General features: G+C 75.5%; 51 protein-coding genes (2 of these 51 only partly in view). 18 read left to right on the forward strand and 33 right to left on the reverse strand.

The features are described from left to right. The 3 genes from PH191_RS06480 to PH191_RS06490 form a co-directional block, all read left to right on the forward strand. Positions 1–720, forward strand: partial view of a hypothetical protein gene (locus PH191_RS06480; RefSeq protein ID WP_274193810.1) — the 3' portion only. It extends 282 nt beyond the left edge of the window; only the last 720 of its 1,002 coding nucleotides appear in the window; its start codon lies beyond the left edge, outside the window; its stop codon occupies positions 718–720. A gap of 89 nt (positions 721–809) precedes the next feature. Next, positions 810–1,073 (forward strand): hypothetical protein, encoded by a 264-nt coding sequence (locus tag PH191_RS06485; protein WP_274193811.1) that lies wholly within the window; start codon positions 810–812, stop codon positions 1,071–1,073. Between the two features lie 74 nt (positions 1,074–1,147). Next, complete coding sequence (locus tag PH191_RS06490) at positions 1,148–2,461, forward strand: ABC1 kinase family protein (protein ID WP_274193812.1); 1,314 nt, start codon at positions 1,148–1,150, stop codon at positions 2,459–2,461. Positions 2,462–2,615: 154 nt separating this feature from the next. Here PH191_RS06490 and PH191_RS06495 read toward each other — a convergent pair whose 3' ends face one another. Together PH191_RS06495 and PH191_RS06500 are read right to left on the reverse strand one after the other, a co-directional pair. After that, the gene (locus PH191_RS06495) at positions 2,616–2,903 is read right to left on the reverse strand and encodes a WhiB family transcriptional regulator (RefSeq protein ID WP_337994059.1); all 288 of its coding nucleotides are present in this window, start codon (positions 2,901–2,903) and stop codon (positions 2,616–2,618) included. 553 nt (positions 2,904–3,456) lie between these two features. Then, complete coding sequence (locus tag PH191_RS06500; protein ID WP_274193814.1) at positions 3,457–5,601, reverse strand: ATP-dependent DNA helicase UvrD2; 2,145 nt, start codon at positions 5,599–5,601, stop codon at positions 3,457–3,459. A 102-nt stretch (positions 5,602–5,703) separates the two neighbouring features. Here PH191_RS06500 and PH191_RS06505 point away from each other — a divergent pair, with 102 nt between their 5' ends. Then, positions 5,704–6,684 (forward strand): ATP-binding cassette domain-containing protein, encoded by a 981-nt coding sequence (locus PH191_RS06505; RefSeq protein ID WP_274193815.1) that lies wholly within the window; start codon positions 5,704–5,706, stop codon positions 6,682–6,684. Next, positions 6,681–7,520: an ABC transporter permease gene (locus PH191_RS06510; RefSeq protein ID WP_274193816.1), complete on the forward strand. Its 840-nt coding sequence runs from the start codon at positions 6,681–6,683 to the stop codon at positions 7,518–7,520. The genes PH191_RS06505 and PH191_RS06510 overlap by 4 nt, the downstream gene beginning before the upstream one ends. Positions 7,521–7,523: 3 nt before the next feature. On the opposite strand, the gene PH191_RS06515 is transcribed toward PH191_RS06510, so the two are convergent. Beyond that, positions 7,524–8,231, reverse strand: a complete 708-nt coding sequence (locus tag PH191_RS06515) for a helix-turn-helix domain-containing protein (RefSeq protein WP_274193817.1) — start codon at positions 8,229–8,231, stop codon at positions 7,524–7,526. Between the two features lie 97 nt (positions 8,232–8,328). Here PH191_RS06515 and PH191_RS06520 point away from each other — a divergent pair, with 97 nt between their 5' ends. Both PH191_RS06520 and PH191_RS06525 read left to right on the forward strand, forming a co-directional pair. Then, positions 8,329–11,658: a bifunctional proline dehydrogenase/L-glutamate gamma-semialdehyde dehydrogenase gene (locus PH191_RS06520; RefSeq protein ID WP_274193818.1), complete on the forward strand. Its 3,330-nt coding sequence runs from the start codon at positions 8,329–8,331 to the stop codon at positions 11,656–11,658. A gap of 37 nt (positions 11,659–11,695) precedes the next feature. Continuing rightward, complete coding sequence (locus PH191_RS06525; RefSeq protein ID WP_274194674.1) at positions 11,696–11,941, forward strand: mycoredoxin; 246 nt, start codon at positions 11,696–11,698, stop codon at positions 11,939–11,941. 150 nt (positions 11,942–12,091) lie between these two features. On the opposite strand, the gene nudC is transcribed toward PH191_RS06525, so the two are convergent. The 7 genes from nudC to PH191_RS06560 form a co-directional block, all read right to left on the reverse strand. Next, the gene (nudC, locus tag PH191_RS06530; protein WP_274193819.1) at positions 12,092–13,183 is read right to left on the reverse strand and encodes an NAD(+) diphosphatase; all 1,092 of its coding nucleotides are present in this window, start codon (positions 13,181–13,183) and stop codon (positions 12,092–12,094) included. Then, positions 13,180–14,553: a M16 family metallopeptidase gene (locus tag PH191_RS06535; protein WP_274193820.1), complete on the reverse strand. Its 1,374-nt coding sequence runs from the start codon at positions 14,551–14,553 to the stop codon at positions 13,180–13,182. The genes nudC and PH191_RS06535 overlap by 4 nt, the downstream gene beginning before the upstream one ends. Next, positions 14,550–15,839 carry a M16 family metallopeptidase gene (locus tag PH191_RS06540; protein WP_274193821.1) on the reverse strand — a complete coding sequence of 430 codons (1,290 nt, stop codon included), beginning with the start codon at positions 15,837–15,839 and terminating at the stop codon, positions 14,550–14,552. Before PH191_RS06540 ends, PH191_RS06535 begins: the two co-directional genes overlap by 4 nt. A 21-nt stretch (positions 15,840–15,860) precedes the next feature. Further along, a complete protein-coding gene (locus PH191_RS06545) occupies positions 15,861–16,634 on the reverse strand; it encodes a hypothetical protein (protein ID WP_274193822.1) in 774 nt (257 codons plus the stop codon). Between the two features lie 399 nt (positions 16,635–17,033). Further along, on the reverse strand, positions 17,034–18,002 hold the full coding sequence (locus PH191_RS06550) for an SDR family NAD(P)-dependent oxidoreductase (RefSeq protein ID WP_274193823.1): 969 nt from the start codon (positions 18,000–18,002) through the stop codon (positions 17,034–17,036). Positions 18,003–18,042: 40 nt separating this feature from the next. Further along, entirely contained in the window at positions 18,043–19,446 is a 1,404-nt protein-coding gene (locus PH191_RS06555) for a M20/M25/M40 family metallo-hydrolase (RefSeq protein WP_274193824.1), read from the reverse strand. 112 nt (positions 19,447–19,558) lie between these two features. Continuing rightward, positions 19,559–19,966 carry a DoxX family protein gene (locus PH191_RS06560; RefSeq protein ID WP_274193825.1) on the reverse strand — a complete coding sequence of 136 codons (408 nt, stop codon included), beginning with the start codon at positions 19,964–19,966 and terminating at the stop codon, positions 19,559–19,561. Positions 19,967–20,162: 196 nt separating this feature from the next. On the opposite strand from PH191_RS06560, the gene PH191_RS06565 reads away from it, so the two are divergent. Together PH191_RS06565 and PH191_RS06570 are read left to right on the forward strand one after the other, a co-directional pair. Further along, a complete protein-coding gene (locus PH191_RS06565; protein WP_274194675.1) occupies positions 20,163–21,902 on the forward strand; it encodes a gamma-glutamyltransferase family protein in 1,740 nt (579 codons plus the stop codon). Positions 21,903–21,980: 78 nt separating this feature from the next. Next, positions 21,981–22,307, forward strand: a complete 327-nt coding sequence (locus tag PH191_RS06570) for a DoxX family protein (RefSeq protein ID WP_274194676.1) — start codon at positions 21,981–21,983, stop codon at positions 22,305–22,307. Between the two features lie 2 nt (positions 22,308–22,309). Here the strand turns inward: PH191_RS06570 and PH191_RS06575 are convergent, their stop codons facing one another. From PH191_RS06575 to PH191_RS06585, 3 genes are all read right to left on the reverse strand, one after another. Beyond that, positions 22,310–23,299, reverse strand: coding sequence for a pirin family protein (locus tag PH191_RS06575; RefSeq protein WP_274193826.1), 990 nt, complete (start codon positions 23,297–23,299; stop codon positions 22,310–22,312). A 76-nt stretch (positions 23,300–23,375) separates the two neighbouring features. After that, positions 23,376–26,837 carry an ATP-dependent helicase gene (locus PH191_RS06580; protein ID WP_274193827.1) on the reverse strand — a complete coding sequence of 1,154 codons (3,462 nt, stop codon included), beginning with the start codon at positions 26,835–26,837 and terminating at the stop codon, positions 23,376–23,378. Then, positions 26,834–30,088, reverse strand: coding sequence for an ATP-dependent helicase (locus tag PH191_RS06585; RefSeq protein ID WP_274193828.1), 3,255 nt, complete (start codon positions 30,086–30,088; stop codon positions 26,834–26,836). Before PH191_RS06585 ends, PH191_RS06580 begins: the two co-directional genes overlap by 4 nt. 157 nt (positions 30,089–30,245) lie before the next feature. Between PH191_RS06585 and PH191_RS06590 the strand changes: the two genes are divergently transcribed. Beyond that, the gene (locus PH191_RS06590) at positions 30,246–30,545 is read left to right on the forward strand and encodes an MGMT family protein (RefSeq protein WP_274193829.1); all 300 of its coding nucleotides are present in this window, start codon (positions 30,246–30,248) and stop codon (positions 30,543–30,545) included. Positions 30,546–30,670: 125 nt separating this feature from the next. Here the strand turns inward: PH191_RS06590 and PH191_RS06595 are convergent, their stop codons facing one another. The 6 genes from PH191_RS06595 to PH191_RS06620 form a co-directional block, all read right to left on the reverse strand. After that, positions 30,671–31,771 carry an MSMEG_0565 family glycosyltransferase gene (locus tag PH191_RS06595; protein WP_274193830.1) on the reverse strand — a complete coding sequence of 367 codons (1,101 nt, stop codon included), beginning with the start codon at positions 31,769–31,771 and terminating at the stop codon, positions 30,671–30,673. A gap of 2 nt (positions 31,772–31,773) precedes the next feature. Then, entirely contained in the window at positions 31,774–32,607 is an 834-nt protein-coding gene (locus PH191_RS06600; protein ID WP_274193831.1) for a carbon-nitrogen hydrolase family protein, read from the reverse strand. 10 nt (positions 32,608–32,617) lie between these two features. Continuing rightward, positions 32,618–33,520 carry a carbon-nitrogen hydrolase family protein gene (locus tag PH191_RS06605; protein WP_274193832.1) on the reverse strand — a complete coding sequence of 301 codons (903 nt, stop codon included), beginning with the start codon at positions 33,518–33,520 and terminating at the stop codon, positions 32,618–32,620. Continuing rightward, on the reverse strand, positions 33,517–35,022 hold the full coding sequence (locus tag PH191_RS06610) for an MSMEG_0567/sll0787 family protein (protein WP_274193833.1): 1,506 nt from the start codon (positions 35,020–35,022) through the stop codon (positions 33,517–33,519). Before PH191_RS06610 ends, PH191_RS06605 begins: the two co-directional genes overlap by 4 nt. Before the next feature lie 5 nt (positions 35,023–35,027). Further along, entirely contained in the window at positions 35,028–36,098 is a 1,071-nt protein-coding gene (locus tag PH191_RS06615) for an MSMEG_0568 family radical SAM protein (RefSeq protein ID WP_274193834.1), read from the reverse strand. A gap of 145 nt (positions 36,099–36,243) precedes the next feature. Next, positions 36,244–36,762 carry an MSMEG_0572/Sll0783 family nitrogen starvation response protein gene (locus PH191_RS06620; protein ID WP_274188241.1) on the reverse strand — a complete coding sequence of 173 codons (519 nt, stop codon included), beginning with the start codon at positions 36,760–36,762 and terminating at the stop codon, positions 36,244–36,246. A gap of 412 nt (positions 36,763–37,174) precedes the next feature. Here PH191_RS06620 and PH191_RS06625 point away from each other — a divergent pair, with 412 nt between their 5' ends. Further along, positions 37,175–38,152, forward strand: coding sequence for a type IV toxin-antitoxin system AbiEi family antitoxin (locus tag PH191_RS06625; protein ID WP_274193835.1), 978 nt, complete (start codon positions 37,175–37,177; stop codon positions 38,150–38,152). An 86-nt stretch (positions 38,153–38,238) separates the two neighbouring features. Here PH191_RS06625 and PH191_RS06630 read toward each other — a convergent pair whose 3' ends face one another. The 8 genes from PH191_RS06630 to PH191_RS06665 form a co-directional block, all read right to left on the reverse strand. Continuing rightward, positions 38,239–38,493, reverse strand: a complete 255-nt coding sequence (locus PH191_RS06630) for a hypothetical protein (protein WP_274193836.1) — start codon at positions 38,491–38,493, stop codon at positions 38,239–38,241. 49 nt (positions 38,494–38,542) lie between these two features. Next, a complete protein-coding gene (locus PH191_RS06635) occupies positions 38,543–38,899 on the reverse strand; it encodes a hypothetical protein (protein ID WP_274193837.1) in 357 nt (118 codons plus the stop codon). Then, positions 38,896–39,576 carry a sirohydrochlorin chelatase gene (locus PH191_RS06640; RefSeq protein WP_274193838.1) on the reverse strand — a complete coding sequence of 227 codons (681 nt, stop codon included), beginning with the start codon at positions 39,574–39,576 and terminating at the stop codon, positions 38,896–38,898. The genes PH191_RS06635 and PH191_RS06640 overlap by 4 nt, the downstream gene beginning before the upstream one ends. Further along, on the reverse strand, positions 39,573–40,403 hold the full coding sequence (locus PH191_RS06645) for a uroporphyrinogen-III synthase (RefSeq protein ID WP_274193839.1): 831 nt from the start codon (positions 40,401–40,403) through the stop codon (positions 39,573–39,575). The genes PH191_RS06640 and PH191_RS06645 overlap by 4 nt, the downstream gene beginning before the upstream one ends. 89 nt (positions 40,404–40,492) lie before the next feature. Continuing rightward, positions 40,493–41,896 (reverse strand): nitrate/nitrite transporter, encoded by a 1,404-nt coding sequence (locus PH191_RS06650; RefSeq protein ID WP_274193840.1) that lies wholly within the window; start codon positions 41,894–41,896, stop codon positions 40,493–40,495. A 98-nt stretch (positions 41,897–41,994) separates the two neighbouring features. Beyond that, positions 41,995–42,951, reverse strand: a complete 957-nt coding sequence (locus PH191_RS06655; protein ID WP_274193841.1) for a TIGR02569 family protein — start codon at positions 42,949–42,951, stop codon at positions 41,995–41,997. Positions 42,952–43,014: 63 nt separating this feature from the next. Next, a complete protein-coding gene (gene cynS / locus PH191_RS06660; protein WP_274193842.1) occupies positions 43,015–43,467 on the reverse strand; it encodes a cyanase in 453 nt (150 codons plus the stop codon). Beyond that, on the reverse strand, positions 43,464–44,462 hold the full coding sequence (locus PH191_RS06665) for an o-succinylbenzoate synthase (protein WP_274194677.1): 999 nt from the start codon (positions 44,460–44,462) through the stop codon (positions 43,464–43,466). Before PH191_RS06665 ends, cynS begins: the two co-directional genes overlap by 4 nt. 20 nt (positions 44,463–44,482) lie before the next feature. On the opposite strand from PH191_RS06665, the gene menE reads away from it, so the two are divergent. After that, the gene (gene menE / locus PH191_RS06670) at positions 44,483–45,622 is read left to right on the forward strand and encodes an o-succinylbenzoate--CoA ligase (protein ID WP_274193843.1); all 1,140 of its coding nucleotides are present in this window, start codon (positions 44,483–44,485) and stop codon (positions 45,620–45,622) included. Here menE and PH191_RS06675 read toward each other — a convergent pair. Then, positions 45,595–45,924 carry a TfoX/Sxy family protein gene (locus PH191_RS06675; RefSeq protein ID WP_274193844.1) on the reverse strand — a complete coding sequence of 110 codons (330 nt, stop codon included), beginning with the start codon at positions 45,922–45,924 and terminating at the stop codon, positions 45,595–45,597. The genes menE and PH191_RS06675 overlap by 28 nt on opposite strands. A 120-nt stretch (positions 45,925–46,044) precedes the next feature. Here PH191_RS06675 and PH191_RS06680 point away from each other — a divergent pair, with 120 nt between their 5' ends. Beyond that, the gene (locus PH191_RS06680; RefSeq protein ID WP_274193845.1) at positions 46,045–46,950 is read left to right on the forward strand and encodes a 1,4-dihydroxy-2-naphthoyl-CoA synthase; all 906 of its coding nucleotides are present in this window, start codon (positions 46,045–46,047) and stop codon (positions 46,948–46,950) included. Between the two features lie 15 nt (positions 46,951–46,965). Here the strand turns inward: PH191_RS06680 and PH191_RS06685 are convergent, their stop codons facing one another. Continuing rightward, positions 46,966–47,238 carry an antibiotic biosynthesis monooxygenase family protein gene (locus PH191_RS06685; RefSeq protein ID WP_274193846.1) on the reverse strand — a complete coding sequence of 91 codons (273 nt, stop codon included), beginning with the start codon at positions 47,236–47,238 and terminating at the stop codon, positions 46,966–46,968. A gap of 154 nt (positions 47,239–47,392) precedes the next feature. On the opposite strand from PH191_RS06685, the gene PH191_RS06690 reads away from it, so the two are divergent. The 4 genes from PH191_RS06690 (at position 47,393) to PH191_RS06705 (ending at position 50,063) form a co-directional block, all read left to right on the forward strand. Further along, complete coding sequence (locus PH191_RS06690; protein WP_274193847.1) at positions 47,393–47,752, forward strand: iron chaperone; 360 nt, start codon at positions 47,393–47,395, stop codon at positions 47,750–47,752. Between the two features lie 80 nt (positions 47,753–47,832). Beyond that, positions 47,833–48,681 (forward strand): SDR family oxidoreductase, encoded by an 849-nt coding sequence (locus tag PH191_RS06695; RefSeq protein WP_274193848.1) that lies wholly within the window; start codon positions 47,833–47,835, stop codon positions 48,679–48,681. 87 nt (positions 48,682–48,768) lie between these two features. Continuing rightward, positions 48,769–49,509 (forward strand): dienelactone hydrolase family protein, encoded by a 741-nt coding sequence (locus PH191_RS06700; protein ID WP_274193849.1) that lies wholly within the window; start codon positions 48,769–48,771, stop codon positions 49,507–49,509. A 29-nt stretch (positions 49,510–49,538) separates the two neighbouring features. After that, positions 49,539–50,063 carry a hypothetical protein gene (locus PH191_RS06705; protein ID WP_274193850.1) on the forward strand — a complete coding sequence of 175 codons (525 nt, stop codon included), beginning with the start codon at positions 49,539–49,541 and terminating at the stop codon, positions 50,061–50,063. Between the two features lie 75 nt (positions 50,064–50,138). Here PH191_RS06705 and PH191_RS06710 read toward each other — a convergent pair whose 3' ends face one another. The 4 genes from PH191_RS06710 to PH191_RS06725 form a co-directional block, all read right to left on the reverse strand. Continuing rightward, positions 50,139–51,647 (reverse strand): sodium:solute symporter family protein, encoded by a 1,509-nt coding sequence (locus PH191_RS06710; RefSeq protein ID WP_274193851.1) that lies wholly within the window; start codon positions 51,645–51,647, stop codon positions 50,139–50,141. Further along, entirely contained in the window at positions 51,644–51,850 is a 207-nt protein-coding gene (locus PH191_RS06715; protein WP_274193852.1) for a hypothetical protein, read from the reverse strand. Before PH191_RS06715 ends, PH191_RS06710 begins: the two co-directional genes overlap by 4 nt. Positions 51,851–51,987: 137 nt before the next feature. Further along, positions 51,988–52,686 carry a GntR family transcriptional regulator gene (locus tag PH191_RS06720; protein ID WP_274193853.1) on the reverse strand — a complete coding sequence of 233 codons (699 nt, stop codon included), beginning with the start codon at positions 52,684–52,686 and terminating at the stop codon, positions 51,988–51,990. Positions 52,687–52,822: 136 nt separating this feature from the next. Then, positions 52,823–56,830, reverse strand: coding sequence for a glycosyltransferase (locus PH191_RS06725; RefSeq protein WP_274193854.1), 4,008 nt, complete (start codon positions 56,828–56,830; stop codon positions 52,823–52,825). 480 nt (positions 56,831–57,310) lie between these two features. Between PH191_RS06725 and PH191_RS06730 the strand changes: the two genes are divergently transcribed. Further along, a protein-coding gene (locus tag PH191_RS06730) for a sensor histidine kinase (RefSeq protein WP_274193855.1) crosses the window boundary here: on the forward strand, positions 57,311–57,671 show its beginning. The gene runs 1,349 nt beyond the window's last position; the window shows 361 of its 1,710 coding nt (coding positions 1–361); the start codon lies at positions 57,311–57,313; its stop codon lies beyond the right edge, outside the window.

Below are 57,671 nucleotides of genomic sequence, written 5' to 3' on the forward strand. Positions count from 1 at the left end.
CAGCCCGGTGCCCTGGCCGAGCGCCGGGTGGTGGTGCACGGGTCGGGCCGGATCGCGGTGTCCGTGGCCTGCCTGCTCGCCGCGGCGGACGTCGGACGGGTGCTCGTCGAGGCCGCCGGCACGGTGGTGCGCGACGACGTCGGCACCGGCCTGCTCCCCGGCGACGTTGGGCGCCCCGCCCGGTGGGCGGCCGCCGACGCGGTGGCGCGCGCGGCGGGCGGGGCCCCGCCACCCGGCGACGGGCCGGGGCGCCGCTGGCTCACGGCCCACGCCGACCTCGTCGTCCTCGCCGACGGCGCCCGTCCCGATCCGCTGGCGGCGTCGGAGCTCGTGGTCGCAGGCCGGGTCCACCTCCCGGTGGGCGTCCTCGACGGCGTCGGCGAGGTGGGGCCGCTCGTGGTGCCGGGGACGACGCCGTGCCTGCGGTGCGAGGACCTGCGGCGCACCGACACCGACCCCGCCTGGCCGCGGGTCGCCGCCGAGCTGGCGGGCCGTCGTGTCGCCGTGCCCGTGGCCCTCGCCGCGGCGATCGCCGCGTGCGCCGCCGCGCAGGCGCTCGCGCACCTCGAGGGAGACGTCCCCGCGGCGCACGGCGCGGCGCTCGTGCTCGACCCGGACGGCACCCACCGGCCCCGATCGGCGCGGCATCACCCGGAGTGCGGGTGCCGGGCTCTCACCGTGCGTCCGCCCACGAGCCGCCACCGCGTGGTCGCCGCGTGACGCTCGGAACACGGGCTGCACGTCACACCGCGAGTTAGACGATCGGTGCGGTCGGCGATCCTCCCGGGAACCTCGAGAAGGAGACGGCCATGGCTCCCACCATGACGCAGCCCCCGGCGATCGACAGCCGCGGTCACGACCCCTTGATCACCGTGTTCGGCGCCGAGGGCGCGACCTACAGCTGCCCTGACCTGCAGTCGGTCGACGCCCACCTCGCGAGGCTGTGCGACCGGCTCGGGCACGCGACCCCGCGGTTCCCCGCGCTGATCGCGCTGTTCCGGTCGGAGATCGACCGTCTGCTCGACCGCCGCCGGTGGCTGGAGCTCGACGCGATGGTCGTCGACACGCTCTAGAGGACCGCTCCGCGACGCCGACGCGGGCCAACCTGGGCGCGCCGTCACGGAGCGCGCGAGGGACAATCGGCTACGTGACCGAAGACATCCCCCGACGGTCGGTCCAGCGGTCGGCCCGGCTGGCCTCGCTGCCGCTCGGATTCGCCTCCCGCACCGCGGCGGGCTGGGGTCGCCGGCTGGCCGGCGGCGACCAGGGCGAGATCACCGCGGACGTCGCCCGCCGGGGCGCCGAGCAGCTCTTCGCGGTGCTCGGCGAGCTCAAGGGCGGGGCCATGAAGTTCGGTCAGGCCCTCAGCGTCTTCGAGGCCGCCGTTCCCGACGAGCTGGCCGAGCCCTACCGCGAGGCGCTCACCCGGCTCCAGACCGCGGCGCCGCCGATGCCGGCCGCGCGCACCCACCGGGTGATGGCCGAGCAGTTCGGCCGCGGCTGGCGCGAGCGCTTCCAGGAGTTCGACGACACCCCGGCCGCCGCCGCGAGCATCGGGCAGGTGCACCGCGCGGTCTGGCACGACGGCCGGGACGTCGCGGTGAAGGTGCAGTACCCGGGCGCCGAGGAGGCCGTGATGGCCGACCTGCGCCAGCTCCAGCGCTTCAGCCGCCTGGTCCAGCCGCTGGTGCCCGGGATGGAGATCAAGCCGCTGCTCACCGAGCTGCGGGACCGCATGGCCGAGGAGCTCGACTACCGCGACGAGGCCGAGGCCCAGCGGGCGTTCGCGGCCGCGTACGAGGGAGACGAGCACGTCGTCGTGCCCCGGGTGGTGGCGTCGGCGCCCAAGGCGATGGTCTCCGAGTGGGTCACCGGCACACCGTTGTCGGCGATCATCCGGTCCGGCGAGCCCGAGGAGCGCGACCGCGTCGGTCTGCTGCTCTCGCGCTTCCACTTCTCGTCGCCCGCGCGGGTGGGCCTGCTGCACGCCGACCCGCACCCGGGCAACTTCCAGCTGCTGTCCGACGGGCGCCTGTGCGTCATCGACTTCGGGGCCGTCGCGAAGCTGCCCGACGGCCTGCCGCGCGAGCTGGGGCACATGCTGCGCCTGGCGGTCGAGGACCGCTCCGACGAGCTCCTGGAGCTGCTCAAGCAGCTGAACTTCGTGCTGCCCGGCGTCGACATGGGCTCCGACGAGGCGATCGCGTACCTCGGCCCGCTCACCGACCCGCTGCGCACCGAGAAGTTCCACTTCACGCGGTCGTGGCTGCGCGGGCAGGCCGACCGCCTGGGCGACCTGCGCCGCCCCGAGTTCACCACCGGCCGCGGGCTCAACCTGCCGCCGCAGTACCTGCTGGTGCACCGCGTGACGCTCGCGTCGGTGGCGGTGCTCTGCCAGCTCGACGCCGAGATCCCGCTGCGGGGCGTCTTCGAGAAGTGGCAGCCGGGCTTCGCCGCCTGAGCGGCTCGACGACACGACCGTCCGGGGCCCGGTGCGCACAGGACGCGCACCGGGCCCCCTTCTCCCCCTCGCGGGGTCCTGGGTGGCCGGAGTGAGGGTCACCCTCGCTGCTTCCCGAGCAGTCGGGGTGACCCTCGCTCGCGGCCGGGTGGGGTCAGGCGACCCCGGTGGCGGCCCGGGCGGCGGCGAGCTCCGCGTCCCGGGCGAGGTCGGCCTTGGACGGCCGGCCCCGGGGCCGCTTCCGGGCGATCACGGCGCCCCGGTCGAAGATCTCCCCGCCCCACACCCCGCAGTACTCCCGCCGCTCGAGCGCGCCGGCGAGGCACGCCCGCCGGATCGGGCAGGCACCGCAGAGGCCCTTGGCCCGTTCGAGGTCGGCCGGGGCCTCGGAGAACCAGAGGTCCTCCTCGGCGAGCCGGCAGGGGAGCTCGACGGAGGTCATGGCGTCGAAGAGGTCGGCGAACTCGGGACCGGGGTCGGGGGCGGTCGGGCGTTCGAGTAGTCCGGCGGGGGACACGGTGCTACCTCCGGTGGGCGGGTCGGCGGGGCCGGGAGCCGCGGAGGTGTCATCGACGGACGACGAAGGCCGCGGTCCCTGGAGCGGGTCCGCGGCCTCGTGTGATCCGGTGGGTCCTGAAGGTCAGGGACCCCACCGACGGGGCGCGGACGTCCGCTGCGGGTCGAAGGTCGGGAGGTTCGCGAGATCGCGCTCACGGACGACGGGGCGCTGCTGCTGTCCCCTCGGCCCGCACACGGCGATGCCCGATGGCATCAAGGCCGTGGAGCAACGCCAGCTCGCGACGTGGCGACCGGTGCCCGCGACGGTGACGATGTCCATGTCTGCGAGCCCCCTTCGGTGTCCCACGTGCGGCGAACCGCCCGACCGGCAGCCTCGTGCGCCGGTGTGTGATCGACCGTAGGGCGGTCCCGCGCAGGAGGGCAACGTATTTTCGAGAACTTTCCCGGCGATCGTCGGACCGGGCACGGACGGCCTCCTACGAGGCGTGCTCCCGCAGCAGGGTGAGCACCTCGGTGCCGTACCGCTCGAGCTTCGACGACCCGATCCCGGGGATGGCCACGAGCCCCGACGGGTCGGCGGGCCGCTGCTCGGCGAGCGCGATGAGCGTGGCGTCGGTGAACACCACGTAGGCGGGCACGGACCGGGACTTCGCCTCCGCGGAGCGCCACGTCCGGAGCGCCTCGAGGAGCTCCTCGTCGACGTCCGACGGGTGGGTGCTGCAGCGCCCGAGCTTCGCGGACGCGGGGTCCGCCAACGGCTTCCCGCAGAGCCGGCAGGTCGGCTTGCCCCGCGAGCCGCCGTTCTCGCCGCGGCCGGTGGGCACCCGGGCGGCCGGGTGCTCCTCGGGCACGAGGCCGTAGAGGAAGCGGCTGCGGCGCCGCGAGCGCCGCCCGCCGGCGTTGCGTGACAGCGCCCAGGACAGCCGCAGGTGCACGCGGGCACGGGTGACGCCGACGTAGAACAGCCGGCGCTCCTCCTCGACCGCGTCGTCGTCGCCGTCGGCGTGCTGGATGGGCATCGTGCCGTCGGTGAGCCCGACGAGGAACACGGCGTCCCACTCGAGGCCCTTCGCGGCGTGCAGGGACGCGAGCGTCACGCCCTGCACGGTCGGCGGGTGCTGGGCCTGCGCGCGGGCGTTCAGCTCGGTGAGGAAGGCGCCGAGGTCGGCCTCGGGGACGGTGGTGACGAGCTCCTCGGCGAGCTCGGCCAGCGCACGCAGCGACTCCCAGCGCTGGCGGGCCGCGCCCTCGCCCGCGGACCCGGCGGGCGGGGCCTCGGTCAGCCCCTGCTCGCCAAGGACCGCGCGCACCAGCGACACCATGTTGTCGCCGGTGGCGTCGTCCGGGGCGCGCGTCGCGGCGGTGCGCAGGGCGGCGATCGCGTTGCGGACCTCGGTGCGCTGGAAGAAGCGCTCGCCGCCGCGCACCTGGTAGGCGATCCCGGCGTCGCCGAGCGCCTTCTCGTAGGCCTCCGACTGGGCGTTCACGCGGTAGAGCACGGCGATCTCGGCCGGCGGGATGCCCTGCTCGACGAGCTCGCCGATCGCGGCGGCGACCGCCGTCGCCTCGGCGGGCTCGTCGTCGTGCTCGGCGAAGTCGGGCTCCGGGCCGGGCGGGCGCTGCCCCTCGAGGCGCAGCCGCGACCCGGCGGCACGCCCCCGGGCCGCCCCGATGACGGTGTTGGCCGCCGAGACGACCTGCGGGGTGGAGCGGTAGTCGCGCACGAGGCGCACGACCGTCGCCTCGGGGAAGACGCGCGGGAAGTCGAGCAGGTAGGACGGGCTGGCGCCGGCGAACGAGTAGATCGTCTGGTTGGCGTCCCCGACCACGGTGAGGTCGTCGCGCCCGCCGAGCCAGGCCCGCAGCAGGCGGTGCTGGGCCGGGGTGACGTCCTGGAACTCGTCGACCACGAAGCAGCGGTAGCGCTCGTGGAACTCGTGGGCGACCTCCGGGTGCTCCTCGAGCGCCGCGGACGTGTGCAGCAGGAGGTCGTCGAAGTCGAGCTGCTCGGCGCGGTTCTTGAGCGTCTCGTAGGTCTCGTAGACCTTCGCGACCTGCTCGACCGGGCCCGGGACGTCGCGGGCCGCCCGGCCGGCCGCCGCCGCGTAGTCGTCCGGGGCCACGAGCGACGCCTTGGCCCACTCGATCTCGCCGGCGAGGTCGCGCAGCGACTCGCGGGTGGTCGGCGCCCCGGCGCGCTGGGCGGCCTGCCCGACGAAGCGCAGCTTGCCCTCGAGCACCTCCCACGGCGACCCGCCGACCACGCGCGGCCAGAAGTAGCGCAGCTGGCGCAGGGCCGCGGCGTGGAAGGTGCGCGCCTGGACCGGCGGCCGGCCCGGACCGTCGACGCCCAGCGCGCGCAGCCGCGTGCGCATCTCGCCGGCCGCGCGGGCCGTGAACGTCACCGCGAGGACCTGGCCGGAGGAGACGTGCCCGCTGCCGACCAGGTGCGCGATGCGCCGGGTGATCGTCCGGGTCTTGCCCGTCCCGGCGCCGGCCAGCACGCACACAGGGCCCCGCGGCGCGAGCACCGCCGCACGCTGCTCGGGATCGAGCCCCGCCACCGCGTCCGACCCCGCCCCGTTCTCGCCGCTGCCCGCTGTACCGCCCACGAGGCTCATGCTCTCAACCCGGGCCGACGGCCGGGGGCGGGACGGGCCGGATGAGGGGCCGGGTCCGAAATCTCCACGACGGCTGTCGGACCCCTCTGACACGGTGGTGATGTGCCACCTGCCATCGAGGCCGACGGTCTCGTCAAGCGCTTCGGCGCCACCACCGCGCTCGCGGGTGCGAGCCTCTCCGCCGCCGAGGGCACCGTGCTGGGGGTGCTGGGGCCCAACGGTGCCGGCAAGACCACCGCGACGCGGGTGCTCGCCACGCTGCTCGCGCCCGACGAGGGGCGCGCCGTCGTCGGAGGCTACAACGTCATCACCGAGCCGCACCGGGTGCGCTCGCTCATCGGGCTCACCGGGCAGTACGCCGGGGTCGACGAGGCGCTCACCGGCACCGAGAACCTCGTGCTCATCGCCCGACTCCTCGGCCAGGGGCGCGCCGCGGCCAAGGCCCGGGCCGCCGATCTCCTCGGGCAGTTCGGGCTCAGCGACGCGGCCGGGCGCGCCGCGCGCACCTACTCCGGGGGCATGCGCCGCCGGCTCGACCTCGCGGCGTCGCTGGTCGGGCGTCCGCGCATCCTCTTCCTCGACGAGCCCACCACCGGGCTCGACCCGGCGAGCCGCAACGAGCTGTGGGGCATGGTGCGCAGGCTCACCGACGACGGCGTGACGGTGCTGCTCACCACGCAGTACCTCGAGGAGGCCGATCAGCTCGCCGACGACATCGTCGTCATCGATCGCGGCGCGGTGGTCGCCACCGGCACGCCGGACGACCTCAAGGCCCGCGCCGGCGGCGCCGTGCTCCAGATGCGCCCCACCGACCCCGGGCAGGTGGCGGTCGTGACGCGGATCGCGGGCGAGCTCGCCGGCAGCACACCGACGGTCGACCAGGACACGGTCTCGGTCCCCGCGGGCGACGACGCGCTCATGCCCGCCGTCGTCCGCCGCCTCGACGACGTCGGCGTGCGCCTCGCCGAGCTGACGTTGCGGCGCGCCACCCTCGACGAGGTCTTCCTCGCGCTCACCGGCCGCCACGCGGTCCCCGGGTCCAGCACCGACTCCGACAGCACGACCGACCGGGAGCTGGTGTGACCCTCGACCGCACGCTGGCGGGGCGCCCCGCCGCCGATCTCCCCGCCGCGCCGCCGCCCCCGTCCCGGCGCGCGACGCCCGCCCAGTGGGCGAGCCAGTCGCTCACCATGGCCTGGCGCAGCCTCGTCCAGATCAAGCACAACCCCTCCGAGCTGCTCGACCTGTCGATCCAGCCGATCATGTTCGTGCTGCTGTTCACGTTCGTGTTCGGCGGGGCGATCGGTGGCTCCACCGACGCCTACCTGCAGTTCTCGCTCGGCGGGCTGATCGCGCAGAACGCGCTGTTCCTCACCGTGTACACGGCCACCGGGCTGGCGACCGACCTGCAGAAGGGCACCTTCGACCGCTTCCGCAGCCTGCCGATCGCCCGGTCGGCACCGCTGTCCGGGCGGATCATGGGCGACGTGGTGCGCCAGCTCTGGTCGCTGGTCGTGTTGCTCGCTGTCGGGGTGGCGCTCGGGTTCCGCATCACCACCAGCCCGCTCGCGGTGCTCGCCGCGTTCGGGCTGCTCGTCGCGTTCACCGTCGCGTTCTCGTGGACCTCGGTGCTGCTCGGGGTCCTGGCGCGCGATCCGGAGAAGGTGCAGATCTACGGGTTCACCGTGCTCTTCCCGCTGACGTTCGCGAGCAACGCCTTCGCGCCCACCCAGACGATGCCGGACTGGCTGCAGGCCTGGGTGTCGATCAACCCCGTGACGCGGCTGGCCGACGCCCTGCGCGGGCTCCTGGTCGGCGGGCCGGTGGCCGCCAACGTCGTCGCCACCCTGCTCTGGGGCGTGGCGTTCGCGGCGGTGTTCGGGCCGCTCGCCGTCTGGGCGCTCCGCACGCGCGTCTGAGCCCTACCGAGCCCGGCGCCGGTACTGTCCCGGCGTCTCGCCCGCGAGGCGGGCGAACTGCCGGGTGAACGCAGGCTGGTCGTGGAAGCCGCAGGCGGCGGCGATCTCGGCCAGCGGGGTGGCCGTACCCGTGAGCAGGGCCCGGGCGTGGTCGATGCGCGTGCGCAGCACGAACTGCGTGGGCGCGAGGCCGAACACCCGCCGCATCCGCCGCTCGAGCACCGAGGTCGAGCAGCCCGCCGCGACGGCCATCTCCTCCACCCGGGGCGGGCGGTCGGGGCGGCTCGCGGCGAGCTCGACCGCGCGGGCGAGGGCGGGCAGGGACGGGTCGGAGTCCTCGGGGGCGCGGAGATCCTCGGAGACGCTGACGATGCCGACGACGACGTCGCCGTCGTGCACGGGGAGCTTCGTCGTCACGTACCAGCCGGCGACGCCGTTCCCGCGGCGGATGAGCTCGAGCTCGTGGCGCAGCGGACGCCCGGAGGTCAGCACGGCCGCGTCCTGCTCCTCGTAGCGCTCGGCGAGGGCCGGGACGAACAGGTCGCGCGCCCGTCGGCCCAGCACCGCCGCGCGGGTGCGCTCGCGGGTGCGCCGCACGAAGGCGTCGTTGACCTCGGTGTAGCGGCCGTCGGCGTCCTTGGCGCAGAACATCACGCCGGTGAGCTCGCCGAAGAGCTCGAGCAGCGCGTCGACTCCCGGCGGGGTGGGCACGGCCCGAGGATGCCCCGGCGCGCGTGGTGTCGATCCGGCGCCGGGGCCGTCGAATCCGGACAAGACCCCGGCGCCCGGATCGGGCCACGATGGAGCCATGACCGAGCAGCTCGCGCCGACCACCCACGGGGCCGCCGGCGGTATCCCCGACGAGCTCGTCGAGCGGGCCGTCGCCCGTGCCGACCAGTGGGCACGGGCCGGCGCCGTCGGGGCGGCCACCGGGCCCTCGGCGCAGCTCGCCGCCCTCATGCACGATCCGGCCGGCGTCGACTTCACCCTGCGCTTCGTCGACCGCGTCGCCCGCCCGGCCGACGACCACGTCGCCGCCCGGGAGCTCGCGCGCCTGGCCGGCCCGGACGCGCCGCTGCCGGACTTCATCGGCGGGGCCGACCGGGCGCTGCTGCGCACCGGCGCGAGGCTCGCCCCGCGGGCACCTCGAGTCGTGGTGCCGCTCGCGCGGCGCCGGCTCCGGGCCCTCGTCGGCCACCTGATCGTCGACGCCGACGGCCGCGGGCTGGAGCGCCGCCTGGAGGAGGCCCGCGCGGAGGGCTTCCGGCTGAACCTCAACCTGCTCGGCGAGGCGGTGCTCGGCGAGGAGGAGGCGGACCGTCGGCTCGCCCGCACGATGGACCTGCTGCGCCGCGGCGACGTCGACTACGTCTCGGTGAAGGCGTCGTCGGTGGCGAGCCAGCTCGTGCCGTGGGACCTCGAGGGCAGCCGCGACCGGCTCGTCGAGCGTCTGACCCCGCTGTTCCGCCTGGCGCGCGAGACCGGCTCCTTCGTGAACCTCGACATGGAGGAGTACAAGGACCTCGACCTCACCGTCGCCCTGTTCACGACCCTGCTGGACCGCCCGGAGTTCACCGGGTCGGAGGCCGGGATCGTGCTGCAGGCCTACCTCCCCGACGCCCTCGGCGCGCTGGAGGAGCTGGCCGCGTTCGCCCGTCGCCGGGTCGCGGCGGGGGGCGCTCCGATCAAGGTCCGGCTGGTCAAGGGCGCGAACCTCGCGATGGAGAAGGTCGACGCCGAGGTGCACGACTGGCCGCAGGCGCCGTACACGACGAAGGCGGAGGTCGACGCGAACTACGTGCGCCTGCTCGACCGGGCGATCGGGGGCGACCTCGTCGACGCGCTGCGCCTCGGCGTCGCCAGCCACCACCTCCACCACGTCGCGCTGGCCGTCGAGCTCGCTGCCGCCCGCGACGCCGAGCGCCAGATCGACGTCGAGATGCTGCAGGGCATGGCGCCGGCGCAGGCGAAGGTGGTCGCGCGCGACGTGCGGGAGCAGCTCGTGCTCTACACGCCGGTGGTGCACACCGGCGACTTCGACGCCGCCGTCTCCTACCTCGTGCGCCGGCTCGAGGAGAACGCCTCGCCGGAGAACTACCTCTACGCGCTGTTCTCCGACGCCGGGCCCGCCTCGTACACCGACCGCTTCCGGGCCTCGGTGCGCGACCGCGACGCGGTGCCGGCGACGCCGAGGCGCTCCGCGCACGTGAGTGATCCGGGTCGTCCTGGCGACCCGGATCACTCACGGGCGAAGCATTTCGTCAACGAGCCCGACACCGACCCCTCGCTGGCCGCGAACCGCGAGTGGGCGCTGCGGGCGATCGCCGCCCCTGGCCCCGGGGTGCGCGAGCCCGAGCTCACGGATCCCGCCGCCGTGGACGCGGTGGTCGACCGGGCCACCGCCTCGTCGTGGGGCCGGCGAACGGGTTCGGAGCGTGCCGCCGTCCTGCGCGAGGCCGCCCGCGCCCTCGCCGCGGCGCGCGGGGACCTGCTCACCGTGATGGTCGACGAGGCCGGCAAGACGATCGCCGAGGCGGACCCGGAGATCTCCGAGGCGATCGACTTCGCGGCGTACTACGCGGACCGGGCCGAGGAGCTGGAGGGCGCGCCGTTCACCCCGGACCGGGTCGTCGTCGTGACCCCGCCCTGGAACTTCCCGATCGCCATCCCGCTCGGCGGCTGCGTCGCGGCCCTGGCCGCCGGGGCGTCGGTGGTGATCAAGCCGGCGCCGCAGGTGCGGGCGTGCGCCGAGGTCGGCGTCGCCGCCCTGCACCGCGGCGGCATCCCCGCCGACGCCCTGCAGCTCGTGCACACCGACGAGGGGGACGCCGGGCGGCGCCTCGTCACGCACCCGGCCGTCGACCACGTGGTGCTCACCGGGGCGTCGCAGACCGCGGAGCTGTTCCGGTCGTGGCGCACCGACCTGCGGCTGGTCGCCGAGACCAGCGGCAAGAACGCGCTGGTCATCACCCCCAGCGCCGACCCGGACCTCGCCGTCGCCGACCTCGTGCGCTCGGCGTTCGGGCACGCGGGGCAGAAGTGCTCGGCGGCGTCGCTCGCGATCCTCGTCGGATCGATGCGGTCGACGCGCACCGCGGCCGGGTCGCGGTTCCACCGCCAGCTCGTCGACGCGGTCCGCACCCTGCGCGTCGGTCACGGCAGCGACCCGTCGACGACGATGGGGCCCCTGATCGGGCCGCCGGACGAGAAGCTCGAGCGGGCGTTGACCCGCCTCGACCGGGGCGAGACGTGGCTGGTCGAGCCCCGCAGGCTCGGCGCGTCGCTCTGGACACCGGGTGTGAAGGCGCCGGTGGCGCCCGGTGCGTGGTTCCACCTCACCGAGTGCTTCGGGCCGGTGCTCGGGCTCATGCACGCGGCGGACCTCGACGAGGCGATCGCGCTGCAGAACGCCACGGGCTACGGGCTCACCGGTGGCCTGCACGCCCTCGACCCCGACGAGATCGCCCACTGGAGCGAGCACGTCGAGGTCGGCAACGCCTACGTCAACCGCCACATCACGGGCGCGATCGTGCAGCGTCAGTCGTTCGGGGGCTGGAAGGGCTCCGTGGTCGGGCCGGGCGCGAAGCCCGGCGGCCCGAACTACGTCGCCCAGTTCGGGACGTGGCACGACGGCCCGGTCGAGGAGCTCCCCTCGGCGCCCCTCGCGCCGCCCGTCGCGGCGCTGCTCGCGGACGAGGCGCCGCGCTGGGACGTGGCGGACCTCGCGTGGCTGCGCGCCGCCGCCGGGTCGGACGCCGCCGCCTGGCGCGACGAGTTCTCCGTCGAGCACGACCCGACGGGCCTGCGCGCCGAGGCCAACGTCTTCCGCTACCGGCCGCTGCCCGCGCTGCGGCTGGTGGTCGGCTCCGACGCCGCCCCGCGCGACGTGCTGCGGGCCCGCCTCGCGGCGGCGTGCGCCGGGGTGCCGGTGACGGAGTTCGCGGGCTCGCCCGAGGCGGGCGAGCGGCTGCGCGTCGTCGGGACCGTGCCCGCCGACCTCCAGCGGGCCGCGGCCTCGGTCGGCGCGTCCCTCGTCGACGCCCCGGTGGTGGCCGACGGTCGGCGCGAGATGCTCACGGTGCTTCGTGAGCAGGCGATCAGCCGCACGCGGCACCGCTTCGGTCACGTCGAGGACTGAATCCGGCCCTCGAGGCGTTGCACCGGGCGTGGCACAGATGACGATGTACACGACCAGCTGGTGCGGGTTCTGTCGGCGCCTCAAGACCCAGCTCGACCGCGAGGGCATCGGGTACGAGGAGGTCGACATCGAGCGCGTCCCGGACGCCGCCGAGATCGTCACCAAGGTCAACGGCGGCAACCGCACCGTGCCGACGGTCGTCTACCCCGACGGCAGCGCGGCGACGAACCCCAGCTTCGCCGAGGTCAAGGAGACGCTGGCGCGCGTCGAGGCCGCTTCCTGAGCGCCTGACCTGTCGGAACGAACGCGCTGTTCGCTGCTTCTATGCGCACGAACGGCGCGTTCGTTGCGTCCGGGGTCCGGCACCCCGTGGCGCGAACGGGAACTTTGCGCGCGTAGAAGCAGCGAACAGCGCGTTCGTTGCAACTACGAGTCAGCCGGCGGCGGCCCAGGCCTCGAGCATGGCGCGGGCGATGGAGACGCCACCGGGCAGGATGAGCTCGCGCCCGGCGCCCGCCTCGAACGCCGTGCCGCCGACGCCCTGGGCGCCGCGAGGGGTCCCGTCCCGATGCGACCACTCCCCCGCGTCCAGGGCCTCGCGGAGCTCGGCGCGGGTGACCCAGCGGGCGCCCTCGATCTCGCCCTCCTGCAGCCTGATCGGCTGGTCGGGGTCGGCGACGGCGGAGAAGCCGATCATCAGCGAGCGCGGGAACGGCCACGGCTGCGAGCCGAGGTACGAGATCGTGTGGACGTCCACGCCGACCTCCTCGGCGCACTCGCGGGCGACGCACGCCTCGAGCGACTCGCCGGCCTCGACGAAGCCCGCCAGCACCGAGTAGCGCCCGGTCGGCCAGATCGGCTGGCGCGCGAGCAGCACGCGGGCCTGGTCGCCCGCCGTGCCGTCGTGCACCAGGCAGATCATCGACGGGTCGGTGCGCGGGTACTCCTCGTGCTGGTGCGCGGTGCACAGGCGCACCCAGCCCGCCTTGATCGCGTACATCTCCGACCCGTCCCGGGCACAGAAGCGGCTGCGGTCGTGCCAGTTGAGCAGGGCCACCGCGGTGGTGAGCAGGCCGGCGCCCCGCGCGTCGAGGTCGGCGCCCGAGGTGCGCAGGTCGGTCCAGTTCTCGTGGTCCGGGCCCCCGCCCGCGCGCGCCCACTGCTCGGCGGTCATGAACCCCGAGCCCGCGTCGTTGGCGTGCGCCTCGGCCGGGTCGGGCACGCGGACGGCCCAGTACGCCGTCCCGTCCTCCTCGCCGAGCAGCACCGCGTCGTCGGGCGTCTCGTCGCCGAGGGTGCTGGTCGGCGCCATGAGCAGCGTCACGGCACCGCCCTCGCCCCGCTCGACCGGTGTCCGGCCGTGCGGGTCGATGAGCACGACGCGGGCGTCGGGCCACAGCGCGCGGCTGTGCGCCGGGTCGACGCGCAGCTGCTCGCGGCGGTCGACCGTCGAGCGCGACAGCGACGGGTCCTCGTCGAGGTGGAAGACGGCGCGCAGGTCGGGCCCCGCGGTCCCTGACGTCACGGGATCTCCACTCCACCGAGGGCGCGCAGCCCGGGACCGGTCCGTGCGGCGTCGGCCACCACGACCCCGGTGAACCTCGTCGGCGCGAAGAACTCCGCCGCGGCCGCCGCGACCTCGTCGGTGGTGACGGCCTCGAGGCGCGCCGGGTGCTCGCGCACCCACGCCGACGACAGCCCGTGCGCGGCGAGCGCCGCGACCGTCGAGGCGTAGCCGGCCTGGGTCGTCATCGAGATCAGCAGCGAGCCCACGAGGTAGCGCCGCGCCGACTCGACCTCGTCGTCGGTCGGCGGCACCACCGCGAGCCGGCCCAGCTCGTAGCGCGCCTCGAGCAGCGCCGGGGCGGTGACCTCGGACGCGACGTCGGTCTCCACCGACAGCACCGCGCCGTGCGGATCGAGCTCGAGGCTCGACGACGCGTGGTAGGTGTAGCCCTTGTCCTCGCGCAGGTTCTCCACCAGGCGCGACGAGAAGTAGCCGCCGAGCGCCAGGTTCGCCAGCTGTAGCGCGGGATAGCGCGGGTCGGTCCGCCCGACCGCCGGCGCGGAGAGCCGCAGCTGCGACTGCACGGCGCCCGGCCGGTCGACGAGCAGCAGGTCGCGGGCCCGGAGCTCCGGCAGGGCCGGCAACGGGGCCGCCTGCCCGCCCGACCAGCCCGCGAGCGCCTTGTCCACCCGCGCGACGGCGTCGGTCGGGTCGAGGTCGCCGACGAGCACGAGCACCGAGCCGCCGGGCAGCAGGGCCGAGGCCTGCAGCGACCGCACGGCGTCCGCGGTCACCGCGGTGACCTCCTCGGGCCGCGGCATCTCGCGCGTGACCGGGTGCGCGCCGTAGCGGCGTTCCTGCAGCGCGCGCCGGGCGATCACCGACGGCTGCGCGGACGCCAGCTCGATCCGCTCGACGAGCCGCTCCCGCTCGCGGGCGAGCTCGTCCTCGGGGTGGGTCGCCGCGAGCACGAGGTCGGCGAGCACGTCGAGCAGGGTGTCGAGGCCCTCGGCCAGCGCGTGCCCGGAGACCGACAGGCGCTCGGGGTCGACCGAGAACCCGATCTCGCCGCCGACGCCGGCCAGGTCGTCGTCGATGCCGACGCGGCTGCGCGACGAGGTGCCGGACAGGATCGTCGTCGCGAGGACCTCGGCGACCGCGGCATGGGCCGAGTCGTCACGCTCGCTGGTGTCGGCGAACGGGACCCGCAGCCGCAGCTCCACCATCGGGACGTCGGGGCGGCGCACCGCGACGACGCGCAGGCCCGAGCCGAGGACGGTGTCGACCTCCTCGGGCGCGGGCACCGAGCGCTGCGGGCCCAGCGGGGGCAGGTCGCGGGGGCCCGTGGGGGTGCTGCCGATCTCCTCGGCGCTGCGGCGCCCGGTCATGCCGCACCTCCCGGCGTGACGGTGAGGACGGCGCGCTGATCGGGTCGCAGGGACCCGGCGGCGGCCGCGACGGCCGACGGCTCGACCGCGGCGATGAGGCCGGGCAGCTCGTCGGCGAGCTCGGCGCGGCCCTGGACCAGCTCGGCCGAACCGAGGGCGAGCATGCGGCTCATCAGGCGGTCGTGCTCCCGGTGCAGCGAGGAGGCCCAGCGGGCGGTGACCCGGCGCAGCTCGTCGGGGTCGGGACCCTCGGCGGCGAGGGTCGCGAGCTCGTCGTCGACCGCGCCGCTGATCCGCTGCGGGTCGACCGTGCCGGGGTGCACGGCGGTGATCGTGAACGTGTCGGGGTCGCGGGCGTCCAGCGGGGCGCCCATGAGCCCGCAGGAGGCGGAGACGTCGGTGACGAGCTCGTCGCCGTACACCAGGCGCTGGGTCAACCGCGCCGCCTCGCCGTCGGTGAGCAGGCTCGCCAGCACGGCGTGCGCGAGGTACCCGGGCAGGTCGGCCTGCGGGTCGGGCAGGCGGTACCCCAGGGCCAGGGCCGGCAGCGGGGCGTTCACGTCGACCACCGACTCCCGGCGCTCCCCGTCGGGCGGGGGCTCGGCGAAGCTCGGACGCGTCGGCACCGCACGGGCCGGGATGTCGCCGAAGTGCTTGTCGACGAGCGCCGCCGTCTCGTCCGGGTCGAGGTCCCCGACGAGGGTGAGCACCGCGTTGCCCGGCGCGTAGTAGGCGTCGAAGAACGCGGCGGCGTCGTCGAGGGAGGCCTGCTCGAGGTCGGTGAAGTCGCCGTACCCGTTGTGGGCGTTCGGGTAGGTGTCGTAGAGCACCGGCGGCAGCAGGATCCAGGGGAAGCCGCCGTAGGGCCGGTTGAGGACGTTGAGGCGGATCTCCTCCTTGACCACGTCCACCTGGTTGCGCAGGTTCTCCTGCGTCAGGCGCGGGGCGCGCAGCCGGTCGGCCTCGAGGAACAGCGCCCGCTCCAGCGCCGCCGACGGCAGGACCTCGAAGTAGTTCGTGTAGTCCTGGTGCGTCGAGCCGTTGAAGACGCCGCCCGACGACTGCACGTGCCGGAAGTGGGCGAGCTTCTCCAGGCTCTCCGAGCCCTGGAACATCAGGTGCTCGAAGAGGTGGGCGAACCCGGTGCGGCCCTCGGGCTCGGAGCGGAAGCCGACGTCCACGTGGACGGCGACGCCCACGACGGGGGCGGCCGGGTCGGGCACCAGGAGCACGCGCAGCCCGTTGTCGAGCACACGTCGGTGCAGCCCCCGTGCGGGGGCGGTCACGCTGGAGGTCACATGACCAACCTAACGGCGGTGGGGACCGGCGGCCGGGCGACGTGACCCGCCGCCGGTCCCCCGGTCCGTGCTCCGGCTCCGCGGGCGACCCTCGCCGCTCGCGGTGACCCGGCGCGAGGTGCCCCCGCGGGGTGCCGGCACGCGACGTCCGGCGTCGAGCGCGGCGGGCCGTCCGGCCTTCGTCGAGCGGCCGGGACGCGACGCGGGGCGGTGCACGGTGCCCCGGTCGGCGGACCGGTCGACCGCTGGGCGGGGGGCGGCCGTGGTCGTGGTGGTCCGCGTCGGACGCGCCGGCGGAGCCGTCGTGCGGGCCGCGGGCCGGCGGGAGCGCTCGCGCACCACGGCGACGAGCAGGGCGGCCATCCCGAGCCCGGCGACGCCGGTGAGCAGGATCGCCAGGCGGCCCGTGAGCGGCGACTCGGCGGGCTCGGTCGCGGCGAGCGCCGCCGAGGACCCGGTGCCGAGCACGCGGGCCGGCGTGCCGGCCGCCGGCTCGGTGCCGACGAACGCCATGCGGACCGTCAGCTTCGAGCCGACCGGGGTGCCGCACCCGTCGAGCGGCATGAGCCGCCGCCCGCCGGGGCCCTCGACGGCGACGACGTCGCGCGGGTCGTCGGCGATGCAGGAGTTGCTGGTGATGACGACCGCCGGACCGACGGTCTCCACGGCGGCCGGGGTGGCCGGGACCCCGGCGGCACCGTCCTCCGCGCGGGCCCCGACCGGGTGCGCCGCGAGGATCAGCCACAGCGCGAGCGCGGCGCCCAGGGCGAGCGCGAGGAGCACGCCGAGCACCGCACCGCGCCGTTCCCGGCGCCCCGTGCTGCGCGGTGATCGACTCCCGCCCCGCACCAGGTGGGAACGATCCAGATGCGACCTCGCCGTGGTCCCCGTGAACGACACGAACGGGATTCAAACACCTCCGGCCGTCCCACGATCGAGGTATCCACGACGTCCACGATCCGGCGTCTGCTAGCGCGTTCCGGGCACGCGCAGCGGACCTTGAGTCGCCGTTCCCGGCAGATTCCGGCGCCTCGCGGCGCCGGAGAGCGACCGCCCGCCACCCCTCCTGCGCCGGGCGGGTGATCGCCCCCGTCGACCCGACACGCCGCCCGCGACCGTCACACCTTCGGTGGACGTCGTGGGCGCGCCCGCCCCGGGCACGGGTGGGCGCGCCACGAGCCCTCAGGCGAAGGCGTCCACCCCCGTCCGCTCGGCCGAGACGGCCCAGAGACGGGCCGCGGCCTCGGGGTCGACGGCGTAGTCGCGAACGCCGTGGGCGCCGGGTTCGGTGGCGAGCCCGGCGACCTCGCAGTCCTCGAGGTAGAGCCCGCCGCGTCTGGCGAGCTGGGGCGACGTCGCGGCCCAGACCTCGGTGGCCGCCCCGGCCTCGGGGGTCTTGAAGCCCGCGGCCGCCTCCGGGGTCGGGTCGCCGTCCTCGTCGAGCCAGCCGAGCGCGACCATCTCCGCGCGAGGCAGGTGGCGCTGCAGCGGCGTCAGGATCCCGCCGGGGTGCAGCGAGAAGGCGCGGACGCCACGGTCGGCCGCGAGCGCGTCGAGCTGCACGGCGAAGAGGACGTTGGCGGTCTTCGACTGCCCGTACGCCGCCCACTTGTCGTAGGGCTCGGCGCGCCAGTCGAGGTCGTCGAACCGCACCGGCGAGCGGTGGTGCCCGCGGGAGGACACCGACACCAACCGGGCGTCGCGGCCGCGCTCGATCGCCGGCCACAGCCGGTTGACCAGCGCGAAATGGCCGAGGTGGTTGGTGGCGAACTGGGCCTCCCAGCCCGGCCCCACCCGGGTCTCCGGGGTCGCCATGATCCCGGCGTTGTCGATCATCATGTCGATCGCCCGGCCCGAGTCCAGGAAGTCGCGGGCGAACGCGGCGACGCTGTCGAGGTCACCGAGGTCGAGGGTGGCGAGCTCGACCCCCTCGATCCCGTCGAGCGCCTCCTTCGCCGCGTCCGGGCGGCGGGCGGGGATGACGACGTGGGCGCCGGCGGCGGTCAGGGCGCGGGTCGCCTCGAGGCCGAGTCCCGAGTAGCCGCCGGTGACGACCGCGAGGCGGCCGGTGAGGTCGATGCCGTCCAGCACCTCGCGGGCCGTGGTCGCCGCGCCGAAGCCGGATCCGATCGGGGTCTGTGCCGTGGTCATGGGCTCGACGCTAGGACTTCGAGTGCGCTTGAACGCAAGCTCAGACCCCGCGCTCGCCCAGCAGCCGCCAGAGGTGGGCGGTGGCCTCGGCGCCCTTGAGCAGGAGCGGCAGGACCGCCCGCTCGTCGGGGGCGTGGATGCGGTCGGACGGCAGCATCACGCCGAGGAAGGCCAGCGGGGCCGCGAGCTCGGTGGACAGGAGCGCCTCGGGGCCGCTGCCGCCCTCGCGCGCGGGCAGGACCTCGGCGCCGAGCGCGGCGCCCATCGCCTCGCGGATCGCGGTGACGAGCACCGAGTCGACGTCGCAGACGAGCGGCTCGACGCCCGGGCCGGTCGCCGACACCTCGGCCTCGATCCCGGCGGGGGTGTGCGCCGCGACGAAGTCGCGGACGGCGGCGAGGACGCGCGCCGGGTCCTGGTCGGCGACCAGCCGGAACGTCAGCTTCGCCATCCCCGAGTGCGGCACGATCGTCTTGTGCCCGGGGCCGGCGTAGCCGCCGTGCAGGCCGTTGACCTCGGCGGTCGGGCGCGCCCAGAGCCGCTCGTAGGTGCTCCAGCCCGCCTCGCCCGAGGTCGCCCGCGCACCGGCCGCGGAGTCGGCCAGCCACGCGGACTCGTCGAAGGGCAGGGCGGCCCAGGCGTCGCGCTCGGTCTGGGTGGGCGGGCGCACGTCGTCGTAGAAGCCCGGCACCCGGACGCGCCCCCGGTCGTCGTGCAGCGCGGCGACGAGGCGTGCGAGCTCGGTGACCGGGTTCGGGACGGCCCCGCCGAACTGGCCCGAGTGCAGGTCGACCGACGCGCCGCGGAAGACGATCTCGGTGTCGACCATCCCGCGCATGCCGGTGCAGACGGTCGGGGCGTCACGGCCGACCATGCCGGTGTCGGTGACGACGATCGCGTCGCAGGCCAGCGCGCCGCGGTGCGCCGCGAGCAGGGACGCGAGGTGCGCCGAGCCGGACTCCTCCTCGCCCTCGGCCAGGAACTTGAGGTGTACGGCGGGGCCGTCGGCACCCGTCGCGGCGAGGTGCGCGGCGAGGCCGAGCCGCACCATCGCCAGGTGCCCCTTGTCGTCGGAGGCACCACGCCCGCGCAGCTCCTCCCCCACCACCTCGGGCGCGAACGGCTCGAACGACCAGCCGTCGGAGAGGTCCGCGGGCTGGACGTCGTGGTGGCCGTAGACGAGGACGGTGGGCACTGTCGGATCAGCCGGATCGGCGGCGGGCCACGACGCGTACACCGCCGGCAGCGCGTCGGTGTCGTCCCACACCTCGACCTGCGGCCAGCCCTCGGCGCGCAGCCGCTCGGCGAGCCACGCCGCGGAGCGGGCCACGTCGCCGTGGTGGCCGGGGTCGGCGGAGATCGACGGGATGCGCAGCCAGGTCTGCAGATCCTCGATGAACGCCTCGGCGCGGGCGGCCACCTCGCGGGCCTCGGTGCTGGTCATGCGATCCACGCTAGCCACGCACGACACCGCCCGGCCGTCGCAGGGAGCGACGACCGGGCGGGGAGACCGCGTCGACGGGTCGAGCTCCGCTCCGCTTCGTCTCCCAAGGGAATCAGCGCTCGAACACCCGGGAGATCTCGGCGCGGCGCACCCAGGCGACGACGCCGAGCAGGACACCGAGGATCACCGGCGTGTACCAGAAGCCCTCGCTGAGGAAGAACAGCTGCGCGACCGTGGCGCCGACCATGAGCGCGACCAGGCAGGAGGCGGCGAGCCCGGCCAGGCGCGGGACGAGCAGCCCGATCCCGCCGGCGACCTCGAGCAGGCCGACGACGACCCGCAGCCACTGGCCCGTCCCGAGGTCCTCGAAGATCTGCACCGCGTAGGCCTCGCCGAAGAGCTTGGGCGCGCCCGACCCGGCGATGAACATCAGGCCGAGCAGGACCTGCAGCGTCCACAGCGCGATGGTGGCGGGACGGGAGCGGGTGCCGACGCCCGGGGCGGGAGCGGTGGTCGTCATCGGGGGCCTCCTGGTGCCGTGTGCGATGGGAGAAGCCTGGCGCGGACCTACTCCTATGTCAATATCTTCCCGTTGCTATCTCGTACTCCTCTTCCGTCGACGCCGTGGGATCGGCTTCGCTGACACGGTGACGCCCTCGGGATGGACACCGCCGCCGGAGTTCACCACGCGACCGGTGCTGGAGGGCACCGTCGGGATGGCGGCGGGGACCCATTGGGCGGCCGCCGCGACCGCCATGGGCATCCTCGAGCGCGGCGGCTCCGCCTTCGACGCCGCGGTCGCGGGTGCGTTCGTGCTGCACGTCGTGGAGCCGCACCTCAACGGGCCCGGCGGCGACATGACGGCCGTGTTCGCGACCGCCGCCGACCCGACGCCCCGGGTGCTCGACGGCCAGGGTCCGGCCCCGGCCGGGGCGTCCGCGGCGGCGTACCGCGCCGAGGGTCTCGACCGGGTGCCGGGCTCGGGCGCGCTGGCCGCCGCGATCCCCGGCGCCGTGGACGCCTGGTTCCTGCTGCTGCGCGACCACGGCACGTGGGAGGTCGGCGACGTCCTCGCGCCGGCGATCGGCTACGCCCGCGACGGCGTGCCCGTCGTCCCGCGGCTGGCGAGCACCGTCGCCGCGGTCGCCGACCTGTTCCGCGAGCACTGGCCCACCTCGGCCGCGCTCTGGCTGCCCGGTGGCCGGCCGCCGCGGGCGGGCGAGGTCCTGCGCAACCCGGCGTGGGCTCAGACGCTGGAACGCCTCGCGGGCGCGGCGCAGGGCCACGACCGGGCCACCCGGATCGACGCGGTGCGCACCGTCTGGGCCGAGGGCTTCGTGGCCGAGGCGATGGCGGCCTCGTGCCGCACGCCCCACCGGCACTCGTCGGGCACCGACCACGCGGGCGTGCTCACCGTCGCGGACACCGCCGGCTTCCGGGCACAGGTCATCGACGCCGCCGTCGGGGAGTTCCGCGGTCGCCGGATCGCCAAGACGCCCGCCTGGGGGCAGGGCCCGGCGCTGCTTGCGGCGCTGGCCGTCCTCGACGGGTACGACGACGCCGACCTCGACCCGTCGAGCGAGCGCGGCGCGCACCTCGTGCTCGAGACCACCAAGCTCGCGATGGCGGACCGCGAGGCGTGGTTCGGCGACGCCGGCGACCCCCTCGACGTCGCCGCCCTGCTGGCCCCCGGCTACGTCGCCGAGCGACGGGCCCTGATCGCCGACACCGCCTCGCCCGACCTGCGCCCCGGGCGCCTCGGCGGCCGCGAGCCGCGGCTGGCCGACCTCGCCGTCGACGGCTCGGCGTCCCGGGTGACGTCGGACGGGACGATCGGCGAGCCCACCGTGGTGCTGTCCGGCGAGACCAAGGGCGACACCTGCCACCTCGACGTCGTCGACCGCGCCGGCAACATCGTCTCGGCCACCCCGTCGGGCGGGTGGCTGCAGTCGTCCCCGACGATCCCCGAGCTCGGGATGGCCCTCGGCACCCGGCTGCAGATGAGCTGGCTGCAGGAGGGTCTGCCCTCGACGCTGACGCCGGGACGCCGGCCGCGGACCACCCTCACCCCCACGCTCGTGCTCGACGACGACGGCCCCGTCGCCGCGCTCGGGACGCCCGGCGGTGATCAGCAGGACCAGTGGCAGCTCCTGTACCTGCTGCGCACCCTCGTCGGTGGCTACGACCCCCAGCAGGCGATCGACGCGCCCGCCCTGCACTCGACGTCGTCGCCCAGCTCGTTCTGGCCGCGGGGCCGCGAGCCGGGGGGCGTCGTGGTCGAGGACCGCCTGCCCGACGGGGTCGTCGACGGCCTCGAGCGGCGGGGGCACCGGGTGACCCGCAGCGGCCCCTGGTCGCTGGGCCGGCTCTCGGCCATCGGGATCGACCGGGCGCGCGGGCTCCTCTGGGGCGCCGCCAACCCCCGGGGCATGCAGGGCTACGCGGTCGGGCGCTGACGGGGCGGTTCTGCCAGGGTGCGGCCCGTGCGCCGCTCGCGATCCGCTGCTCCCACCGCCGTGCTCGCCGGCGGGCTGATGACGATGGGCGTGCTGCACGGGGTGGCGCCGCAGCCGTTCGACACGATCGTGCCGCCGTGGCTGCCGGGTACGGCGCGGTTCTGGACCTACGCGAGCGGCGTCGCCGAGTTCGCCGTGGGCGTCGCCGTCGCCGCACCGCGCACCCGCCGGCTCGGCGCGCTGGCGGCCGCCGCACTGTTCGTGGCGGTGTTCCCCGCGAACGTGCAGATGGCGTGGGACTGGCGCCGGCGGCCCTGGCCCTACCGCGCGATCGCGTTCGGGCGCCTGCCGCTGCAGGCGCCGATGGTCGCGCACGCGCTGCGGGTGCGGCGCGAGGCCGGCTGAAATCAGGCCGGGTTGCCGCGCGGCCTGATCGTGGCGTGCGGCAGGGCGGGCGCCGGGAGGCGGGCGTCGGCGCCGCGTCGGCCGTCGCGGCCGACGTAGCCCTCGACCTGCCCGAACCGCTCGCTCCCGGCCTCCCAGTCGGCGCGGAAGGCGACGATCTCGTCGTGCGTGCGGGCGACGAAGTTCCACCACATGACGATCTGCTCGCCGAAGGGCGGGCCGCCGAGCAGGACGAGGCGGGCGGGCTCGTCGCCCGCGACGATCTCCAGCGTCGACGGGCCGGGGTCGACGACGCCGAGCTCGGCGCGCTCCACCGGGCGTCCCTGGAGCGTGGCGCGGCTGCGGTCGACGAGCAGCCCGTGCTCGAAGGTGGGGTCGACGGTGAACTCGATGCGCGTGCCGGGCTCGAGGAGCAGCTCCGCGCCGAGCAGCGGGGTCGCGGTGACCACCGGCGACGTCGATCCGGCCAGCGTGCCGAGGAAGACGCGGGCGACGGCGCCGCCGCCGAGGTCCGTCGCGGCGGGGACGTGGTGGGCGAAGTCGCGGGGCTGGTCGCGGGCGTCGCCGGGCAGCGCGACCCACAGCTGCACGCCGTGCAGCAGTGTGGTGTCCGGCGTGCTGACCTCGGAGTGCGCGACCCCGTGCCCGCCGGTCATGAGGTTGAGTTCGCCGGGGCGGACCATCGCGTGGGTGCCGAGGCTGTCGCGGTGCTCGACCTCGCCGGTGAACAGCCAGCTGACCGTCGCGAGCCCCGTGTGCGGGTGGGGCGGGACGTCCATGCCGCCCGAGCTCGCGGTGTCGTCGGGCCCGTAGTGGTCGACGAAGCACCAGGCCCCGATCAGCGACCGCTGTCGCTGGGGCAGGGTGCGGCGCACGGTCATCGCGCGGGGGCCGCCGAGGGGCACGTCGCGCGGGGTCAGGACCTCGACACGCCCCGGCGACCCGCCTGGCTCGCACTGCACCTCGGCGGGCGCGGTCTCGGTGTTGCTCACTCCTCGATTCTGCTCCTCGGTGGCGGTGGCCCGGGTCGGCTGCTCGGGCTCGGCTGATCGGGCCGGCTGCGCGGGGTCAGCGGGGGTCGGGGTCCACGTCCTCGACCGGGCCCTCGTCCGCGTCCGGGTCGGTGTCGTCGGGGCCGGCGAACGACGGGGCCTGCGGATCGCCCTCGGGGACGCGCTGCTCCTCCGGCACGGTGGCGACGAGCGCGCGCAGGCCGGCGGCGTCGAGCAGGTCGGCGGGGCTCTTGGTGACGTCGTCGCGGACGTAGTGCAGCGCCGCGCGCACCCGCTCGACGGGGATCCCCGAGAGCGCCGACCAGGCCAGCCGGTACGCCGCGAGCTGCACGGCGAGCGCCGGCATCGCCTCGTCGGGCGGCACCCGCCCGGTCTTCCAGTCGACCACCGTGGCGCCGCCGTCGTCGTCGGCGAACACCGCGTCGATCCGGCCGCGCACGAGCGTGCCCCCGATCTCGGTCTCGAACGGGACCTCCACCGCCACCGGCGTGCGGTTGGCCCAGCGGCTGGCGGTGAAGCGCTCGCGCAGCTCGGCGGCGTCGGCGGCGCCCGCCGGGTCGGCGGCCGCGTCGGCGTCCTCGTCGGCCGCGCCGGGGAGCTCGTCGAACTCCAGCAGCTCGGTGGCGGAGAACCAGCGCTCGAGCCACGCGTGGAACTCGGTGCCGCGCCGCGCCCGCGGGTCGGGGGGACGCGGCACCGGGCGCCGCAGCCGCCGGGCCAGCGCGTCCGGGTCGGCGGCCAGGTCGACGAGCTGGCTGACCGACAGCTGCGGCGGCAGGAGCACCCGCGCGTGCCGGTGGCGCGCCGCCGCGCGCTCGGCGAGCAGCACCTCGATGTCGGCGGCCCAGCCCTCGGGGTCGTCCTGGTCCGCCGGCTCGTCCGTCTCCTCGGCCCGGCGTGCGCGCGCCGCCCGGACCAGCGCCGCGCCCTCGTCGACCGCTGCGCGCCGCGGGCCCAGCGGGTCGACCGGCCAGGCCGTCTCGTGGACCGCCGACGCCATCGGGTTGGCGACGCCCTCCTCGGGCGGCTCGGCCCACGTCTCGACGACCCCGCAGTGCCCGCCACCGGCGGCGGCCAGCTCCCCGACCTCGGCGAGGAGGTCCGACGGGCCGCGCGGCGACTCGCCGGTCTCGCCCCACCAGTGCCCGGAGACCAGCAGCGCGTGCTCGGCGCGGGTGAGCGCGACGTAGAACAGGCGCCGCTCCTCGATGAGGCGACGGTCGTCGAAGGCCCGCTCGTGCTCGTCGAGCCGCTCCTGGATCTCCTTGCGGTCCGCGGCCCCGTCGAGCTCGAGCTCGGGGAGGTCCGGCCGGTCGCCGCGCAGGTGCACGGGCAGCGATGCGACCGACGTCAGCCACGAGCCCGACCGCTTCCCCGCCGGGAACACCTTCTCGACGACGTGTGGGAGCACCACGAGCTCCCACTCGAGGCCCTTGGCCGCGTGCACGGTGAGGACCTGCACGCGCGTGCCGCCCGTCGCCGGGTCGGCCACGTCGACCTCGCCGGGCGTCAGGCCGTCCTCGGCCTCCTCGGCGGCGTCGAGGTAGGCCAGCAGCGCGGTGACCGTCGCGGTGCCGCCCGACGAGGCGGCGCCCGCGGAGAAGTCGGCCACGACCTCGGCGAACGCGTCGAGGTGCGCGCGACCCGTCGGACCGGGCCGCGCGGCGGTCTCGACGTCGAGGAGCAGGACGCGCTCCACGTCGGCGACGAGGTCGACCAGCGGGGCGGTGACGCGGCGGCGCAGCATCGCGAGCTCGTGCGCGAGGTGCTTGAGCCGCTCGAACCCGACGGCGGAGTAGCGCGCCGCGGGCCCGGGGTCGTCGAGCGCGTCGACCAGGCCCGCCCGCTCGGCGTGCTCGCCGGGGAGCGCGGCGGCGACGGGGTCGGGGACCTCTCTGCTGACCGTGCTGGTCGCGTCGGTGCCCGGTGCCGGCGCCGCCAGCTCGCGCGCGCGGCGCCAGAGCGCGGCGAGGTCCGCGCCGCCGATGCGCCAGCGCGCGCCCGTGAGCAGCCGGACCGCCGCGCCGCCGGCCAGGGGATCGACCACGAGCCGCAGCGCCGACACGACGTCGCGCACCTCGGGCTCGTCGAGCAGCCCGCCCAGCCCGACGACCTCGACGGGCAGGTCGCGGGCGCGCAGCGCGGCGGCGAGCGCGCTCATGTCGGCGCGGCGACGCACGAGCACCGCGGTGGTGGGCGGCTCGGTGTCCGCGTCGGCCGCGGCCCGCCACCGGTCGGCGACCGCATCCGCCAGCCACGCCCGCTCGGCCTCGACGTCGTCGTGCAGGGCGACGCGCACGTCGCCGGCCGGGGCGCCGGGGCGGGGCCGCAGCTCGTCGACCGGGACGCCGCCCGCCCGCAGGGGCTCGGCGATGCCGTTGGCGAGGGCGAGCACCTCGGGCGGGTTGCGGAAGCTGGTCAGCAGCCCGTGGCGGGCGGCCGCGACGGTCTCGCCGTCGGGGTCGACGCGCGGGAAATCGGTGACGAACCGCGGCAGGTTCGCCGCGCTCGCACCGCGCCAGCCGTAGATCGACTGGAAGGGGTCGCCGACGGCGGTGACCGAGGTGTTCTCGTCGTTCGCGAACAGGGAGCGCAGCATGATCCGCTGCGCGTGCCCGGTGTCCTGGTACTCGTCGAGCAGCACCGCACGGAACGCCTCGCGCTCGGCGGCCCCGACCTCGTCGTGGGTCTCGGCGAGGCGGGCGGCCGCGGCCATCTGGTCGGCGAAGTCGAGGCAGCGCTCGGCGCGCTTGCGCTCGGCGAGCTCGCTGACCAGCGGCAGCAGCGCCGCCCGGAACCGCTGCGCGGCCACCTTGTTCGCCAGCGCCACCGGCAGCGCCGCCTTCTGGCCCTTGGCGCGCGGGGCGTCCTCCACCGCGCGGGCGAAGCGCTCGGCGTGGAGCGCCAGCGCGCTGGCGTCGGCGAGGTGCTCGCCGAGCTCGCCCGCCAACGACTGCACGAGCGCGGTGACCGTGGAGGGCACGCGGTCGGTGTCGAGGTCCGCGGCCCAGGTGGACACGATGCGGTGCGCGAGCTGCCACGACGCGGTCGGCGAGAGCAGGCGGGCGCCGGGGTCGACGGGCAGGCGCAGGCCGTGCTCGGCGAGCAGGCGCCCGGCGTAGGCGTGGTAGGTCGAGATCGTCGGCTCGCCGGCGCGGGCCGCCAGGCGCCGGTCGCCGGTGGCGTCGAGCTCGTCGAGCAGGCTCGAGGACCCGAGCACCCGCAGCCGGCGCCGCACGCGGTCGGCGAGCTGGCCCGCGGCCTTGCGCGTGAACGTCAGGCCCAGCACCTGCTCGGGGCGGACCAGCCCGTTGGCGACGAGCCACACCACGCGCGCGGCCATGGTCTCGGTCTTGCCCGACCCGGCGCCCGCGGTGACGAGTGCGGGCTCCGACGGCGCGCCGATGACCGCCGCCTGCTCCTCGGTGGGGCGGCGCAGGCCGAGGCGTTCGGCGAGCTCGACGGGGTCGATGAGCTCGGTGCCGCCGATCCTCCGGACGGGGGCGATGGTCGTCACGGGACCTGCCTCCCCGAGACGTGCACCGGGCACGCGGTGCGCACCGGGCAGCGCGGGCAGGAGTCGTTCTCGCGTCCCACGAAGATCGGCCCCTCGGTGGCGCGGGCGGCCGCGCTCACGTGGTCGCGCCACGCGGCCAGGCCCTCGTCGTCGAGGGGCTCCTGCGCACGTTCCTTCGCCGCACCACCCGCCCGCGACAGGTACACCAGGCGCGCGCCGCCCGGGGCGCTGCGCGCGGCCGTGCGGTCGGGGCCCGCGAGCGTCTCGGCGAACGCACCGAGCGCGGTGGCGAGCTGGTAGACGGCGAGCTGCGGGTGCTCCTGCGCGGCGGCGTGGGAGATCGGCGTCTTGCCCGTCTTCACGTCGACGATCACCGGCCGGCCGTGGGTGTCGATCTCGAGGCGGTCGACACGCCCGCGCACCCGGACGCCCTCGGCCACCGCGACCTCCATCTCGCGCTCCACCGCGGCCTCGGTGAGGTGCGCGCGGGTCTGGTCCCGCCAGGCGAGGAACGACGCCAGCATCCGCCGGGTGCCGGCCAGCTCCCGTCGCGAGAACCACGGCGCGCCGGCGTCGACCGAGGCCCAGGCGACGTCGAGGGCGTCCTGGAGCTCGCGCTCGTCGGCGCCCTCCGCCGCGCGCTGGACCAGCGCGTGGACGAGTGACCCCGTGACCGACGCCAGCGAATCGCTGTCGTCGCCGCCGTGGGCCTGCAGCGCCCAGCGCAACGGGCAGGTCAGGATCGTCTCGACCGCGCTGGGGCTGACCGCGACGGGAGCGGTCGCCGGGCGCAGCGGCGCCTCGGTGGACGGGGCGAGCAGCCCGTACCAGTCGTCGGGGTCGGCCCCCGGCACACCGGCCTCGGCGAGGCGCGCGAGCCCGGCGGCCGCGCGCTCGCGGCGCTGCCGGGAGGTGTCCGGGTCGGTGACCGCGCGCCGCAGCTCGCCGACGAGCTCGGCGAGCACGAGCGCCCGGCCCGGGCGGCTGCGCGGCCGGTTCGCCTCCGCCGGGTCGTCGGTGACGGGACCCCCGTCGACGTCGTCGAGGAACCGCGACGGCGTGACGTCCTCGGCCTCGACGGCGCTGACGTGGACCGCGCGTCGCGCCCGGGAGAGCGCGACCGCGAAGAGGCGCCGCTCCTCGGCCAGCAGGGGCGCCTGCGCGGAGACCGCGGGGTCGTCCGGGATCCCGGCGAGGACGTCGACGAGGCGTTCGACGCCCAGGAGCGTGCCCCGTCGGCGCAGGTCGGGCCAGACGCCCTCCTGGACGTCGGGGACGATCACGACGTCCCACTCGCGCCCCCGGGAGGCGTGGGCGGTGAGGACCGCGACCGCCTCGCCGTCAGGGGCGCGCGGAGCGAGGGTGTCGGCGCGGATCCGCTGGTCGTCGGCCTGCGCGACGAACCCCGCGACGGTGCCGCCGGGCAGGTCCTCGACGTAGCGGGCGGCGCGCTCGACCAGGGCGACGACGGCGTCGAGGTCGCGGTCGGCCTGCGCGCCCGTGACGCCCCCGCGCTCGCTCGCGGCCACCCAGCGGCGCTGCAGGCCGCTGCGCTCCCACACCGCCCACAGGACGTCGGGCACCGAGGCGGCCTTCTCGATCGCCGCGGCCGCGGCCGCGAGGAGCTCGCCGACCCGGGCGAGCGGGGCGGCCTCCGAGGTGCTGAGCAGCGCGAGGGGGTTCTTCGCCTGGGTGATGTGGTCGGTGAGCGCGTCGACGATGAGCGCGTCGCTCGGGGTGTCCGCCGCTCCCCCGCCGGCCTCGTGACGACGCAGCAGGCCGCGGCGCAGGCGGCGTAGGGCCAGCGGGTCGGCGCCGCCCAGCGGGGAGGCGAGCAGGGCGAGCGCGGTGTCGGCGTCGAGGCGCGCCGGGTCGGCGGCGCAGCGCAGCACCGTGAGCAGCGGGGCGACGGCGGGGAGCGCGGCGAGCGGGGTGTCGTCGGCCGGGACCGCGAGCGGCACCCCGGACGCGAGCAGGGCGCGCCGCAGCGGCGGCAGCGAGCCGGACACCGACCGCACGATCACCGCCATCCGCGACCAGGGCACCCCGTCCTGCAGGTGCGCGCGGCGCAGCCGGTCGGCGGCCGCGGCGGCCTGGCGTCCGGTGGTGGCGAAGACGTCGACGGTGACGCGGCCGTCCTCCCCGTCCGTCCCGTCCTGCCCGTGCTGCGGGGTCGGCGCCGTCCGCGTCCGGCCCGGCCCGGCGCCGGGCAGCGCGGCGACGACGCGGGCGACGGCACCGCGCAGGGCGGGGCGGCTGCGGTGGTCGGCGCGCAGGACGACCGTGGCCAGGCCCCCCGGATCGGCGTCGCGCAGCAGTGACGGGTCGGCCCCGCGGAAGCCGAGGACCGAGGAGTCGGGGTCGCCCGCGAGCACCCAGTCGTCGGCGGCGGCGCCGAGCGCGCGGGCGAGCTCGATCTGCTGGGGGTCCATGTCCTGGACGTCGTCGACGACGAGGTGGCGCACGGCGGCGCGCTCGGCCTCGAGCAGGTCCGGGTCGGTGACGAAGGCGTCGAGCACCGCCGCGACCAGCTCGGCGGCGTCGAGCGGGGGCGCGCTCGCGAGAGGGTTGGCCGATCCCGCCGCCGCGCGCAGCAGCGTGACCTCCTCGTACGTGCGGTAGAAGCGCCCGGCCGCGATCCACGCGGGCACGCCGTGACGCTTGCCCAGGTCCGCGAGCTCGCGCGGCCCGAGCCCCCGCTCGGCGGCGCGCAGCAGGAGGTCGCGCACCTCGCCGGCGAACGCGGGCGCCTCGAGCGCGGGCTGCATGCGCAGCGGCCAGCCCGACGGCGCGCCGACGCCCGCGATCTCGCCGGCGAGCAGCTCGCGGACCATGGCGTCCTGCTGGGCGCCGGGCAGCAGGCGGGGCGGTGCCTCGCTGCGGCGCGTGGCGTGGCGCCGGAGGACGGCGAAGGCGTAGGAGTGCACGCTGCGCACGAGCGGCTCGGCCGCCGCGGACGCGCCGCGGTCCGGCCCGTCGAGCACCCGGCGGCGGGCGGCGATGCGCTCGCGGAGGGCGGCCGCGGCCCGCCGGTCGCCGACGAGCACCAGCGGGCGGGCGTCCGGACGCTCGTGCAGCAGGCGCGCGACCCGCTCGGCCAGCAGCGTCGTCTTGCCCGTCCCGGGCCCGCCCAGCACGCGCAGGAAACCCGCGTCGTGCTCGACGACCCGCCGCGCGGCGTCGTCGAGCACCAGCTCGCCCGGCACCCACGCCGCGGCGCGCCGCAGCTCGGGGGCACGCTCCTCACTCACGCCGTTCACTTCACCACGGCCCCCCGACAGTCCCGGCGCGGAGGTGGGCGTGTCGTGCAAGCCCTGCGTCCACGCTGGCACTCAACGCCAGGAAATCCGCGTCGATCACCGAGGCCGGGGTGCCCGCCACCCCCGTCGCCGTGCTGGACTCCACCCCGTGGACGAGGCGCGCCACGAGCGCATCCGGGCGGCGGTGCGGGCGATCCCGGAGGGTCGGGTGTCCACGTACGGCGACGTCGCCGCGGCGGCCGGCGAGCGCTCGGCACGCGTCGTCGGCTGGGTGCTGCGCGACGACGGCGCCGACCTGCCGTGGCACCGGGTCCTGCGCGCCGACGGGTCGAGCGCGCCCCACATCGCCGACGAGCAGCACGCGCGCCTGCGCGAGGAGGGCGTCGAGATCCGCGACGGGCGGGTGGTGCTCGCGAACCACCGTCTCGCGAGCGGGGGGATTTCCTGACCCTATCGGCGTGCTGTGTTGAATTGTCGGCGTGGCCCCACGCCGGCACTCACCTCGCCACCCCCCGCGCCGCGACGAAGCGGATTTCCTGGCGTTGAGTGCAAGCGAGGCCGCAGGGCTTGCACTCAGCGAGTGCTCGATCCCCACCGGTACCGGGCGAGGTGCGCCTCGGCGGCGGCGTCCCAGGTGTGCGCGGCGGCCAGGGCGCGGCCGACGGTCGCGTGGGCGGGGTCGAGGTCCGGGTCGGTCCCCTCGAGCACCCCCGCGATCTCGCGCGCGAAGCCCTCCGGGCCGTCGGCGAAGCGCGCCGCGCCGGCGAACACCTCGCGCAGCACCGGCAGGTCGCGGGTCACGAGCGGGACCCCGGCCGCGAGCGCCTCCATCGCCGCCAGCCCGAAGCCCTCCTTGGTGGACGGGAACGCGAACACCGCGGCGCCCGCCACCAGGCCCGGGAGCTCGGCGTCGTCGACCGGGCCGAGCACCACCGGCTCGACGCCCAGCGCCGCCGCGCGCGCGAACACCTCGTCGCGATATCCCCGGTAGTCGAACAGCGTGTCCCCGCCGGCGACGAGCAGCGGCACGCCGGGGAGACGCGCCATCGCCTCGACCAGCTCCAGCGTCCCCTTGCGCGGCTCGATCCCCCCGACGGCGAGCACGTAGCGCCCGTGCCGCGCACGCCACGGCTCCCCCGCCCCGGACTCGGCCGCGCGGGCGAAGCGCGCCGCGTCCACCCCGTTGGCGATCACCGCGGGCGACCGGCCCCAGCCCGCCCGGACCTCGCCCGCCACCGCCTCCGACACGCACACCAGCGACGACGGCTCCACCAGCGCCCGCTCGTGGCAGGCGGCGAGCTCGGGAGTCGTGAACTCGTCGAGGTGGTGCACGGTCCGCCACAGACGCTCGTACCCCCGCGCGCGACCCACCGCGTTCGCCGTCAGGCAGTCCTGCGCGTGCACCACGTCGTACGAGCCCTCGAACGCCGACGCCAGCAGCGCGATCGAGCGCAGGATCCGCTCCCCGACCGTCTCGCCCTCGACCTCCTCGACGGGCACCAGCCGGACGGTCACCGCGGCGTCGACGCGACGGAAGAAGCCCGCGTCCCCGCCCCGCGCCAGTGCCCACACCGTCACCGCGTGCCCGGCACGCGCGAACGCCTCGGCCAGCGCGAGCGTGTGCACCACGCCGCCGCGCGGCTTCGTCGAGTAGGTCAGCAGCGCGATCCGCACGATCAACCGTAGGTCTCCGGACGACGCTCGGCGAGGTGGTGCAGCACCGTCCGGGCCGCCCCGACCAGCTCCGGGAGGTCGACCTCCGCCACCGCCAGCCCGCCCTTCGACCACGTGCGCGCGAGGATCTCCCCACCCGGCCCGACGACCTTCGCCCGGCCCAGGAAGTGCAGCGCGCCGTAGCGCCCGCTCTGGTTCGACGACAGCCAGACGACCTGGTTCTCGGCGGCGCGTGCCTGGTCGTAGAGGTCGAACAGCCGCGCCTGCCGGTCCTGGGCCATCCGCGGCGCGCGGTTGGTCAACGAGGTCGGCCAGGCCGAGAGGCACGCGATGATCTCGGCGCCGTCGACGGCCAGGGCGCGCGCCGCCTCCGGGAAGGTCTTGTCGTGGTCGATGAGCAGGCCCATCCGGCCCACCGGGGTGTCGAACGCGCGGAACCCGTCGCCCGCCGCGAACAGCGGCGCGATGCCGGCGGGCAGGTGGACCTTGCGGTGCCGCCCGAGGATGCCGTCGCCGGAGAGGCAGACCGCCGCGTCGTAGCGGACCAGCCCGTTCCCCTCGTCGAGGCCCCGCTCGCTGTACCCGAGACACACCACCATGTCGCCGGCGAAGTCGATCACCGACCGGACCTCGTCGCCGTTCGGCTCCAGCAGCGGCGGCAGGTCGTCCTCGTCGGGTCCGCGCAGGTCCGTGAGGTACCCGCCGAGCGCGCCGTCGGGCAGCGCCAGCAGCGAGACCCCGGCGTCCCGCGCGTGCGAGATGATCATCTTGATGCGGTCGAGGTCGAACCCGATGTCCCGCGTGAAGTGGGCCGCGGCGGCGGCGAGACGGACCACCCGCGCCCGCCTAGCTGGCGCGCGCCGCGACGGCGGGGACGACGGGCGGCGCGTCGTCCGGCGTGCCGAGGTACGACGCCGGCCGCCGGTCGCGCAGGTGGCCCATGAAGCGGCGCGCGGCGTCCACGGCGTCGTCGACGTCGACCGACGCCACCGCGAGGCCCGCCTCGGTGCCGGTGGTGTCGAGGACCTCCCCGCCCGGGTCGACGATCTTCGCGCTCGCGACGAGCTGCATGTCCCCGAACGTCCCGGCCTGGTTCGCCGAGACCCACACGATCTGGTTCTCCAGCGCCCGGGCCCGGTCGAAGAGGTCGAACCGACGGGTCCAGCGGTCGTCGGCGAGCACCGGCGCCTGGTTGGTGCGCGACGCCGGCCACGCCGACATGCACACCACGATCCGGGCCCCGTCGACCGCCAGGGCGCGCGCGGCCTCGGGGAACGCCTTGTCGTAACAGATCATCATGCCCATCCGGCCGACCGGCGTGTCGAACGCGGCGAAGCGGTCGCCCGCGGCGTACGAGGTGTTCTCGTTGAGCGGCTGGTGGACCTTGCGGTGGTGACCGAGCACGCCGTCGCCGGTCACCGCCACGCAGCTGTTGTACGGGCGGTGGCCCGACGCCGCGTCCCCGCGCTCGCAGAACCCGACCGTGACGACCACGTCCCCGGCCAGCGCGATCAGCCGGCGAATCTCGGGACCGTCCGCGTCGAGCTGCGGCGGCACGTCCACCGGCTCCCCCGACCCGCCCGAGTCGTGCAAGGACGACAGATAGCCCCCCAGCGCCGCCTCCGGCAGGGCGAGCACGTCGGCCCCCGCCGCCCGCGCCCGCTCGAGCAGCGACGAGATCGTCACGAAGCTCTCGTCCAGGTCGCGGCCGAAGCCGGCGGCCGCGGCGGCGAACGTCCTCACGGTCACGGGTGGTTCCCTTCGCTGATCCGGGCGCTGCCCAGTCCGGTGACGCCCCCGGCGACGGCCTCGGTGACCTCGCCGTCGGGCCAGCGCAGGGCGACCCCGGCCGGTCCGGTCGCCGGGTCCGTGAGCTCCCCGCACACCGCGCTCGTGGCGGGACCCGCCGACGGGGCGGGGGCGCCCGGCGCGTCCGCGGTGAGCAGGGCGAAGCCGGGGAAGCAGGTCAGCCAGTCGGCGACGGTCGCGCCGACCGGGCGCGGGACGGCCGCGACGTCGAGCACCGCGCCGGTGCCCGAGGCCTCGGCGAGCATGCCGAGCGTCCCGACGACCCCGGCCATGGAGACGTCCTTGGCCGCGGCGGGCCGGTGAGCCGCGTCCGGCCCGATCGCCGCGACCATCGCGCGCAGGTCGGCGGGCGCGCGCGTCGAGGTGGAGTCCCACTGGCGGCCGGTGTACCCCGGGCGCCAGGTGCCGCCGAGGTCGGCGGTCAGTCGGACCTCCATGCCCGGCCGCCCGCCGGCGGCGGGGACGGGGCTCGGGGCCCGTCCCAGCGCGGTGACGGCGAGCGAGGCGGGCACCTCGAGCTGGGTGTGCCCGCCGATCACCGGCACCCCGTAGGCGTCGGCGGCGGCGCGCAGGCCGGTGAGGACGCGGTGGGCGAACGACGCGTCTCGGGCGCCGACGGCGTCGAGCAGCGCGGTGGGTGCGGCCCCCATCGCGGCGAGGTCGTTGACGTTGACGAGCACCCCGCACCAGCCCGCCCACTCCGGGTCACGCTCGGCCATCGCCGGCAGGATCGCGTCGCACGCCGCGACGAGGTCGCTGCCCGGCACGGGCGCCCCGTCGTCGCCGACGTGCAGGCCCGAGCCCGCCAGCCCGGCGACGAGCTCGCCGAGCGGGGCCTTCGTGGCGGCGACGAGGTCGGCGAAGCGCCCCATCGGACGGCGCATGCGCACGTGCGGGCGGCCGGCGACCGTCGTGTCCCGGAGCCGCTGCCAGCCGAGACGCGCGAACAGCTTCTCGTTCGCGGCCTGGACCTCGGCCTCGAACCGCAGCACGCCGGCCGCCTCGGCGCGGGCGCACGCGGCACGGACCAGCGCGGCCCCCACCCGGATGCCGGCCCGTCGGCGGGCCGTCGGGGCGACGACGAGGCGGCTGCCCGTCCACCAGCCGAGGTCGGGGCGCGACGCGTCGGGGTCGACCGGTCCCAGGCGGACCCCGCCGACCACCTCGCCGGCGCCGTCGCGGGCGACGAGCACGATCGCGCGCGGGTCGTGGTCGTGCCCGTCGAGGTCGCCGGCTGCGCCGGTCGTCGAGTCGCGGAACAAGCCCTGCTCGTCGACGAAGACCGCGCGCCGCAGCGCCCGGTGGGCGACGACGTCGGGGTGTCGGACGTCGATGGCCGGCGCTTCGGAGATGGTGACGTCGTGGGGACGGCGGCGCGCCCGGCCGCCGAGGATCTCGTCGGCGGCGCTCAGCCCGAACGCGTGGTGGTCGAGGACCGACACGGACCTCAGCCCCCCGCCGCGGACAGGGCCGAGCACGCGCCGCACGCGGCGCACCCGGCGGCCTGGTCGGCGCCGCGCATGCCGGCGGCCACGAGGACCTTCGCGACGCGGGCGGTGACCTCGGCGAGCAGCTCGGGATCCGGCGCGGGGTCGCCGTCGTCGAACGCCAGGGTGCCCGGGATCGGGCGGTAGGGGACGACGAACGGGTAGACGCCGCGGTCGACGAGCTCGGCGGCGCCCGCGACCAGCTCGTCGGGGTCCTCGCCGAGGCCGACGATGAGGTAGGTCGAGACGGCGTTCGCGCCGAAGAGGCGGACGCTCTCGTCCCAGGCCAGCCGGTACTGGGACAGGGGGACGGACGCCTTGCCCGGCATCCAGCGCGCGCGCACGTCGTCGTCGAGCGACTCGACGTGGATGCCGATGGCGTCGGCACCGGCGTCGCGGAGCTCCTGCAGGGCCGCGAGGTCCGACGGCGCGGGCGGCTCGCACTGCACCTGGATCGGCAGGCCCGGCACCGCCGCCCTGATCGCCCGGACGCAGCGGGCGAGGTGACGGGCGCCGCGGTCGCGGCCGTTGCTCGTGCCGGTGGTCAGGACCATCTGACGCACGCCGTCGAGGCGGACGGCGGCCTCGGCGACCTCGGCGAGCTGCTCGGGCGTCTTCACCGCGGTCGTGGCGCCGGTGTGCAGCGACTGCTCGATCGCGCAGAACCGGCAGCGGTCCTGCTCGCCGTAGCGCACGCAGGTCTGGACGACCGTGGTCGCGAGCACGTCGTCGCCGTGCAGGCGGGCGATCTTCTCGTAGGGCACGCCGTCGGCCGTCGTGAGGTCGTAGAAGGCGGGGCGGGCGACGGTGGCGACGTCGACGCCCAGGTCGGTGACCCCGCCGTCGGGGCCGGTGCGCACGAGGCGCCCGTCGCGCAGCCGGTAGGGGCTCGCCGGGTTGATCGGGATCGTCGTCCTGAGGCCGTCGACGAGCACGTGGCCGTCGGCGGACGGCCCGGCGCCCCCGGGGCGGCGCAGGGGGATCGTCGAGCCGAGGTCGGTGGTGGTCGTGTCGGGGAGGTCGAGCGCCACACCGCGGACGGCCACTTCGGAACGGGCGGACAGACCCAGATGGGACTGCGGGGACGACATCGACGGACCTCCAGGCGCTCGACTCGGGGGTGTCACGGGCGCGGTGCGGGGACGGGCGTGCCGTCCCCGCACCGGGCCGTGCGCGTCAGAGCTGGTAGGTCGAGTTGATGATCGCGCCCTTGCGGGCGAAGTGGATGAGCGCGTCCTGCACGTCGAGCGGGTGCGTGGGGATGACGCCCTCGATGAGGTCCTCCTCGCGGGCACCGTGCAGCGACAGACCGAAGCGGCAGCAGTAGGCCTTGCCGCCCTCGGAGATGAAGGTCTTGAGCTGGTCGTTGATGTTGTGCTCGCCGGGGAACGCCGAGCTGCCCGTGGTGGGGAAGCCGCGCGTGGCCAGGCAGTTCAGCGAACCGGGTCCGTAGAAGTAGATGGCCGTCTCGAAGCCCTTGCGCAGCGCCCGGGTGGCCTGGAGGACGGCGACGAAGCTGACCGACGACTCGTGCGCGATGCCGTGGACGAGCGTGAAGTAGCTCTCGCCGTTCTCGGCCTGCAGGTCGGGGAAGACCTTCGTCCCGCCGTAGATGCTCGAGCCCTCGGGCAGCGACGGGTGCGGGATCTCCTCGAGGCTCTTCTTCTCGACGTCGGAGAGCTCGGTGCTGGTCATGCGGTTCTCCCTCGGAGACGTTCGGTGGAGCGGGAACGTGGTGCGCCCTGCGCACCCGACGGCGTCGGGCGCGAGGGGTCGGGGGTGCGGGGTCCTCGCCGACCCCGCCGGGGTCCCGGTTCCTCGCTGAGATCAGCTCACCAACCGGCCATTTCCGAAGTGTTTCTTCGTGACTACGAGAGCGGGTCGGCCTCCGCGCCGTGTTTCACGGTCGTGACGGGGGTGGAGGTCAAGGACATGCACCTGCGGGTGCAAGCCCTGCGTCCTCGCTTGCACTCAACGCCAGGAAAGCCGCTTCGTCGTTGGCGAGCACCGGCCGGCTGCGCTGGGCGCCATCCCCATCCCTCGAACTCGTCCACAGGGTCGGACGTCGAAGTTCACCCGCGACGAGGATCTGGCCGACCGTGGCGACGTGCGACGAGGAACCTGGGCCGACGAGCCCGACAGGCTGCTGGCGGCGAGCGACCACGGAGTGATCGCGGCGCTCGCGCTCGTGGCGCTCGGCGTACCCGAGAGCACGGTCTACCGTCGGTGTCGCGACGGCGGCCCCTGGCAGCTGCTCGCCCCGGGCATCGTCGCCCTCCACAACGGCGAGCCGAGCGTCCGCCAGCTCGAGATCGCGGCCCTTCTGCACGGTGGCCCCGACGCGGTGCTGACCGGGCTCTCCGCCGTCCGACACCACGGATTGCGGCGCGGCCCGGCGCCGGTCCGGGTCCACATCCTCGTGCCGCAGTCCCGTCAGGTGCGGAGCGTCGGGCACATCGTGGTGGAGCGCACCGAGCGGATGCCGCGCGCTGTGCTGCGCGACGGCCTGCCGGTCGCCCCGCTCGCCCGTGCCGTGCTCGACGCCGTGCGCCGGTTGAAGGACACCGAGGACATCGCGAGCCTGCTCGCCGAGCCGGTGCAGCGCCGGATGCTGTTCGTCGAGCACCTGCGCCAGGAACTCGACGCCGGGTGCCGGAAGGGCAGCGCCACGCCCCGAGCGGTGCTGCGAGCGGTCGCCGACGGCGTGCGTTCCGCCGCGGAGTTCACAGCTCGGGAATGGTGGCTCGCCCACCCCGACCTCCCGCAGGCCCGGTTCAACGCACGCGTCCTCGACGATCGCGGCCGGTTCGTCGCCATCGTCGACGTCCTCGTCGAGGAGCTGGGGTTCGCCTGGGAGATCGACTCCGTCGAAGCACACTTCGCCACGCCCGAACAGGTGGAAGACACGGCGCGCCGGCGTCGGGCCCTCACGGGTATCGGGCTCCACGTCCTCGGGACCCGCCCCAGCCAGGTGCACGGCGACTCCGCGGGTACTCACCAGGACGTGCTGGATGCCCTCGCCGTGGCGGCGATGCTGCCGCCACCGCGTGCGATCTTTCCGCGCGACCTACCCGAGAGCGCCTGATCTCAGTGCCCGGTGACGAAGCGGATTTCCTGGCGCTGAGTGCAAGCGTGGACGCAGCGCTTGCACTCCCAGCCCCGCCCCCGGCGCTACGGGTCGATCGGGGTGGAGCCGTCGCCGGTCTCGACGGCGCCGGCGGGGTAGGTGGTCGTGGTCGAGGACGACGAGCCGGTGGCGACGGCGAGGTTGTTGACGACGCTCGACAGGAACACGGTGATCGAGGTGCCCGCGTCGGCCAGGGTCGAGGCGCCGCCACGGGTGGTGGAGGCGGCCTCCTGGGGGTCGGAGACGATCGCGAACAGCACCAGGATGATCACGATGGTCCCGATGACGCGTGCGAGCATGCGCCTAGCATCACCCTTTCGTGACGAACCGTAAACATCGGGGTGGCTCTCAGTTGCCGAGAAGGCGGTGAGTGGCGATGTCGATGAACCCGATCGGAGGTGGCAGCGCCATCGCCCGGTCGATGTCGGGTGGGCCGACCGGACGCTGGGGCTCCGGGACCCTCGCGGGGATCGATCGCGGCCGGCGGGCCGTGCGGGCCAGCAGACGGTCGCCGACGACCGTGCCGAGGTAGCGGTCGGAGGGATCGAGGACGTCGTCGCGCGGCTCGGGCGACGACTCGTGCGACCACGGGAACCAGCCGATCCAGCGGTCCCGGGTGTTCCACACGTACGGCATCCCCGGGCGGTACCACGCGATCCAGCGCCCGCCGGAGTCGTAGAGGTGCACCGCGAGACCCACGCTCACGCCCCGACCGCCGCCCGGTAGCGCGCGACGGCCACGCCGACGACGTCCGGGTGGTCCCCGAGGGGCTCGGCCACCAGCGCGGCGCCCGCCGAGGAGAGCCAGCGGTGGAAGGCACCGGGCGCGAGCAGCCAGGTCGCGATCACGCTGCGGGGGCCCCGCGCCGCGGCGGACTCGACCACCGACGCGACCCGCGGCTCGCCGCCGGCGATGTAGCCCACCGGCACGTCGTGGCCCACCCGCGCGGTCAGCAGCGCGGCGGCGGTGCGCAGGTCGCCCTGCGCCACGGGGTCGGTCGACCCCGCCGCGGCCAGCACCACGGTGTCGCCGGTCTCCGCGCCGGCCTCGGTGAGCCGGTCGAGCAGCACGCCGACCAGCGCCGGGTCGGGCCCGAACGGCTCGGCCACGACGACGTCCTGACGACCGGTCGCCGCGAGCTGCTCGGGCACGTCGACCCGCACGTGGAACCCGGAGGCGAGGAACGCGGGCACGACGACCACGGGGCCGGGCAGCTCGACCAGCACGTCCGGCAGGGACGGGACCGCCACCCCCGCGTACGCCAGCCGCACCTCGATCCCGGGCAGCGCCCGGTCCACCGCCGACACGAGCCGGTCCCAGGTGGCCTGCCCGGCGGGGTCCTCGGTGCCGTGGGCGAGCAGCAGCAGCGCGGGGGCCGTCACGGACGGGCCAGCACGGCGGCGTGCTCCTCCAAGCGCTTCACCATCGCCCCGAGCCGGAAGCGCTCCGGCGCGATGCCGACGACGCCGAGGCGCTCCAGCGGCGCGGCGGTGACCGGTCCGACGCAGCACGCCAGGACCTCGCCCGAGCGCAGCGCCGCGAGCACCTCGTCGCGCATGCCCCGGCCCTCGGCACGGTGGACGAGCCCCTCGACCGCCGGCGCGCTGGTGAACGTCACGGTGTCCACCTCGCGGGCCACGATCGCGTCGAGCAGCGTGTCGACGGCGGGCAGGTCCGGCGGCGGCTCCCAGCGGTACACGGCCACGGTCACCACGTCGGCGCCGGCCGAGCGCAGGGCGGCGAGGAAGTCGGTCATCGGGTCGCCGTGCAGCTGCACCGCGATGCGCCGGCCGTCGACGCCCTCGTCGAGCAGGTGCGTCAGGACCTCCGGCGACGACTCCGTCTCGTCGGCCGACCACGCCTCGCGCAGCCCGGCGCCACGGATCGCCCCGCGCGCCTTCGGGCCGCGCGCGAGCAGCGTCGCCGAGCCCAGCATCGCGTGCAGGGCGTCGCCCAGCCCCCAGTCCGACGCCACCTCGAGCCAGCCGCGGAAGCCCTGCCCGGTGGTGGCGACGACGACCGCGGGCGGGTCGGCCAACAACTCCCGCGTCACCGAGGCGAGCCGGGCGTCGTCCGACAGCGGCACGATCCGCATCGTCGGGCCGTGCAGCACCTCCGCGCCCTTGCGCCGCAGCAGGTCGAGCTGGTCGTCGGCGCGGCGGTCGGCCGTCACACCGACGCGCCATCCCGCGAGCGTCTGCGCGCTCACGACCGACCGACCTCCACCACCGCTGACACCACCCGCACAGGATAGGTGGCCACGGCGACCACGGTGCGCGGCTCCGCAGCCGTCACGCCTCACACCTCCGCGTAGGACATCCGCTGCCCGGTCGTCGGGTCGGTCGCGGCCTTGCGGGAGCGCATGTAGACCACGTAGGTCACGACGAAGCAGACGGCGTAGAAGGCGACGAACGACCAGAACGCCGGGGTGCCGCTGCCCGCCGTCCGGAACGACGACCGGAACGCGAGGTTGATCAGCAGGCCGCCGAACGCCCCGATCGCGCCGGCGATGCCGATGACCGCCCCGGAGATGCGGCGCGCCCACAGCAGGGCCTCCGCGGTGTCCCACCCGCGCTCCTCGGACGCCGCGAGCGCCTTGGTGCGGAAGACGGCCGGGATCATCTTGTAGACCGAGCCGTTGCCGATGCCCGAGGTGATGAACAGCAGCACGAAGCCGATCGTGAAGATCACCAGGGACTCGATCGCGGAGGCCCAGATGCAGATCAGCGACGACGCGGCCATCGCCACGAAGTTCCAGAACGTCACCCTCGTGCCGCCGACGCGGTCGGAGAGCCAGCCGCCGACGGGGCGGATCAGCGAGCCGAGCAGCGGGCCGATGAACGTGACCGCCGCCGCCTGCAGCGGGGTGCGGTCGAACTGGTTCTGCAGCACCAGGCCGAACGCGAAGCTGTAGCCGATGAACGACCCGAACGTCCCGATGTAGAGGAAGGAGAGGATCCAGGTCTGCGCGTCGCGGGTGGCCTCCTTGAGCGCGCCGGAGTCGTTGCGCACCGAGGTCAGGTTGTCCATGAACAGCGCCGAGCACAGGACCGCGACGACGATCAGCGGGATGTAGATCCCGAGCAGGATCCGCGGCGCGCCGGTGCCGGCGGTCGCGATGATCAGCAGCCCGATGAGCTGCACGACCGCGACGCCGAGGTTGCCGCCGCCGGCGTTGATGCCGAGCGCGGCGCCCTTCTGCTTCTCCGGGAAGAACGCGTTGATGTTCGTCATCGACGAGGCGAAGTTGCCGCCGCCGACCCCCGCGAAGACCGCGACGACCATGAACGTCGTGTACGAGGTGCCCGGGTGCATGACGAACGCGGCGAGGATCGTGGGGACCAGCAGCAGCGCGGCGCTGATGATCGTCCAGTTCCGTCCGCCGAAGACCGCCACCGCCATCGTGTAGGGCAGGCGCAGCACCGACCCGACGAGGGTGGGCACGGAGACGAGGAAGAACTTGCCGGCGGTGTCGATGTGGTAGGTCGCCTCGGGCATGAAGAGCACGAGGACCGACCACATCGACCAGATCGAGAACCCGATGTGCTCCGAGAGCACCGAGAACCACAGGTTCCGGTTCGCGATCTTCTTGCCCGTGCTCTGCCAGAACGACTCGTCCTCGGGACGCCAGTCGTCGATCCAGCGTCCACGCAGCAGGCTGCCGCCCTGCTGGGCCGGAGAGGGGGCCGGGGATGCGGTCATGACGGCGGACGGTAGGAACCGCGTGTTACATGCCGATGACCGCGTGTTGCGACGGGACGAACCCGCGTGCGGGGCTCGTCACCGGGGCGGGTGGCTCCCTAATAGGGCAGGAGGCTGCCGACGAGGCGTGCGGCGTGCTCGAGCCCGTGGAGCGACTCGCGGGTGCAGGACGGGTGCTGCGCGTGGACGGCCAGGCGGAACAGCAGCGCGTGCAGCAGCATCTGCGGCCACTCCGCGAGGTGCGACCAGCGCGTGAGGATGCCGGGATCGGCGCCGCCCCAGGCCAGGGCGTCGATGACGACGACCGCCGCCGCCCACTCGACGGGCCGCCAGAACGGCACGAGGTCGAGCACGGCCGGCGGCGCGCTCGGGTCGGACGGGTCGAACAGCACCGTGCCGAAGAGGTCACCGTGCACCAGCTGCGACGGCCGCTCCAGGGGACGACGACGGCGCGCGAGCTCGGCGAACAACGTCCCGCCGGTCTCGGGGTCCAGCGGGGGCTTGCGCTCGCCGAACGCGGCGCGGTCGGCGCGGGCGAGCAGGTCGTCGCGGTCGTCGACCAGGCGCGGGCGCTCGAGGCGCGCGGTGGCACGGTGCAGGCGCAGGGACGCGGCGATCACGTCGTCGTGGCGCGGCTCGACCCGGCCGGGGACGTCGTGGCTCGCGGCCCAGCCGGCCACGACCCGTCGGCCGTCGCTCGCGCGGACCGGACGGGCCAGGCGCAGGCCGTCGACGCCGGCGGTGCCCAGCTCCTCGATCGCGCCGGCCGACCATGCGGCGAGCACGGTGTCGGCCACCGGGCGCAGCACCAGCGCGTCGCAGCGCCATGCCGGACCGGGCAGGTCCGGGCGCGGCCGCGGCACCGCCTCGCGCACCCCGAACGCCGTCCGGACGTGCTCGGGCGGGCCGTGCTCGAGGCGGGGGTCGGCGCCGGCACCGGCGCCGGCACCGGGGCCCGCGTCGGACCCGGCGGGGCGCGGATCGGACGCAGCCGCACCCGTCGCGGCGTCCTCGTCGGGCGAGGGCGCCGTCTTGTGCGGGGGCGCGGCGGTCACGCTCCGCACGCTACTCGCGAGCACGGAGCGACCCCCTCAGCCGTCACCGGCGTGTCGGGGGCTTTACCACACCTTGTAGGGCAGGAACTTGCCGTTGAACGTCAGCTTGACCCGGTCGCCCTTCGGATCCTCGACGCGCTCGAAGTCGAGGGTGAAGTCGATGGCACTCATGATGCCGTCGCCGAACTCCTCGCGGATGAGCTCGTGGAGGCTCGTGCCGTACACCTGCAGGGCCTCCTGGAGCCGGTAGGTGACGGGCTCGGTCGGGTCCATGGCGGCGTCGCCGCGCACCGGGGGCAGGAGGAGGGCCTCGACGGTCTCCTCGTCGAGGTCGAGCAGCTTCGCGACGGTGGTGGCCTGCGTCGCGTCGAGCGGCTGCTGGCCGAGCAGCGCCGACGTCGTCCACACCAGCGACCGGTCGAGGGCCTCGGCGAGCTTCGCCCAGCTGACCCCCGCGGCCTCCTTGGCGCGCACGATCTCGCGGCCGGCCTCGAGGCGGTCGTCCCTGTCGGTCATCTCGGCGTGCTCCTCGTGCTGGGGCTGGTTCCTGGGGCGGGCGTCCCGGCGAGAGCCTGCACCCGGCGCAGCCGGGCGGTCCACCACTGCTGCGCGTCCGGATCCGCGTCGTAACGCGCCAGGAGTTCCGGGTCGGGGACGGGCGGGTGCCGGGGCACGTCCAGGACGCCGGCCACCGGGTGCAGCGGGGCCGTGACGACGTCGGCGGCGAGCAGGTCGGCGGTGCCGAGGCCGCAGGCGTAGGGCAGGTCGGGGAGCGCACCGGCCAGCGCGAGACCCGCCGCGAGGCCCACCGAGCTCTCGACCGCCGACGACACCACGCACGGGAGGCCGATCTCCTCGGCCATCCGGAGCGCGGCGCGCACGCCCCCGAGCGGCGCGACCTTGAGCACCGCGACGTCGGCGGCCTCGGCGCGCACCACCAGCAGCGGGTCCTCGGCCCGGCGGATCGACTCGTCGGCGGCCACCGGGACGTCGACGCGGCGGCGCACCGCGGCGAGCTCGTCGACCGACGCGCACGGCTGCTCGACGTACTCCAGCCCGCCGGCGGCCCGGGCGAGCGCCCGGATCGCGTCGACGGCGCCGTCGACGTCCCACCCGCCGTTGGCGTCGACGCGGACCTTGCCGCTCGGCCCCAGCGCGTCGCGCACCGCCTCGACGCGGGCGAGGTCGTGAGCCGCGTGCTGGCCCTTCTCCGCGACCTTGACCTTGGCCGTCCGCGCCCCCGACGCGGCGACGATCCGGTGCGCGTGCTCCGGCCCGACCGCCGGCACCGTGGTGTTGACCTCGACCCGCTCGCGCACGGGGGCGGGCCATCCCTCGTGCGCGGCCTCCTGCGCGCAGCGCCACCACGCCAGCGCCTCGGCGTCGTCGTACTCGACGAACGGGCAGAACTCGCCCCACCCGGCCGGGCCCTCGACCAGCGCGAGCTCGCGCGTCGTGATCCCTCGGAACCGCGTCCGCAGGGGCAGGGCGACGACCGATGCGGGACCCATCACCCGCCTACCCTAGGTCGGTGCGCGCCGTCGAGACCGTCCCGACCGACGGGAGCCCGGACGCCGCCGCGCGCCTCGGTGCTACGGCCCTGGCGGCGCTCGAGGGCGACGGGCCGGCCGTGCTCCCGACCGGTCCCGGGGACCCGGCCCCGACCGACGACCTGCTCGCGCCGGTCGACGACGCCGTCGCCGCCGTGGTCACCACCACCGGCTCCACCGGCGCCCCGAAGGCCGTCCTGCTGCCCGCCGACGCCCTGCGGGCCTCGGCCGACGCGACGTACGCCCGGCTCGGACCGCCCGGCCGGTGGCTGCTCGCGCTGCCCGCCCACCACATCGCCGGCCTGCAGGTGCTGCTGCGCTCGGCCCGCGTCGGCGCTCCCGCCGCCGTGATGGACCTGCGCGAGGGCTTCCGTCCCGAGGCGTTCGCGGAGGCGGTCAACCGCTCCGGCGCGGCCTACACGTCACTCGTCCCGACCCAGCTCCTGCGCCTGCTCGACGCCGGCGGGCCCGCGCTCGACGCGCTGCGCACCTTCACCGCGGTCCTGCTCGGCGGTGCGGCCGCGGACCCGTCCGTGTTGGAGCGCGCCCGCGCCGCGGGCGTTCGCCTCGTGACGACGTACGGGATGAGCGAGACCTGCGGCGGGTGCGTCTACGACGGGCGTCCACTCGACGGCGTCACGGTGACGCTCGAGGAGGACGGACGCATCCGGCTGGGGGGCGCGACGGTCGCCGCCGGGTACCGGGGCGCGGTGTCCGAGGCGGACCGCGCGGCGTTCACCGAGGACGGGTTCCGCACCCACGACCTCGGGGCGTGGAGGGCGGACGGCCGTCTCCGGGTGCTCGGGCGCGCGGACGACGTCATCGTCACCGGCGGGGAGAAGGTCGCGCCGGCGACGGTGGAGCGCGCGCTGCTCGCGCAGGCCGGCGTCCGCGAGGCGTGCGTCGTCGGCGTGCCCGATCCCGAGTGGGGGTCGCGGGTCGTCGCCGCCGTCGTGGGCGACGACCTCGACCCCGAGGCCCTGCGCGCCGCCGTCGCCCCGGGCCTCGGGCGGGCGGCGCCGCGGTCGGTGGCCGTGCTCGACGCGCTGCCCCTCCGCGGGATCGGGAAGCCGGACCGGTCGGCGGTGCGCGCTCACTTCGGGGGCAGCGAGCGCACGTAGGACACGCCCTCGTCCACCCATCCCTGCAGCATCGCGTCGTCGATCGTGGTGGCGTCGACGTCCAGCCAGCCGCTCATCGGCTTCCCGCGCATGACCATGGGCCGGACACCGGGCCGGGCCAGCAGGTCGTCCGCTCGGCTCGGGTGGATGCGGACCATGAGCTCGCCCCGGGAGTTCGCGGCGAGCGCCATGTGCCCGTCGAGCAGGAACGCGAGCCCGCCGAACATCCGCTTCTCGGTGAGGTGCTCCTCGCCCTCCAGCAGCGCCCGCAGCCGGTCGGCGAGCTCCCCGTCGTAGGCCATGGCGGGAGTATGGCGCGCGTCCACGACACCCGGGGTCGCGACTCCCGTCGTCAGGACGCTTCGATGTCCGAAGCGTCTCCCGCCGGGTGGGTACGCACGCTCGCTCCTAGGCTCGCGCCCATGGTCGACGCCGACGCCCCGCTGTTCGATCCGTCCGTGTGGCGCGAGGTCGCGAGCTTCACCGACATCACCTACCACCGCCACGTCGAGCTGGGCTGCGTGCGGATCGCGTTCGACCGTCCCGAGGTGCGCAACGCGTTCCGTCCCCACACCGTCGACGAGCTCGCCACCGCCCTCGAGCACGCCCGCACGAGCGCCGACGTCGGCGCCGTCCTCCTCACCGGGAACGGCCCGTCGAGCAGGGACGGCGGGCACGCCTTCTGCTCGGGCGGCGACCAGCGGATCCGCGGGCGCACGGGCTACCAGTACGCGGAGTCCGAGACCGAGGTCGGCGCCGACGAGAAGGGGCGGGCCGGGCGGCTGCACATCCTGGAGTGCCAGCGCCTGATCCGGTTCATGCCCAAGGTCGTCATCGCCGTCGTCAACGGGTGGGCGGCCGGCGGCGGGCACTCGCTGCACGCCGTCGCCGACCTCACGCTGGCCAGCGCCGAGCACGCCCGGTTCAAGCAGACCGACGCGGACGTCGGGAGCTTCGACGCCGCGTTCGGGTCGGCCTACCTCGCCCGCGCGGTCGGCCAGAAGTTCGCTCGCGAGATCTTCTTCCTCGGCCGGACGTACACCGCCGAGCAGATGCACGCGATGGGCGCGGTGAACGAGTCCGTCCCGCACGCCGAGCTGGAGACCACGGCGATCCAGTGGGCCCGCGAGATCCTCGGGAAGTCGCCGCAGGCCCAGCGGATGCTCAAGTACGCGTTCAACCTCCCCGACGACGGCCTCGTCGGCCAGCAGCTCTTCGCGGGCGAGACCACCCGCCTCGCCTACATGACCGACGAGGCCACCGAGGGCAAGGAGGCGTTCCTGGGGAAGCGGACGCCCGACTGGAGCCCGTACCCCTGGTACTACTGACCGAGTGCCGTACGGTCAGGCGTCGAGCTGACGCGCGGGGACGACACGGACGGGTGGCCCCTGGAGTCCGAGTTGTCGTGCGATCGCCGGGATCGCCGGGTCCGCGAGGAACCCGTCGTAGTCCTCCTGATCCCAGTCGAAGACGGACCACAGCCGGTGCGGGTCGTCGGGATCGACGTAGGCCCGGGCGGCACGGCAGCCGTGCTCGCGCCGCTTCTCCACCCCGACGTTCTCGAAGACGTCCAGAAAGCGATCCGGGTCGGTGACCCTGGCGACGGTGACGATCACTGCCTCTGCTCCTTCGGCCATCCGGATGGACCTCGCGAACCGGTCAGAACGGTAAGAACTCGACCGCGGTCGAGGTCAAGGCCGTGCCCGGTTCGCGAGATGTCCTCCGCGCAGCAGCTGACCGCGGGACGTCGCTCCTGGTAGGACCGACGCCGTGGCCGTACACGAGGACGTCGACGCCTACATCGCGGCCGCCGCGCCCGGCCGCCAGGACGCGCTGCGGGCGCTCCGCCGCGACTGCCGGCAGTGCCTGCCCGGCTTCTCCGAGGAGATCCGGCACGGGATGCCCGCCTACGTGCGCGACGGCGAGACGGAGCTGGCCTTCGCGAGCCAGAAGCAGCACCTGGCGCTGTACGTGATGCGCGCCGACGTCCTCGACCGCCACCGCGACGAGCTCGCGCACCTGGACGTCGGCAAGGGCTGCGTCCGGTTCCGTCGCGTCGACCAGATCGACCACGGCCTCGTCCGCACGATGCTCACCGAGACCGCGGCGTCGCGGGACCCGGTCCGCTGAGCCGGGCCGGCCCCGGAAGACACGGCCTGCCGTCGGTGTTGCCGCGATCACCGAAGGAGCCGAGCACAGGGAGACGCCGGATGGGCGAGGACGGACGGCCGGGGATCGCGGTCACCGGAGCGACGGGGCGTCTCGGGGGGCGCGTGGCGCGGCTGCTCGCCGCGCGCGGCGTGGCCCAGCGGCTGGCCGTCCGGAGCCCCGAGCGTGCGCCGGACCTCGCGGGCGCCGTCCCCGTCCGGTGCGCCTACGACGAACCCGAGCTGGTCCGGACCGCCCTCGACGGCGTGGAGACGGTCCTCATGGTCTCCGGCTCCGAGACGCCCGACCGCGTCGAGCAGCACCGGACGTTCATCGACGCGGCGGCGGCCGCCGGCGTGCGCCGACTCGTCTACGTCTCCTTCTTCGGGGCCTCCCCCACGGCGACCTTCACCCTCGCGCGCGACCACTGGGCCACCGAGGAGCACCTCCGCGCGAGCGGACTGGCCACGGTGCTGCTCCGCGACAACTTCTACCTCGACTTCCTGCCCGAGCTCGTCGAGGCCGACGGCGTCATCCGCGGCCCCGCCGGCACCGGTCGGGTGGCGGCCGTCGCCCAGGACGACATCGCCGAGGCGGCCGCCGCGATCCTCGTCGACCCGAGCGGGCACGACGGCGCGACCTACAGCCTCACCGGCCCCGAGGCCCTCACGCTCGAGGAGGCCGCGGGCGTCATCTCCCGCCGCACCGGCCGGTCCGTGACGTTCGAGGACCAGACCGTGGACGCGGCCTACGCCTCCCGCGCCGGGCAGGCTCCCGACTGGCAGCTCGACGCGTGGGTCAGCACCTACACCGCCATCGCGAGCGGGGAGCTCGACGGCGTCACCGACGACATCCCGACCCTCACCGGGCACCGTGCGCGCTCCCTCGACGACCTGCTCGCCGAGCGCTGAACCGGGTTACGCCCACAGCGAGATCGCCCGCGCCGGGGGCGCACCGCACGGCACGATCACCCCGAACCATCGGCGGAGGAGGATCCCTTGGCGCGCACCGCGGTCGAGATCGAGACGCACGACGGGACCTGCCCCGCGACCCTGCACACGCCCGAGGGCGACGGGTCGTGGCCGGGCGTCCTCTACTACCCGGACGCGGGCGGGGTCCGGGAGACCTTCTCCGCGATGGCCGACCGGCTGGCCGGCCGCGGTTTCGCGGTGCTGCTGCCCGACATCTACCACCGGACGCCCTACGCGCCCTTCGACACGACGACGCTCTTCGGGGACCCCGAGGAGTTCGCCCGGCTCACGGCCCTCGTCCGCGCCCTGACGCCCGAGAAGTCCGACGACGACGCGGGCGCGTTCCTCGCGGCGCTCGCCGGGCGACCCGAGGTCGCGGACCCGGCCCTCGGCACCGTCGGGTACTGCTTCGGCGCCGGGATGGCCTTGCGCGCCGCCGGCCACCATCCCGGGTCGGTGGCCGCCACGGCCACGTTCCACGGCGGGGGCCTCGCGGTCGCCGACGACCCGACGAGCCCCCACCTCGTCGCCGACCGCATCCGCGCCGCCGTCTACGTCGCCGCCGCCACCGACGACGCCGCCTTCGACGCCGACCAGCACCGGCGGCTGCGCGACGCGTTCGACGCCGCGGGGGTGCGGGCCGAGATCGAGACCTACCCCGCCGCCCACGGCTTCGCGGTGCCCGACAACCCCACGCACGACCCCGCCGCCGACCGGCGCCACCTCGAGACGATGACGACCTTCCTCACGGCGCACCTGGCGCCCTGAGCCGCGGGGCGCTCGTCCATGCTGGCGCCGTGACGGAGCTCTTCGGCGCCCCGAGGCCCGCCCGACGCGACCCGGGGCCGGTCGGCAAGGCGATCCTGGTGGTCCTCTGGCTCGTGATCGGGGTGATGCCGATCGCCTTCTCGATCTCGGACGTGCGGCTCGCGTCGGGGGCCGTCGGCAGCCCGGGGACACTCACCGTCGAGCAGTGCACCGACCTCGGGAGGGGCCGCTACGACTGCGTCGGCACCTTCGTCCCCGCCGGCGGCGGCACCCCGATCGCCGTCGACGCCACGCCGGACTCGACGCCCGGCGAGAGCCGGCCGGCCCAGCTCGGCCCGGAGGGCGACCGCGCCGTGCCCAACGGGACCGCGGGCGTCCTCGCCGCGCTCACCCTGCCGTTCCTCGGCGTCGCGGTCCTCGGGCTGCTGCCCGCCGTCGTCATGTGGGGCACCGGGCGCACGCGGAACATCCGCCCGGCGCTCTTCTGGGGTGCCGTGGTGGCCGTGATCGGCGGGGTGGGCGTCGTCGTCGGGATGGTCGCCGCGTACTCCTGAGCGGCGCCCGGTCCGTCCGGTCGTGTCCCCGCACGCCTCGGCGAGACGGGGAGAGCGCGCGACGTCGCACGGGACTCAGGCCGCCCCGACCGTCGCCTCCTGCGCCGGCACCGGGTCCTCGGACGGGCTGTCGCCGGGGCGCCCGACCACCAGGGACCCGATCACGCAGACCCCGACGTTCACGGCGAGCCCGAGCAGCCCGCCCGGCACGCCGCCGAGGTCGTCGACGCCGGCGAGGGTGAGGCCGCCGGCGATCAGCGCGCCGGCGAGCATCCCCCAGAACGCCGGACCCGCCGCCATGCGCCGCCAGTACAGGCCGAGCATGAACACCGGGGCGAGCTGCACGATCAGCTCGAACTTGAGCACGAAGATGTCGTAGAGCGTGCCCGGCGGGTTCCAGGCGATCACGAGGAGGATCGCGACGGCGACGACTCCCGCGATCTTGCCGACGAGCACCTGGCGCTTCTCCGGCGCGGCCGGGTTGACGTGCCGGCCGTAGACGTCACGGGCGACCACCGACGAGAACGCCAGCAGCGCCGAGTCAGCGGTGGACACGATGGCCGCCACGACCCCGCCGAACAGCAGGATCATCATGATGTAGAAGAAGACACCGAGCCCCGCGACCTCGTTGGCGATCATGCCGACGAGCTGCTCGGAGTCGTCCTCGGACAGACCGGGGAAGAGCTGGGTGCCGACGATGCCCACCACGAACACGACCGCGGTGGTCAGCAGCGGCATCCACGCCATGACCGCGAGGGAGCGCTTGAGCGTGCGCTCGCTGCGCGCCGCGTAGATGCGCTGGATCGCGTGCGGGTACACCGCAGCGCCCAACCCGATGAGGACGATCATCGACAGCCACTCGACGGAGTCGGCGGTGGCGGGCACGGCGACCTTCTCCGGGTCGGTGTCGGCCAAGGTCGCGGTCACACCCGTGACGTCGCCGCCCACGAGGTAGAGCGCCCCGAACAGCAGGACCGCGACCCCGACGAGCAGCGCGATGCCCTGCATGACGTCGGTGAGCGCCACGGCGCGCATCCCGCCCGACCACGAGTAGATCAGCATGACGAGGACGAACGCGATGACGCCGACCTCGTAGGGGATCGTCGCGCCGGTCAGCCCGGAGATCCCCTGGCCCATCGCCACCAGCTGCTCGAGCAGGTAGTTGGCGAGGCCCCAGAGCATGAGCACGGCGGCCAGGATCGTCAGCTTGCCCTTGCCGAACCGGTGCCGGACCCAGTCGATGGGGGTGATGAAGCCCTCGCGCTTGGCGACGACGTAGAGCCGCGGCGCGAAGATCAGGTACGCCGCGATGACGGCGACCATGAACGGCACCGACTGCCACCACGTGAAGCCCGACCGGTACGCCTCGGGCGCGTAGCCGACGATGGAGTTGCCGCTGTACTGCGTCGCATAGAGCGTGAAGAACAGCGCGACGAAGCCGAGGCCGCTCCCGGAGAGGTAGTAGCTGCGCGCCGAGCTCGACGTGGTGCCACGCCCGGCCCACCACCCGATGACCAACATGATCACGGCATAGGCGGAGAGGACGAGCACCCCGCTGGTGCCGGAGAACGTCAGTTCGTTCACGACGTCGCCTCCTCGCGTGCGGCCGCTTCCTCGGCGGGCTCGGCGAGGTTCCAGTCGCGCAGGCAGGCCCAGCACGTCAGGGCACTGAACGCCAGCGTAGCCGCGACGCTGATCAGCAGCCAGTAGGGCACCCCACCCACGAGCGGGCGGATCGAGCCCGTCGGCAGGTACAGGGGCACACCCGCAATGATCACGACGGCCATGGCGATCCACAGCCGGGGCCTGCGGATCGGCTCGCGCAGCGGCCGGGCCGGAGGCGGTGATCCCCCGGCGTGCGGCGCCGGGTCAGGCGATGTGGAACGTCCTCGGTCCATCGGTCCTCCCGTCGTGGTTCCGGCGGTCAGCGGCCGCCGTCGCCGGTCTGTCCGGCGTCCAGGTGGGTTCCGGGTGCGGGGTCGGCGTCGCGCAGCGAGCGCAGCGTGGCCCCGGCCGCGCGGATGTGGGCCTGCATCACCGCGGCCGCCCAGTCGCCGTCGCCGGCGGCGAGGGCTTCGACGAGCTCGCGGTGCGCGGCGTTGCTGCGGCGCAGCTCGGCCTCGGAGTAGGTGTGGAAGGTCCGGCGCACCACCGGGACGTCGATGAGCCGCACGAGCAGGTCGGGCAGCAGCTTCCCGGCGGCGCGGTGGACGGCGCGATGCAGCTCCATGTTCAGGCGGGTGATCTCGTCGACGCCGTCTGCCGCATCCGCCCCCTTGGCCGCCTGCGCCTCCATGCGCGTGCAGAGATCGGTCAGCGCGACGAGGTCGACCCCTCCACCGATGGCGGCCCGCCGCGCGGCATGCCCCTCGAGGAGGGCTCGCAGCTCCACGAGCTCGGCGATGTCGTCGTCGCGCCAGCGCACGACCTCGGCCCCACGGTGTGGGGTGACGGTCACGAGCCCGTCGGCCTCCAGCCGGCGCAGTGCCTCACGAACGGGGGTGCGACTGAGACCGAAGCGCTCGGCGATCTCCTCCTCCCGCAGCCGCGAACCGGGCTCGCAGCGGCCGCCGAGGATGTCGGCACGCAGCTCCTCGTGCACGCGCACTGCCGACTGCGACATCCGGCACCTCCTCGCTCTGTGTACAAGCTAAGAGGACGAACGGTTACAGACAAGGCATCGGCCGGGAAGAATCAGGGCGCCCGGGCATGCTTGTACACAAGTACGGCGGCGTGTGTGGCGTCTGTGGGCCCGACGGTCAGCGTCGCGGCGTCGGGTCGTCGCCACGCCGGCTGTGCCGGCCGGGACGTCCGCCCGGCCGGTCCGCCGTCGCCGCATCCCCCGCCGCATCCCGGAACGACAGCACCGGGTCGTGGCCCCGGGGACGGCTCGGCACGACCCCGGTCGCCGCCTCGGGCGTGCGGGACGGCCGGGGCGGGGTGGGAGAGGGCAGCGGGGGCGGCGGGGCCGGCACGGGGACGGGCACGCCGGCACCCGCCGACGTGCGCGGCACCGGGGTGTAGCGACCGGTGCCCGGGCCGGCGGAGCCGGCAGCGCCCCGCGCCCCCACCGGGACCGGCACGCCGGTGGGCGGGGACGACGGCACGGGACGGCGCGCGCCGCCGGTCGGGACCGGAGCACCTCGCGGCGCCGGTCGCGACGACGGCGCGGGCGCCCCGCGAGGCGCGGGGGCGGAGGACGGGCGGGGCTGGTCGGCGACGGGCTGTCCGGGACGCGGCTGGTCGGCCCCGGTCTGGCCTGGGCGGGGCAGGACCGCGGCGACGCGGTCGGCGTGCCCCGAGGGTGGTGCGGCCCCGACGACCCGGCCGACGAGGGCGCGCAGCGACCCCTGCGACAGCGCCGACGTGACCCCGTTCTCGACGTCGTTGGGGATCACCGGCGGGCGGGGGCCCGCGGCGGCACGACGGGCCGGGCGGCGGGCCCCGCCGCCGCTGTTCGGCAGCAGCGAGAGCGACCGTCCCGCGGCGAGGTCCTCGACCCAGCCGAACGCGAGCACGCTGACGACGACCAGGACGACGGCGATCGCGAAGTGCTGGCCCTCGGACTCCCAGCCGAGGACGTCGCCGATCGAGGGCGAGACCGCGATGGCCACGTTGTGCCACAGGTAGATCGTGATCGCCCGGGCGTTGACGACGGTGACCAGGCGCCCGAGCAGCGGCACCCGCTCCAGCCACGCGACCGCCGGGTTGAACCGCAGCACGAGCAGCACCGCGCCGAACGAGACCAGGGCCTGGGCGAACGGGATGTCGTTGAGGTCGATGCCGATGTCGCCGGCGGGGTGGGTGAACGCCCAGGCCAGGCCGCCCGCGACGAGCACCGCCGCGCCGCCCCAGGCCAGCAGGACGGGCAGCTTGCGCAGCGTGCCGTCGCGGTGGGCGAAGCCGAGCATCCAGCACGCGGCGAACGTGGCGCCGTCGACGAGCACGGGGCCGATCGCCCCCCACTCGCCCATCGGCGACCCGAGCACCGCGTCGAGGCCGACGACGAGCAGCGGCACCGACAGCGCCAGCAGCGGGCGCCGCCGGAACACCCACAGCATCAGGGGCGTGAGCAGCACGAACCACAGGTAGGCGCGGATGTACCAGAGGCCGACGACCGCGTCGGAGCCCCAGTCGCTGCCCGGCGGGTCGACCAGCGGGAAGACCCAGTAGAGGAGGTCCGACCACACGAGCGGCGACGTCACCGAGCCGTCGGCGTCCTGCCCGGCCCAGCCGTGCCACAGCATGAGGGGCACGGCGAGCAGGCCGAAGAACCACAGCGGGGGCAGCAGGCGGCGCAGCCGGTGACCGATGACGTCGAGGGCCTCGCCGCGGCGCAGCGACTGCACCATGAGCGACCCGCCGAGGGCGAACATGACGCCCATCGACGGGAACACCATGCTCATCCAGCCGTCGCCGAAGGCGTGGTAGGTCACGACGCGGATCAGCGCGACGGCGCGCAGGAGGTCGAGCCACCGTTCGCGGCCACCGCCGGTGCGCGGGGCGCGCGTCGCGGCGGGTTCCGCGGGCTCGGCGTCCGGCGCCGGTCCGCGCACGGCCGCCGGGGCGGGCAGGCGGTCGGCCGCGGGACGCGAGCGCCCGTCGTCTCCGAGCCGCGTGTCCGATCGCGCCGGGGCCGGGGCCGCGGGCGCGAGGTGCTCGGCGACGGCCCCGGTGCGCTGCAGCTTCTGCCAGCGCACGCCCGCGCCGGTGAGCGCGCTGATCACGGCCTGGACCAGCACCACGTACATGAGCTGGCGGTACATGATCTGTTGCACCGGCAGGGCCCAGAGCGGCCCGAGCGGCTCGCCGTCCATCCGGAACGCGAGCACGCCGGCGATCAGCTGCAGCAGCAGCATCGAGCCCCAGAGCAGCAGCGCCACCGCCGGGTCGCCGAAGAGCAGCCCGTAGACGAACAGCAGGTCGACCAGCGGCGCCGCCAGCGGCAGCGCGACGTGGAAGATCCCGATGTGGGCGAGCCCGAGGCGCCCCATGCGGCCCGACGCGCCGCGTTCGCGCAGCGCACGGCGGTGCTTCCAGAGCGCCTGCATGGTCCCGTAGCTCCAGCGGAACCGCTGGCGCCACAGCTGGCCCGCCGAGACCGGGGCCTCGGTCCAGGCCAGCGCACGCTCGGCGTACACGACGCGCCAGCCCGCGCGCCCGAGCGCGATCGTGAGGTCGGTGTCCTCGGCGAGGGTGTCCGAGGAGAGCCCGCCGACCTCCTGCACCGCCTCGCGGCGGAACGCGCCCGCCGCGCCGGGGATCGTGGAGATCGAGCCCCAGGTGTCCTGCACGCGCCGGTCGACGTTGAAGCCGACGACGTACTCGAGGTGCTGCATCCGCGGGATCAGGCGGTCGCGGTCGGCGATCTTGACGTTGCCGGCGACCGCGCCGATCGCGGGGTCGGCGAACGGCGCCACGAGCTGCGCCACCGTGTCCGGCTGGAAGATCGTGTCGCCGTCGATCATGACGATGAGGTCGTGCTTCGCGGCCGCCACGCCCCGGTTGAGCGCCTCGGACTTGCCGGCGTTGGCCTGGCGCACGACGCGCACCCGGGGCAGGGCGAGGTCCTCGAGCAGGTCGGCGGTGCCGTCGGTGGAGCCGTCGTCGACCACCACGACCTCGAGGGGATGGTCGTTCGCGAGGATCGAGCGGACGGTCGCCTCGATGTTCTCGGACTCGTTGTAGGCGGGCACGACCACCGACACGGGGTCCGTCACCGGCTCGCCCCACGAGAACGACGGGTCGCGACGACGCTTCGCGTGCCGGCGGGCCACCACCAGCATCACGGCCAGCCGTGCGATCACCAGGCCGCCGACGCCGATCAGCGCGACCTTCATCAGGGTCACGACGCCCTGCGCGACGCCGACCGTGGCCAGCAGGCCCTGCCCGACCATCCGGTCGCGGGACGGCGCGGGCTGCCCGTGGGGGCCGAGGCCCGCAGCGTCGCTGACGGTGGCGAACCGGTAGCCCTGGGCCTGCAGCTGCGGGATCAGGCGGTCGAGGGCGGCGACGGTCTGCGCGCGGTCGCCGCCGGCGTCGTGCAGGAGCACCGTCGCGCCCGCACCGTTCTGCGGCGTCGCGTTGCGGACGATCGCGTCGACGCCGGGACGCTGCCAGTCCTCGCCGTCGACGTCGGTGAGCACCGTGACGTAGCCCTGGCGGCCGGCGGCGAGCACGGTGCCGTACCCCGGGTCGTCGAGGGCGTCCGAGGTCGACGAGAACGGCGGGCGCACGAGGTGGGTCGAGACGCCGGTCGCGCCGGCGATCGCCAGCTCGGTGTCGGCGATCTCGCGGTCGCGGCGCAGCTCGGACACACCGGCGAGGTCGGGGTGCGTGAAGGTGTGGACGCCGATCTCGGAGCCCGACGCGACGACCCGCTGGGCCATGTCGGGGTGCCGGGCGACCATCGAGCCGACGACGAAGAACGTGCCGGGCACCCGGTGGCGCGCGAGCACCTCGAGGATCTCCGGGGTCCAGACCGGATCGGGGCCGTCGTCGAACGTCAGGGCGACGGTGCGGTCGGGCAGCCGGCCCGAGCGCACCGGGTCCGTGCGGGCGTCGATGATCGGGCCGCCGGCGCTGATCGCCGCCGGCACGCTCTCGTGCCCCTCGGGCGCGCGGGCGTGGGCGTCGTTGCCGATGCCGGAGCTCACCAGGCCCGAGACCGTGAGCACGGTGAGCACCATCAGGACGAGGACGCCGGTCATCGTCCAGATGCCCCACCGGCGTCGCGAGGCCGCCGACCGCATGCGCCTGTTCGTCACGATGCGTCACACCCTCCCGCCCGACCGCGCCGCGACCGTGTCCTGACCGTCACCTCGTCGTGCACAGGACGATATCCGGAGCGCTCGATCGGTCACGCCGCGTGGGACTGTTCCGGCCCCGTTTCCCGCCGCTTCCGTGCCCTTCCGTGTCGCCCTGTCCCCCGGTGTCCGGTTCTCCGGAGCGCCCGCGGAGCCGCGTCGGCACGCGCGACGGCGTTCCCCCGCTGAGCAGGGCACCGAGCGCCACACGGGCCCGTGGGGCACCCGCGCGGTCCGCTCCGTCACGGACGTCCGATCCGCCCGGCTCCGCGGGCCCGTGCACGAGCGCCGGGACCGCGGACGGGCCGGCGGGACGGTGGCGCTGTGTGATCATCCGGACCTGTCGGGGCGTCGCTCGCACCCGTCGCTCTCCGCAACCGGGACCGTCCCCCGGACCGGACCACGCTTGCGCGCGCGGCCCCGGGGCGCGACGGTCGGCCGGTGAGCGCCCCGTCGACCGAGCCCCCGGACACCCGGGGCCGCGGGGGCTCGCGGCTGGTGCGCCGGCTGCTCGTGCTGGAGATCGTCACCGTCGTGCTCACCGCCGTGATCGCGGGCGGGGTGAGCGCGTGGAGCACCCGAGAGACGATCGAGCGCGACGCCGTCGACAAGGTCCTCGCGGTGTCCGTGGCGCTCGCCGCGTCGCCGGGGCTCGCGGACGCGGTGGTGGCCCGGGACGTCCCGCGCATCCAGGCCGCGGCGGAGGCGACGCGCGCCGGCACCGGCGTCTCGTTCGTCACCGTCATGGACCCGGCCGGCACCCGCCTGAGCCACCCCGAGCCGGCACGGATCGGCGAGACCT

Origin of the sequence: Actinomycetospora callitridis (assembly GCF_028737265.1) — a bacterium.
In the GTDB taxonomy this organism is placed as follows: domain Bacteria; phylum Actinomycetota; class Actinomycetes; order Mycobacteriales; family Pseudonocardiaceae; genus Actinomycetospora; species Actinomycetospora callitridis.

Excerpts from the sequence above, each read along its gene's own strand:
- PH191_RS06500 (WP_274193814.1), bottom strand. The coding sequence starts at position 5,601 with ATGAGCCTCGTGGGCGGTACAGCGGGCAGCGGCGAGAACGGGGCGGGG.
- PH191_RS06565 (WP_274194675.1), top strand. The coding sequence starts at position 20,163 with ATGGCGGCGGGGACCCATTGGGCGGCCGCCGCGACCGCCATGGGCATC.
- PH191_RS06555 (WP_274193824.1), bottom strand. The coding sequence starts at position 19,446 with ATGACCAGCACCGAGGCCCGCGAGGTGGCCGCCCGCGCCGAGGCGTTC.
- PH191_RS06560 (WP_274193825.1), bottom strand. The coding sequence starts at position 19,966 with ATGACGACCACCGCTCCCGCCCCGGGCGTCGGCACCCGCTCCCGTCCC.
- PH191_RS06650 (WP_274193840.1), bottom strand. The coding sequence starts at position 41,896 with ATGACCGCATCCCCGGCCCCCTCTCCGGCCCAGCAGGGCGGCAGCCTG.
- PH191_RS06570 (WP_274194676.1), top strand. The coding sequence starts at position 21,981 with ATGACGATGGGCGTGCTGCACGGGGTGGCGCCGCAGCCGTTCGACACG.
- PH191_RS06495 (WP_337994059.1), bottom strand. The coding sequence starts at position 2,903 with ATGACCTCCGTCGAGCTCCCCTGCCGGCTCGCCGAGGAGGACCTCTGG.
- PH191_RS06630 (WP_274193836.1), bottom strand. The coding sequence starts at position 38,493 with ATGCTCGCACGCGTCATCGGGACCATCGTGATCATCCTGGTGCTGTTC.
- PH191_RS06550 (WP_274193823.1), bottom strand. The coding sequence starts at position 18,002 with ATGACCACGGCACAGACCCCGATCGGATCCGGCTTCGGCGCGGCGACC.
- cynS (WP_274193842.1), bottom strand. The coding sequence starts at position 43,467 with ATGACCGACAGGGACGACCGCCTCGAGGCCGGCCGCGAGATCGTGCGC.
- PH191_RS06620 (WP_274188241.1), bottom strand. The coding sequence starts at position 36,762 with ATGACCAGCACCGAGCTCTCCGACGTCGAGAAGAAGAGCCTCGAGGAG.
- PH191_RS06665 (WP_274194677.1), bottom strand. The coding sequence starts at position 44,462 with ATGGGTCCCGCATCGGTCGTCGCCCTGCCCCTGCGGACGCGGTTCCGA.
- PH191_RS06520 (WP_274193818.1), top strand. The coding sequence starts at position 8,329 with ATGACCGAGCAGCTCGCGCCGACCACCCACGGGGCCGCCGGCGGTATC.
- PH191_RS06675 (WP_274193844.1), bottom strand. The coding sequence starts at position 45,924 with ATGGCCTACGACGGGGAGCTCGCCGACCGGCTGCGGGCGCTGCTGGAG.
- PH191_RS06535 (WP_274193820.1), bottom strand. The coding sequence starts at position 14,553 with ATGACCGGGCGCCGCAGCGCCGAGGAGATCGGCAGCACCCCCACGGGC.
- PH191_RS06715 (WP_274193852.1), bottom strand. The coding sequence starts at position 51,850 with ATGGCCGTCGTGATCATTGCGGGTGTGCCCCTGTACCTGCCGACGGGC.
- PH191_RS06525 (WP_274194674.1), top strand. The coding sequence starts at position 11,696 with ATGACGATGTACACGACCAGCTGGTGCGGGTTCTGTCGGCGCCTCAAG.
- PH191_RS06680 (WP_274193845.1), top strand. The coding sequence starts at position 46,045 with ATGGTCGACGCCGACGCCCCGCTGTTCGATCCGTCCGTGTGGCGCGAG.
- PH191_RS06720 (WP_274193853.1), bottom strand. The coding sequence starts at position 52,686 with ATGTCGCAGTCGGCAGTGCGCGTGCACGAGGAGCTGCGTGCCGACATC.
- PH191_RS06695 (WP_274193848.1), top strand. The coding sequence starts at position 47,833 with ATGGGCGAGGACGGACGGCCGGGGATCGCGGTCACCGGAGCGACGGGG.
- PH191_RS06485 (WP_274193811.1), top strand. The coding sequence starts at position 810 with ATGGCTCCCACCATGACGCAGCCCCCGGCGATCGACAGCCGCGGTCAC.